Origin of the sequence: Aeromonas sp. MdU4 (genome assembly GCF_041929505.1) — a bacterium.
Lineage (GTDB): Bacteria > Pseudomonadota > Gammaproteobacteria > Enterobacterales > Aeromonadaceae > Aeromonas.
Genome location: NZ_JBHFMW010000044.1, coordinates 1 through 57334 on the forward strand (window position 1 = coordinate 1; position 57334 = coordinate 57334).

The following is a 57334-nucleotide window of genomic DNA, read 5'->3' on the forward strand; positions in this document are numbered from 1 at the left end:
TACCCGTTTGCCTAACGACTGGGTGCTTCCTGGCGAGTGGGGGAGGTGGGCCATTCAGGAAATAGGGCTCCCCAGGGAGCGGATCTTGATGGAGGCGGCCACGTTCGCCGATTACTGGCAGGCGCTGCCCGGCACCAAGGCCGTCAAGCTGGACTGGGAGAAGACTTGGCGAAACTGGATTCGCCGGGCTGCCAGCTCGTTTCGAACCGCGGCACAGCGGAAACCCTTGGCCAACATCCAGGCGGCCCAGCAGGCAGCACAAGCTTTGAGAGAGGCGGGGAGGGGGGTCTATGACGATGATACGCCTCTGTAACGTTGCCGCCTTGCCAGCGAAGCTGGAACCGCCATTGGTGAGTGACCGCATGGCTGCGTTCATGGCTGAAGAGCTGTTGCCCATGATGGCCGGTAGCTGGCCAGCAAGCGCAAACCAGCTTGATGCGAATGCCCGCGGTGTGGCGTTGGCCTGGGGTGGAGTGCTACGCGGGTTTACTCCAGCCCAGATCCGGGAGGTGGTGCTGGATATGGCGGCTGACGTAGATCGCCAGTTTGCACCTCGTCCGGCAGAAGTGCGGGCAGAGATACTGCGCCGGTTTCCTACCACATCCGCAACGCGCTCCAAGTCACCCAGATTGGTTATATCTATCGCGGCGTGCGAGATGGAGGCAACGGTTACCGTCCTGCAGCGTGACAGGGTGGCGAATGGCAATGCTGTACAAGCCGAGCTGGATCGGATCGTCACCGACCGGTGTGAGCGTGGTTACATCATCACAGGGAGGCTCTAGGGATGTTCAACAAAGATGTGACTGCCGCGGTTAAGGCGGCGAAGTTCTGCAGAGTTGTGGTCTACCCAGCCGTTCGGGGCTGGTGTGGGGAGAGGGTGCTGTTGGAGGTCGCAGATGAGATTGCGGTTTTGGGGCACACAGATTGCCTACGCGGTGCAGGGCACTGGCTGGTGATCGACACGACTCCTGAGCAAGTGGTGGTGGCGGTGGAACGGCTGAGAGGTGCGTCAGTGCAGGTGTCAGTGCAGGTGTTGGGATGTGGGGAAAAGTTGGAGAGCTAGAGCATTCAAGATGCTGTTCATGGGGGGAATGGTGACACCGGTCTGAAGCCGGTGTCAGGTGATAACTAGATCTGTACAAATTGTACAATCTAGCAAAGATGATGTTTAATTATATCTACATATGAGAGTTAAAAAACTATATTCATATTATTGAACCTGCAAGTTCAATAATTTTTTTATAATCAGTCCAAAGCCAAAACTTACAGCCTTCATCATTATACAGATTTAAGTTTTCGGACAGGCTAGTGGTAAGCGTTAGCATTTCGATGCTGGGTGATGCGCCTCGGATTTGTCTGTAGTATTCCCATGCATTAAGACTTAAAACCGGGTGCCCTTGATAGTTATATGATGTTTGCATAGTGATAGCATCGAGGCTTAAGTTAATGCATTGGCTAATAGTAACATCACTTGAAATATCACGGTCGTTTATTATGGGGCTTTGAGTTGAACTATTATTTGTCCTGGCACTATAAGCAGGAAGGTTCATGTCTTGTTCAATAAGCCCAATGACAAGAACAAAAATATTTATCACCTGTTTCTTTTTTGTTATTTGGTAAACGTTAACGGCAACACGCAAGCATGAATGAACTTTAGCTATCAATTGGTCGATGTCTCTAATTTTAAGATCATATGCGAAAGCGACGTATGAAATACAGTTTAGAATCATCACCTTTTTTTCTGTGATATTATTGTGTATCGTAGGGCAAATAAATAATACATCATATGAAGCATAGTCATGCTCAGCTTCGTAAACATCAATGTATTCATTTATATTTGGTGTGCTTAGAGTCGATTTTCTGTGGAAAAATCGTTTCAAATATTGACTGGAATCAAATTTATCACCATAAACTGAAGTGATTGAATGGCATAATTGATCTGTGTCTGTAGCAATCACGAAAACAAAGTTTTTAATTAGAAAGAAATGTTTAATAACCTCAAGCATTTCAATTGCGTATGTAGGACGACAGCGATCTAGCTCATCAATGAGAACTATAACCGGTAACGCTGAACCATTTACAGTCTGTAATGACTCAGCAAGGGCACCTAGTGCCTCTCTTGTGGTGTTTATGGCCTCAATTTGGCTTTGGTAATCTTCGGCTAGCTGTTTAGTTATATTTTGAGGCGCTTCATCTAAAAGCTTGTTTATCGCCTCCATTCCTATAGCTGAGTCATTTAATAATTTTGCAGATGCAATGCCAGCTAATCCGACCAATGTTCCCTTGAGCGCTTTTCCTAGAGCACTTTTAACTTTGGTAATTTCGCCATCTGATATAGCACCATCCATTAGTCGCTCAAGTTGGCTAAGTAGTTCACTTGCAACCACTGTTAGCGGTTCTTGAGAGAAGTCACTTTCCCAGGCATCTATATAAATGGTCGGATGACCACGGTCCATTAACTCAATATAGAAGCGTTTCAAGAACTCAGTCTTTCCAGTCCCCCAAGAGCCATTCAAATTTAATACAAAGCCATCCTTTTCTCCTATGAGATAGTTCGCAAGGAACTGACCGTATTCTTTTCTGTTGAGCTTGCAATTATCGAAGTTATGCGTTTCTTTCCATGATGAGTACTTTGCATTTTCAATTAATGATGTTGACATTTTTGATGCTCTTGGTCAAAGACACGCTCGTTGTTATTAACAGCCTGTGCACTATTGTATGTGACATTATGTTGTATATTTTTTTTTTGAATGGGTTATATAAATCATTCACTTCAGCTGAACCATCATCATGGAACAAATCTGTTGTATTTATGAGCGAGAATGGGTCGACGCCATTTATAAACTTTTCAGCGTTTATTGATAGGGAGGATTTGGGGGAGAAATATACATCTGAGTCATTGTTACCATCAGAGATAAAGCCTAAATCAGAACGAGTTATAACTTGATCAACTAAGTTCCCTGCAACTTCATTTTCACAGGTAATTTCAAGCCATACACGATCTTTTGGTTGGACAATTCTGACAGATACAATATCATCTCTTATCCACTTAGCATACTTTGACTTTAACTCATCTGTGATATCTATTGCAGCATAAGCATCGTCATCCTCGAGTGAGATATTGGCTAGTCGCTGTAATAAAATGATAGCTTTATCAAGTGGATATCTAAAAAATTCTCTATTTCTGTGTACTCTAAAATCAGAAAGTTCTTGATGCATTGTTTCTTCAGCTGCATCATAGTTTTCGCAAAACATTTCGAACGCCACCTGATAGGGGGTTGGTACTCCAGTAGTGTAAAGCTCCCTGGCTCTCGCTCGACTGTCCCGTCGAGTTTTCCCTACTTTAATCATATTGGGCATAGATTCATTTATTAAAATGTAAACGTAACCAGGATTCATTAATATCTCCAGTAGTTGTTATTTTTCCTGAAGTTTGAACCTTTTAGCGATTTATAGCTGTAAAGTAAAAATATAGATAGAGCTGCATCACTTAATTATGCTGCTTTATCTTTACACCATATTGAGATTTCATTCGCTAGATTTACAGGTGATATATGTGACTCAATGTATACATTGTGTTTGTTCATAAACCACGAAAACTTATCTAATTCATTCTCGATACTGTTTTTGTGTTCTAATTTCAAACTGTCATCAGGAAGAAGTACAAATATAGCCTTGGATTTGCTTTTTAAGTTTTGATAGGCAATATCTATATCTCTGTATCCATCATATATATTACATTTTACCCTTTGGGGATCTGAGTAAACTGCTGAGACTAAAGTTGCGATACCGTCATGTTTACGAAAAGGCAAGTAAACTAGCTGTTTTCTATTCGAATCATTAATTTCTTGGTACGGATCTTCTGGTACATGGTAATGAAAGTCCATTTCTAGATTCGTTTTTAATGTATCACGAAGATTGTTATACAAGGTATCTCTGGATGTGCTTGAGAAGTTCTTATTTCTTGGTGTTTTAATTTTGTTTCCTAGAGGGACCATTGATTTATACAGCTGTGATAATATTTCAGTTGTATTTTTGCCTTGAGCAAATCCACCCAATGTGCATTGGATTTGCGGAGTTAGATATCCCTCTGAAACTTTCCGATTAAGAATAATCTCTCTACTGATATCACAAGCTAAAGATAGTTGGAAAATCATGTCTTTTGAGTATAAACATGCGATTCGCTCAAAATAATCCAAAAGGCTTACGCTTATAGTACCATTTTGTTCTACAAATCCGACCCCTATATTAAGTCGTTCTGCTGTTGATATTTCTGGCGTCCACTGAATAGCGAACCACTGGCCGGATAGGTTAGGCTTGTTTTGTTGAACGGATAGAAGTTGATTTAATTTATCCATGACTAAACCGCCAGCAAGTTAAAATTTGATGAAATCCTATGGCAACCACTATATGCTCGAACTTCCATGAAGTTTTTTAATGCATTAAGTCTAACCATGTCGTTATCTAAGAGTAGATCCCACCAATAATATAGCTCATTTTTGCTTTTTGCAAAAACATCTTTGTGCTTTTGGGATGCTAATGAAATTTTTGCCTTTACAGGAAGTGGGGTTGCTTGAAGTCCCCATAAGTTTTGAGCAAGAATGTTTTTTGATTGATATGCTGGATTTAAATATTCTGCTTGCCAATTTAGAGTGATTGGAAGATTGCTATGGTCAATTAAATAAATTTTATCTTTACCTGCAACGAGTATATTCCCTAAGTGCCTATCTTCGTTTGCTGTCCAATCATCAAACGCTATTGTATCACTTACCTTACTCCATGCTGCTACAAGGTTCATCATTGTTTGGCATTCAGATATCATCTTTGCATCATAAAGTGTTACAGGTAAGTCTCCTGGAACAGAGCTAACGATAAAGCACCATTCCTCCACCTCTGATACATTATCATTGAATATTCTTGGGGATACTTTAATTAACCCTGCATGTTGAGCTATAGGTAATTCACAACCTTTTGCTATGATATATCCTGTTACTTCATTCAAAATACCTAACTTGCTTTCTTGTGGAAAACGCTTGATGTATGACCTCAGTACTTCGCCATTACTCCATTCAATATTACAACTGAATGTTTGGGCCATAGCGCCATATGTTGACCTATTATAAATATTTTTAAGGCTATGTTGAGATAATATCTCTATGCATGTACTTTCCAATGCGACATTCCTTATCTTATTAATAATGCATTTTACTGCTTTGCACTATAATCATGGGAATAAAATGCTGTCTCATTAATATAGAGACATATAATATGTTGTTTATCAGGCTCGCATGCTAAGCATGGATCTTGAGTCAAAACTATTGAGTGGAGATATTAGGCATCACTAATCGAACAGCATATCATTTGGTCATCTTAGGGCGTTTCATTATTCACGAAGCTCAGAGGATGAGAATTAGGAAAAAAGCATTCGCTACCGCCCCTGGGTTACAGCCCCCAGATTGCTGCTTTTGACCAGTTGTCTGACGGCATTGACGTTCACCATCGGAAGGCCCTGTGTGAAACATAGGAACCAGTCGAATAGCATACCAATCGAATTTTGGGAAGTTTAGGGATTTATCAGCTAACTCTGTGATATCTGGCATGTTTTTGATATAAATCAGCAGTTAATCAATGGTGGGTCATTTATTAATTAGCTTTGTGGTAGAACCAGTGGTTTCCATAGGCGATTTAGGTGGGGGCGTGGTGAAACGATTTCTGTTACTGGCTCTGCTGAGTCTCGGCTCTGCGGCCAGCGCCAAGGAGCAAGGGGATGAGGCCCAGCTTGCAGATGAGCAGGTGAAGCAGCAGATCATCCAGGAGTCTATCGATAGCTATCCTGGTAACTGCCCGTGTCCGTACAACTATGCCAGGAACGGCAGCCGCTGTGGCAAACGTAGCGCTTGGAGTAGGGCAGGTGGCTATGCGCCGATCTGCTACAAGGAAGAGATAACGGACGAGATGGTTAGTGATTGGCGGGGTAGGGCAGACAATTAGGAAAGAGCGAAAAACTGCTATATAACATACAGGTATTCTATTGGAGCTTTAGTAGAGAGCCTTCGGGGGACAAGGATGTCAACAGACGAACTCTTTGAAGCTGCAGCTGCATGGGCGCTGCAACAAGTCCGGTTCATCACCAGCCTACAGCTGTGTGACCAGTTCAATGTCTCATTAGCTGTCGCAAATCGGCTCATCCGCAAGTTAATCACCCACCCGCGGATCACTGCCGAGTTTAAGCGGGAGAAGTGTATCGTCAATGATGCACAAGCTATGACGATGGTTATGGTGCGGGTGACCAAAGTCGTGCCCGAACCCTATGGCCCACCAAAGCCTGCGAAGAAGCCAAAGTCACCTAAACCAAGAGTTGCGGTGCTCCCTCAGCCTAAAGATGAAGCTGTGCTGAAAAAGCTGAGGAAACTTGTGGCTAATATGCCGCGGTGAGTGGCTATTTCTCATTACTAAGTGGCTGGTTCGGACCGGTATATTTCGCTTCTGTGATAAGCGAGATACTCGTTCTGCTTGGGTTTGAAGGGACCGACATTCATTGGCAGCTTAATGCCCCATTGTTGCAGGGCCTTCTCGATACTGGGTTCTGCACACAGCATGTCACCAGTATCAGTGAAGGTGATCCAGCCACGATCGAACAGCTTATCGATGTGAGGGGAGAGCAGCAGGCCGTTGTTCCCATCCAGACGTTCTGGGTTGTTGTCGCATTTTGACCAGGGTTTGATGTGGCTGGCAATCAGCAGGGCTTTATTGGTGACTCCGGTAACTCGACAAGCTGGCTCGACCTTCTCCAGGTTTGCACGGAAAAGACCTTGGCCACGGCGCGATTTTACGAGCTGCAGCTTCTCTGTCGCGTCCAGGGTCGAGGCCTGGATGTCCGCCTCGATTGCATCACCTTCCAGTTCGGCCTGGTGCTGCTCGATGTCATCAGCAAAGGATGGGTTCACACCATTGGCCAAAGAGAGCACCAGGTTGCCGAGTGCATCGCTTATGCTCGCGAGATAGCAACCTTGGTTACCGTTGCCACTGGCCTGCAAGGGTGAATTCTTCGAAGGGAGGAGGGGAGCGAGCAACTCCAAGTGGTCTTTCGGGCGAATGGGCGTCTCTAGCAGCTCCCAGTCGATGAGGACTTCCCAGCCGGCATCAGACCAGGAATCGCCGGCACTGCCGAATTCAGAGGGCTTGGATTTCTCACTGCAAGGTAATGCTACCAGGCCGATGGCCTTGATAAGCCCACCGGCGTAGGAGATCACTATGTCCCCCGGCTTGGTCAGCGTGAGGTTGATATAGGTCTGGTTCTTAGAGCCGTTGCGGTTCATCTTGGGCGACCAGATGTAGCCGCCCCCGACCTCTGCACTGTACGTTTGCTTATGGTTTACCCACCAGAATGCCACTGTAAATCCTCTTTAGACGGTAATGTTGTGGTAAGTGTTTAATGCTTCTTTGCTCGCACCTTATTGTATTCAGCAACAAGTAGCTTTGCATTGTCATTTTGACTCATCCACATAAGTTGAAAACTTATCATAGGTATTAAACAGATTATGAAAAGAATTGTGCTCTCTTTTTTAATTTGGATTAGCGGGCCAGCCACATACCATGTAAAATAAAGTGCACAGATAAGCATGTAAACCACAAAGTATGACTGTGATTTTATTGATTGATAATTAACGGCAGCTAAATTATGCCTGTTAGTTTTTATGAACTTCGCTTGTTTAAGTCGCAATCCTCTAAAGAACATTTTAGTTCGACCTTTTAATAGGGTTGTCAATAAAGGTAGGAGCTTAAATAGCACAACGAAAAATATTCCAGTGAACCACCATGCTGGATTTTTTAAATTAATTAATATTTCATTCATTTTAAATTTCTCTTATTTAAGTAGTTAGGGGGAATGGTTTTTAAAGCAGTGAGTTATGTGTCACTGCCTTTATATTGATAGTGATGGGTAATAAACGCCAATCTACAAACTAACCATTCTTTGCAAATGGCTGCTTATCATCAGGTGCTCTCCTATTGAGTAGGTGCTCCAATTGTTGTCTTAATTTTTTTCATCATGCGCATACTGGTTAAGTAGGACTCGAACGTCGGTAAGCAGCTCGAAATAGTATTTTTCATTTGGGCTCAAAACTTGCTCCTTTCTCTGTAAAATCTGTGTTTCTATCTACGGTTGTTTATGTGGTGAGAACAATCAAATGTACTCATGGCGTGGCCACAAGGAAATAATATATCGAACGGACCCGTTTGTTTAGGGGTGATTTTGTTTTCCCTAAAAAGAGTATTAAAAAAGGTCACCCTAAGAGTTTGTGGCGCAGTATGGCATAGGTAACATAGCTATCATCGATCGTTTCTGGTGCGTGACATAAATTATCGATAGTGGGTACCATAGTCAGTGCCGGACCTAGACCACCCGGCTGTGTATGACCAAAAGGACCCTGACCATGACCAAACCACATACCCGAGATCTATCTGCGGTACGCCCACGCGGCTGTGCCAGCATCCATAACATCAAGTCTATTCCCCCTCGGTTCAGCCCCGAGCAAGTCGCTCTGTTCCAGAAACTGGTGAGTGCCCAGGAAGGGGAGGTGTTCACTACCTCCCGCAAGGTGGCCGAGCTGTTTGGGAAGCAGCATAGCCATGTGCTGCGAGCAATCTCTAATCTTGAATGCAGTGCCAGCTTTCACGCATCCAATTTTGGATTGGTTGAATATCTCGATGGAAAAGGCGAGCAACGCCCTGAATATCTCATCACCAAGAATGGAATGGTCTTCCTGGTGATGGGCTTCACCGGTAAGCAAGCCGCCTATTTCAAAGAGTTGTACATCCAGGCCTTTGACTGGGTTGTAGGGCAGTTTTACGAGAAGCAGGAACTGCAGCAGCTCATGCACGACTTCGCCAGACGCGAATCAATCTCTGTATCCAAAGGCACTCTTCATGGACAAGGTCTGGTCCGCCGGCGCATCGAGAAGCGGGCGCTGAGCCAAGAATACGTCCAGCTCCAGACTAGATCACAGCTGACTCTTGAACTGGCAGGGGAGGATGCTGCATGAGCACCTACCCCAAGTATTTCCTCCGAAGCCCTGAAATCCGGTCCCGTGCTTGCCAGTTAGTCGCTGGCCTGCCGGTTGACCATGACAAGCCGCTGGTTATCGAAATCAAGGAGATGACCCGGAGCCTGGCTCAAAACGCCCTATTCTGGGCCGTCATGACTGACATAGCCGAGCAGGTGAACTGGCACGGCCGCAAGCTCACCAAGGAGGAATGGAAACACGTTCTCAGCGCGGCTCTGTACCAGCAGGACGTGGTGCCGAACATCGACGGCAACGGGTTCGTAGTGCTGGGCAAGTCCACCTCCAAGATGACCGTGCGCGAGATGCGCGATCTCATCGAGTTGGCCCAGGCCTTCGGCGCTCAGCAGGGCGTGAAGTTCGGGGATGAATCCCGCCGCGGCTTCGATTGGGTGGCTGCCTACGGGAGGGCGGCATGAGCAAGACCAAGACGGATAAGCAGTGGTTGGACGATGTGAGCTCTCTTGGTTGTATTGCCTGCCGGAATGCAGGCTTAGGGCCGAGCCTCGCAGAAATTCACCATGTGCGTGCTGGGGTTGGGATGGCGCAGCGTGCCGATCACTCTCAGGTGCTGCCCCTTTGCCCTCGCCATCATCGCGCCTGTTACCCCACCGGCTTCCATGCTGCCCCCAAGAGTTGGCAGGCCGAGCATGGCAGCGAGGAGACTCTACATGTTCAGGTGACCAGAGAGGTCGCGGAGCTACGCAAGAACACCATAGGGAGGGCGGCGTGATCTACCTCTCTGCCCTCGATGCCGCCCGGCTGCTTGGTAACAGCCCAAAGGTCAGGAAGACAGCCAGCCAAGTACGCAAGTCCCAGCAAGTGGCCACTCTGCACGATAGGGTGCTGGCCCAGCTGGTTGGTTTCCCTGACCCAGTGACCGAGCTGCTGTTTCACCCCAAGCGCAAATGGCGGTTTGACTACGCTTGGCCGGCCAACATGATCGCCCTCGAGATCCACGGCGGGATCCACTCCGGTGGCCGGCACACAAGGGGGCGGGGGTTCGTAGAGGACCGCGCCAAGATGAACGAGGCCGCCCTGCTTGGGTGGACTGTATTGGAGGTTACCCCAGAGCACATTAAGACCAGCCAACTTCGCGCCTGGCTGCTTAAAGCATTTAAACAGACCAATAACCAACCAAGGACCCGACCATGACCAATCTTATTTGCAAGGCCTTTGAAGGGCACAACATCCGTATTGTCACCGATGAACAGGGTGAGCCCTGGTTCGTGGCTGCAGATGTCGCTTCGGCTCTTGGCTACACCGATACCGACCAAGCCATCCGTCGCCACTGTAAGGCTGCAAAAAGCTCCCCCGTCGAAACGACGGGCCAGGTTAGACACCTATTTGTAATCCCCGAGCGTGATATCTATCGGCTGATCATTCGCTCTAAGCTCGAGAGTGCTGAACTCTTTGAGGAGTGGGTAGTGAGTGACGTCTTACCCAGCATTCGCAAGAACGGCGGCTATATCGCCGGTCAGGAGCAAGATACGGCAGAGCTGATCATCGCCAAAGCGCTGATGGTGGCGCAGTCAGTTATAGACAGAAAAACCATGGAGCTGCAGAGAGCTCAAGAACAAATTGCTATCCAGGCGCCTAAGGCTGACTTTGCCGATCGGGTGGCCGGTGCCGATAAGGGCGTTCTTCTCGGTAACTTCGCTAAAACCGTGGGGATTGGACCCAAGAAGATTTTCGCCATGCTGCGCGAGTTGCGGATCCTGATGACGGGAGGTAACCGACACAACCTACCTTTCCAGCAATATCTCGATCTGGGCTACTTCGAAGTCATCGAGAAGCCATACGAGATCAATGGCGAGACCCGTCTTGCTTTTTCTCCAACAATCACCGGCAAAGGGCAGCAATGGTTGACCCAGAAGCTTCTTGCTGCCGGTTACCTGCAAGCTCACGCTGCCTAGCCATCCTGAGGAGGACTGATTATGAGTAAGTCATTGGAAATGGCACTGCGCTTATTTTCTCCCCGGGGTGCCTTGGCAGAAGTTGCCAGGGGGACTGCCGGCCTGCTCAATCGTGAGGATTTCCTCGGAGCCTTGCAGGTCGCCGCTAAAAAAAATCCATTGGGCTATCAATATCTGATGGCCGATCATCTGTCAGATCAACGGGCTATCGCCGAGCTGCTGGAGCACTTTGGTCGCGAACTTGGTAATGAAGAGGGTGGGGGAATGGCTTTGGCTATCCTATTGCGTCGCCCGTTGCCAGATCAGTTGGATCGACTGGTTTTGTCTCACCCGCACTATGACAAGGAGCGCCGTCGGGCCGCTGTTGTAATGGAGAAGGCGAAGCGTGCTCACCGTGCCGATAATGACCATGAATACCAGCGCCTGTTGGCTGAGCGTAACTGGATCTTGTCTCTCGCCCACGACCACTGTGTCGCTGAGATGCTGCAGTCAGGGCGCTGCCCGCACTGCAGGGGAACAGGATTGCGCCCCCGTCGCGGAGATGAGTGCCCCAAGTGCCACGGTACCGGGCGTGTGGTGCCACATGCTGAGATGGTGTTGCGCCGGTTCGGGATGGAGGTGCGTCAGCAAGTTGAGCAACTGGTTGATGAGGTGATCCACCAGGCGTCAGATTTGTCCCGGATTATGGACAAGCAGGTGCGCGAGATGCTGGCTGCGTGAGTTTGAAAGTATTGGTTGAATAACCTAAATAAGCTGCAGGCGGAGGTAATGATTTATATCCGGCCAACGCCTGTAGCACTCGACTATTTGTTTTGATAGTAGCATTAAACGTATAACGTAGACTCCTGTATTCAAAAGCGTACTTTGTATTTGTGCAATGCTTAACTTGGCTGTATATAAATGAAGTTGTGGTAATAATAAATTGTTGCGTAAAAAATTGGTGTCTGCATATTAACAGTTTAATGGAAGTTCACTCTGTACATAATTGACAATGTGAGTTATCACCTGATTAACTACAAATGGTTGACTTTCTCTACGACGATATATTAGATATATTTTTTGATAATAATTGAATCTGTAGTCAAATAATGGAATTAGCCTTTCTGTTTGAATATATTCTTGTACAGTATAATATGGTGCATATACGACGCCTAATCCATTTATAGCCATTTCAATCGCGCTGGACATGTTATTACAACTTAGCTTGCTTTTTACATTTATTTTCACATGTTCACAATTGATGGTAAAACTCCACTGGTTACTTTTTTTTGTATAGGGTGTATTATCATTCCATATAATGCATGGCAATTTATCCAAATTGCTAGGCTCATCGAGGGTTGAGTCAAAGACACTAGGTGAGCCAAAACAATTGTAACCAATTTCAGCAATTTCCCTGACAATGACTGAGTCATCTTTTGGAAGTGTAGAAGACATGATTAAGTCCCACTCATCATCATTATCTGGCAGGTATTCACCTAATGTTGCAATGAGTTTTATACTGATATCTTTGTTCAGTGTACCGAAGCAAGGTGATATTTTACTCGCAATGAAATTCAAAGCGATATTATCACCATAGATATATACATCTCCGCAAGATGACGATTTATAACTGTCGATGAACTCATACAAATCATCATATGCATCTAGTATGGCATCTATTTTCTTGATAAATGTACGGCCTACGGTAGTTGTAGTTACACCGGTGTTGTCTCTATTGAAAACTTTAAACCCTAGAGTTCTTTCAAGATCGTTAATGAGTTTGCTTACATATGGTTGATGTGAATTCAATTTCACCGCAGCGGCACTCATGCTCTGCAAGTCATCAACAGTCTTGGCTATAATTAGTGATTTTATTTTTAAAGATGTGGTTTTTTTCATTTCGCTTTACGCTAATTAGCTGTAGTTAAAGATATATTATTCCATTTTTGCAATGCAACTGACATACAAGAATCATTATATCGATATATATATTATTTATAGTGACAGTCAACGCTTACTTGTGTAAAAAGACATGGTATATAATTGTTGCAAGTAATCTGATTCTTATTTTAGATGTGTTCTTGGTCACAAAATCTTTAGATTTTTGGCTGGCCATTTGATCCAGATGATGTGGGAGGGATACGGTATGTCTGGCCTGATTGCCGCACTGAGAGGGAAGGGGGTAGATCTGCAGCCATATCGAATGATTGGCATTGAGCGGATCGAGTCATTTAATGAAAAACGTAAGGTATTGTTCAATCCGGCAATCATCAACTCCTTCAAACCCTTTGTACAAGAGCTATTTACAACTGTTTCACTGAGAGCTCAGTTGGATGGGTTTACATCATTCTCAAAGCAGGAAGACGGTAGTTTAGAAAGTGAACGACTATTAGAACTATTCTACAGACCACAGTATGACATATCTCCAGTCGATTTTTATAACTCATGTGATGCAATATCACTCATTGAACTTACTTTATTACAGCTGAGTGATGCACTCATCAACGCACGTAAAGAACAATCAACAGATTTCTTTTTTAAAGTAGAGTCTCGAATATTATATGCGTTAGATGAAGCATTGATATATTTTTCAACTAAATTTAGCACATATGGCATCAATTTATATATAGAAATTAGTCACCGACCATTTATTTCTAACGATACGCCCATAAGTACACTTATCCGGTTACATGAACATGGTGTAAATCTAGTTATAGATAACTATGCATGGCGTGGTGGAGATTGGCGAGAGCGTTATATTTCAAGTGGGATTTTTTGTTGTGTGAAGTTTGATACTCCACCATTATTGCAAAATGAGATTAATAGTTTCAAAGACTCAATGTCGCTTTTGCTGGAAAAGTATAATTTTAAAACCATAGTTGGGAAGGTTGAGACAAAAAGACAAAGTGAAATTGTTTTTTCCACTGGATGTTGGGCAGTACAGGGGTTTTATTACTCTAGACCTAGGACTGTCAAACTAATGGACTTGCATTCACTGTGAAATATCAAAATATTGATAGGCTTTTCCTTGAAAAGCCAAAGTTATACAATTTCGCTATTTTTATAGTGTCAATTTCGTTCGGGCTTATAGCCATCTTTTTGTTATTCAATTATGAAAAGGGAAGTATCGTTATAGAAAGTGAAAGGTATGTTCGTAGAACAGTAGTAGAAATAAATAAATTGTTTAGTGAGGTCGAGCAGGGTGTCAATGAAGTATTTGAATCTCATGAACAACTTATCTGTCCGTCATCCATAAATCATTTGGTTGATACTGCAACTCGAAATCCTTACACCATGATGTACTACATGGTAGATAGATTAGGAGGGGAGTGCTCATCTTATAAAAATAGCAATGGGAATGTAAATAGTATACATCAGCAGATACAGTTTATAGATTTAAAGACAGATGGTGTTTATCTACAGATTTTTATGAATCGCCCTGTTTTTTTGCTGGTTCGTAATTATAAGGGCACCAGTGTAGTTGGGGTTGTCGATACCAGATATATTACAGACCTGATTTTAGACCATAATGATATGGGTGACGCAATCAGCTATGGTCTGACTATAGATAGCAATCCCGATGCTCAGATACTAACCTCTATAGGTTTGGCCCCACCACTAAGTAGCAAGTCAAACATGCAGAGTCACTCCGAAAAATATGGCTTTGGCATTACTTCGTATGTTAAGAGTGACGCCTATATAGTTATGACCTTGCTTAAAGTGTATGGATGGTTTGTTTTTATCATAATTGGTTTTTCAATTATGATTTTCATCATGCTATCCAGTTGGGTTAAGAGAATTGACTTCATTTCTCAAGACATACGAAAGGGCATAACCCGTAATGAATTCATTCCTTATATTCAACCCATAGTAAATAGCTCAACCCTAGAGATAGTCGGGGGCGAGGTGTTGGTTAGGTGGCAGCACCCTGTCTATGGTTTGATCAGCCCAGAGCTGTTTGTTGAGGCTACAGAGCGTTCGGGGGCAATCATTCCCATCACTGAGCAGTTAATGGCGGTTGTAGCCACTCGGCTTAGCTCCAGTGATGTGTTAGTTCCCCCTCGATTTACTATCAATTTTAATGTAACTCTGTCACAGCTCATATCACCCGATTTGGTTCAAGCATGCTCTCATTTTCTAGAAATTTTCGGGGACAAGTCCAGGCTGAAACTATGCCTTGAGATTGTCGAGCGAGGCATGCTGGATGATCACACTGAGTTGCAAATGATGACAGCATTTAAACTTCTTCATGCACAAGGGATAAGTTTTGCAGTAGATGATTTTGGCACTGGTTACTCTTCGCTAAGGCATGTTTATTCATCTTACATTGGTGCTATTAAGATAGACCGACTATTTGTTAAAGACATTGACAGCAATAAGATGGCCTATGAAATTATTATGAATATCATAGACTTAGCTGCTCGCATTGGGGCTAAAATTGTTGCTGAAGGTATTGAGAAGCCCATACAGGCAAAGATTTTAAGCAAGATGGGAGTTGATTGCTTTCAAGGCTATCTCTATGGAAAACCGATGCCTGTGGACTTGTTTGTTGGTCATTTTATGAGAGCTAGCGATCAACCCAATATGGAACGGAAGTTATGTTAGGCTGACAACATGTGACGTAACTGTAGTTCAATTACCCCATTTTAGATGAATGACTCAGGATATGATTTCTTTAAATCAATATTTACCTTTGCTATTATTGCCGTGTATCAGCCATATTTTATGGATGTGATCTAAATTTGGTTATCATAGCAACTGTATTATGGTGGATTTATCATGGGTGAATTTCTAAAAGTGCTGATGAATGCTCGCAGTTTGCGTGCTGCACTACGTGACCTGAGCTTCGAACAATTGGTCGAAACCAAAGAAAAGTTTGATGCAATCTTCCAGGAACGTGAAGCGTCCGCTCTGAAAGAAATGGCTGAGCAAGAAGAGCGTCAAGCTAAGCTGGCTGAGTTCCAAGCTATGCTGCAGCAAGCTGGAATCGACCCGAGCGAACTGCTGGGCTCAGGGGAAAGCAAAGGGGCTAAAGAATCAGGAACCAAACGTGCCCCTCGTCCTGCCAAGTACAAATACACCGAAGATGGTGTAGAGAAAACCTGGACTGGCCAAGGCCGTATGCCCAAGGCGATTGCCCATGCAGTAGAGAGCGGCACCGCTCTTGAAAGCTTCCTGATCTAAAATGTCATCTCTAAACAGCTGGGGCTAGCCCTGGCTGTTTTTACATTTATGACCAGTAGAAAATTTGACCCAAGGGCGTGTCGAAAGGGGTTACGGATGCGTTCAAATACACTGTTCTTATTGCCGCGAGATTTTTTCTTGCGGCAGGTATTTGTCATGCTGTGTTGGGAGGTTCTGTTTGGTTTTCTCATCATTAACTACAGCAAGTTTAGCTTCAATGCTGTAGACGGACATTCTGTCACTCTCGTGGTAATGGCTGGTGTATTCCTGATTCTTTACCCCCATAGCCGATATGCGACTCAGAAGATCATTGATTTTATGATTGGTACCGATCGGTTGCAGTATTCATCAGTGCCTGCGTTATTCGAACGAAAAATGTGGAAGGCCTTTGTCAGTATGGTTTTGATACTGGTTTTGGGACCAGCCAACATATTGGTGCTGTGTATACAGAGACTGCGGTCCCGTTAGACTGACGGTTGAAAGATCCGGTTTAGAGCGTTAGCATCTCCCAATGATGGCCAGAGTCTTTCCGACCCTGGCCTTTTTCATATCTGGCCCGCCTCGTGCGGGCTTTGTCGTTTCTGGAGGGGGCATGGGGAAAGAGGAAGAGTTGGCCACGGCAGCGGTCGCGGCAGGGGTGGCAAAGACTGCTCCACCTGTCGTTGTGTCCGGCATGACACTAGCCGGGTACTCACTCAATGACTGGGTGCTGGTTGCCACACTGTTATGGATTGCTGTCCAGATGGGATGGTTCATCTGGTCAAACATCATCAAGCGTCGCCAGCAGGGAGATGCATAGTGAGCAAGGTCCGCATTGCAATCGCAGCTCTCACGCTGAGTGCCGCTGGCTTTGTGGGGATCTTGAACCGGGAGGGGTATGAGCCGGTGGCGTACCCTGACCCGGTTCATGGCACCAAGCTCCCCACCATCGGGTTTGGTAGTACCGCAGGGGTCAAAATGGGTGACACCATTACGCCTGTCGCTGCAGTAAACCGGAGTCTGCGGGAGGTGCGGGTATTCGAGGATGCCCTCAAAGCCTGTATCAAGGTCCCTCTCTACCAATATGAGTTCGACGCCTATGTCGAACTCTCTCACAACATCGGGCCCGGGGCTTTCTGCCGCTCAACCATCGTGAAATACCTGAACGCGGGCGATTACCTTGGGGCCTGCGAGGCGATCCTGCTGTTCAAGCGAGCCGGTAACCAGGACTGCTCTGTGCCGGGTAATCGGGTATGCCCTGGGCTCTGGAAAGACCGGCTGCGCCTCAATGCCAAGTGCAAGGGGGAGTAATGGAGTTGTTCCCGCAAGGCAGAGCTTTGCCATTTCTCGCTGGCGCTTTGGTGATAACTGCATTGGCTGCTGGCGGAGTGGCGCTCTACCGGTCCGGTCACGCTGATGGGGAGGAGGGGGAGCGCAAGACCTGGCAGGCGAAGTGGAATGAAGAGGCTACCCGCCTCGCTACAGCCAGGACCAAGGCCGAGCAAGAGGCCCGGGAGGAGGAGCTGCGCCGGCAAGCTGAAATCGATGAGGTGAGAGACCATGCACAACAAGAGATCGCCCAAGCACAAGCTGATGCCGCTGCTGCTGGCGTTGAGTCTGGCCGGTTGCGCGAGCAAGCCCGTCGCCTGGCAGCCAGAGCAAGTCAGTGCGCCAGCAATACCGGTACTGCCCAAGGAGGCTCGGCAGCCAGAGAACCTGCCATGGTGCTCGCCGACCTGCTCAGCCGGGCTGATGAAAGAGCGGGTGAGCTGGCAGCAGCGTATGACCGAGCTCGAGCGTCAGGAGTAGCCTGTGAACGAGCCTATGACGCCCTACGCACCGCGACCATGAAACCCCGCCCATAACGGCGGGGTTTGTCTTTCTGGGCAAGGAGAGAAGGTGATGCAGATAAAATTGAGCGGTGAAGTGGTAAGCGGTATCGACATGACTGGGGTTATCACTCGTGTAGAGCAGTATGACGGTGATGAGGCCCTGGTTGTTTTGTCCTCCGGTGTTTCAGTTGTGGTGAGCGCTACTCACGAGCCTGTACCTGGTGACACCATCGTTGAAGGCGAGCTATCCATCTAAATGGCAAAGACTGACTGGGCACAGCTCAATGCAGAGTACCTGCAGGAGCATGAGGCGACCGGCATCAGTGCAAAAGACTGGTGCGATAGCCGCGGCCTTAACTACAACTCGGCGCGTCGCTATTTGAAAACACGGGGGCAATCTCCTGCGCAACCCGAAAAATCTCGCGCAGCAGCGCAATCTGCGCATTCCGAAGTGCGCAAAACTGCGCACACTGCGCAAAGTGCGCAAGCCAAGACGAATGAGGTGAAGGGTAAAGGGGGAAGTGGAAGAGGGGAAAAGTCATCTTCATCCGTTCACACCCCAGTAGACTCAGACCAGAACCCGAAAACCAACGGCCGTGACAATAGCGGCCGCTTCATCGAGGGGAACCCTGGCAATCCCAACCCACCGAATCAGTGGCGGCCCGGCGACCGGCCAGCGTTGACCCATGGCGGCTATGCCAAGTTCCTCGATGCTGACGAGCTGTTCGACCAAGCCGAGGCGTTGAAGCTGCGGGACGAGCTGATATTCACCCGTGCTCGCGTTATCTCTGTCACCAAAACCTTGAAAGCCCTGCAGCATGACCTGGCCGAAGCGCAGGAGCTGACCGACCGGCTTGCGCTCTATGACAAAATCTTGCGTGCTGAGCAGGCCCTCGACCGCAACATCCAGCGTATAGAGTCTATCGAGCGCACCTTGAGTGCTCTGATGGTTGATGCCGTTAACGTGCCGAAGATTGAGGAAGATACGCGCCGTATCCGGGCCGCGACTCGCAAGCTGACTGCCGAGGCCGACCGGCTTGAGAAGGATGGTGGAAGCGAATCCACGCCCGTGAGTGAGATGGTCACTGAGCTGCAGGGCATGGGGACTGGCGGATTGATGTCGTGATAAAATGGACTGGCGCAATCCACTGGGGGATCGATGAGAATTTACTGCAAGAATGAGGCAGGAGAAGCTGTATACATCGCCGACTGCCAATTGCCTATAGTGGTAGGCAACGCCATTGACTCTGGCCGTGACGCTCAATACGAGTTGCCGACAGTTCTTGGGCCGACGCGACTGATTGGCAACGACAGCGAGCCTGATTACACCGCGACTGTCACCGTTGAGCGCATTCTTCTTGAGCCATACCGCCTTTACCGTAACGGCGTGCTGGTTGAGATGGGCGCCATGATTGCTGACCCAAGTCATGTGAGGATGCTGGCCGAGAACATTCAGCCGCGCACCACTGCTAGGGAAGAGGTCAACGCCATCACCGCCGCATGGCTCGAGCGCGAATAGCCACAGCATCACCCACACTAACCCGCTTCGGCGGGTTTTTTATTACCTGAGATCCCCCATGACTGAACCTGACATCTCCGCCATGACTGAGCAGGAGCAGATTGCCTATATCCGCTCGAAGCTCAGCGATAAGTGGTGGCGGATGAACAACCTCTACAAGGTGGAGAACGAGCAGGGTGAGCTGGTGCAATTCAGACTTCGCCCAGCGCAGGAGCTGCTGTTCAAAACCATGTGGTGGCTGAACATCATCCTCAAGGCGCGGCAGCTCGGGTTCTCAACTGCCATCGATATCTACCTGCTGGATGAGGCGCTGTTCAACAAGAACATCAAGTGCGGGATCATCGCGCAGGACCTGGCGGCCGCCGGCGAGATCTACCGCACCAAGATTGAAGTCCCGTTCGATAACTTGCCCGGCTGGCTCAAGGCCCAGTTCAAGGTTGTTACCCGGCGCGGCGGGGCCAATGGTGGTCACATCCTGTTCCGGCACGGCTCCAGTATTCAGGTGGCCACGTCCTTCCGCTCCGGTACTGTCCAGCGACTGCATGTGTCAGAGCACGGGAAGATCTGCGCCAAGTACCCCGAGAAGGCCAAGGAGGTGCGAACCGGTACCCTCAACGCAATCCACCCAGGCGCTATCGCCTTCATCGAGAGCACTGCAGAGGGTGTGGGCGGCGACTTCCACGCCATGAGCATGAAGTCTCTCGAGCTGGCGCGCGCCTCAGGCGAGCTCAGTCAGCTGGATTGGAAGTTCCACTTCTTCGCCTGGTGGCAAGATCCAAAGTATCGCGCTGACGTTCCAGCTTCAGGGGTGGTGATGAGCAAGGCCCAGGCGGAATACTTCGCAGCGGTAGAGAAGGCAATGAACTGCACCATCAGCGCCGAGCAGCGGCAGTGGTATGTGCTCAAGGAGGCGACACAGGGGGCGGAGATGAAGCAGGAGTTCCCCAGCACTCCGCTGGAGGCGTTCCTAACTTCTGGCCGCCGAGTGTTCGACCCCATCACCACGATGGAGGCTGAGGGCGATTGCATGGCCCCGCTGATCGTTTATGACATCGACCCGGTGACCGGCAAGCGCGAGAAGGCCCGCAAGCCAGAGAAGCTGGACGAGCAGGGGCTGCGATCCCTCGAGAACATGTTGTTGGTGTGGGAGCTGCCAGATCCGGAGGAGGATTACGCCATTGGCGCTGACGTGGCTGAGGGTCTGGAGCATGGCGACCGGTCCAGCCTCGATGTTGTGGCCAGGAGTGATGGCCGCCAAGTGGCCCACTGGTTCGGGCATCTGGATCCCGGGCTGTTTGCCCAACTGCTTGCCCACGTTGGTAAGTTCTACGGCACCGCAGAGCATGGCCCAGCCTACATCGGCCCAGAGCGAAACAACCACGGCCACGCTGTACTGCTCAAGCTACGTGAAATCTACCCGACTCGTCGCATCTACACCCAGGAGCACATAGACCGGGATCGTGACGACGAGACTCCGCGGCTGGGCTGGCTCACCACACGGCAATCCAAGCCGATCCTGGTTGATGGTCTCAAAGCCCTGTTGCGAGCTGGCCAGTCGGGGATCTGCTGGATAGGCACCATTTCCGAAGCCACAACCTACGTCTATGAGAAATCCGGCAGCATGAATGCCCAGACCGGTTGCTACGACGACCAGCTGATGAGCTACATGATTGCCCAAGAGATGCGAGCCAGAATGCCGGTTCGCATCATCAAGCCTGAATCCTCCCGTAAACCCAAGCACTGGATGGCCAACTGATGATCAACGCCCAACCCAAGGCCCCCAAGACAGGTGGCCTCGATACCCAGCAATTGCTCAAGCTGATGAGCGATATCAACGGCCAGCCTGACTGGCGATCCTTTGCCAACCGCGCGTGCGCCTATTACGACGGTGATCAGCTGCCGCCTGAGGTGGTCAAGGTGCTCAAGGAGCGTGGTCAGCCCATCACTATCCACAACCTGGTTGCCCCGACAATTGACGGAGTGCTGGGGATGGAGGCCAAGAGCCGCACCGATCTGATGGTGGTTGCCGATGACCACGATGATGAGATTGAGCAGCTGGCCGAAGCGGTCAATGCCGAGTACGCCGATATGTGCCGCCTTGGCGGGCTGGATCGTGCCCGGGGAGAAGCATATGGCGGCCAAATCAAGACTGGCATGGGATGGGTTGAGGTGTGTCGCAGAGACGATCCATTCGGCCCGCGTTACAAGTTCAGTAACGTCCACCGTGATGAGGTGTACTGGGATTGGCACAGTCGGGAGCCCGATCTTAGCGATAGCCGCTGGTTGATGCGTCGCCGCTGGGTTGATCTGGATGAAGCTAAGACCATGTTCCCGAGTAAGGCAGAGGCATTGGAGTGGGGCGTAAACGACTGGGATGGTGTTGTCAGCCTGACATCCATCGAGGGGCTTGATCCCAATCTGGTCAGCGCCTATGACGAATGGAGCCAGTTCAGCGGCAAAGAGGTGGAGTGGTGTAGCCGGGAGCGGGATCGGGTGCTGTTGCAGGTGGTCTACTACCGTACTTATTCCATGCGCCAAGTGCTGATGCTCGACTCTGGCAGAACCCTGGAGTACGACAAGGCCAATCAGTTACATCTCGCTGCGCTCGCCATGGGCAGGGCCAGGCTGGAGCGCCGACCGGTGGCCGTGATCCGGGAGTCGTGGTTCGTCGGCCCCCATCATCTGGTTGATCGCCCATGTTCAGCACCGCACAACATGTACCCGCTGGTGCCGTTCTGGGGTTACCGCAAAGACCGCACTGGTGAGCCTTATGGCCTTATTGCCCGAGCCATGCCAGCGCAGGATGAGGTGAACCTGCGTCGCATCAAGCTGACTTTCTTGCTGCAGGCCAAGCGCGTCATTATGGACAAGGACGCCACCAACATGACCCGGGATCAGGTGCTGGAGCAGGTAGAGCGCCCGGATGGCTATATCGAGCTCAACCCTGACCGAGCTAACAAGACCAGCGTGAGTGATGCCTTCAAGGTAGAACAGGACTTCAACGTGGCGGCGCAGCAATTCCAGGTGATGCAGGATTCGGTGAAGCTGATCCAGGATACGATGGGGGTTTATGCCGCCTTCTTGGGGCAGGGTTCCACTGGCCAGTCTGGGGTTGCCATCAGCAACCTGGTGGAGCAGGGGGCGACCACTCTATCCGAGATCAACGACAACTACAGGATGGGCTGCCAGCAGGTGGGCCAGCTGGCGCTGTCGTATCTGCTGGAAGACATGGCCAGCAAGCGCAACTACAAGGTAACGGTGAACCGAGATGATCCGCGCCGCCGCAAGTCCGTGGTGCTCAACGTGGAGCAAGAGGATGGCAAACTAACCAACGATGTGACTCGGTTGCGGGCCCATATTGCGTTGGCGCCGATCCAGCAGACCGCAGCCTACAAGCAGCAATTGGCCGAACGGATGACTCAGGCCATGTCCCAACTGCCGCCAGAAGCTGCCGCCGCCTGTTTTGACCTGCTGGTCGAGTTGATGGATGTGCCGCGCAAAGCAGAATTTGTCGAGCGGATCCGCAACGCCCTGAACATCCAGAAAGACCCGGAAGAGATGAACGACGAGGAACTCGCAGCCGCCGAGCAACAAGCCCAGGTTGCCCAGATGCAGCAGGAGATGGCTATGCGCGAGATGCAGGCCAAGCTGGCAGAGTTGGAAGGCAAGGCCGCCAAGTGGCAAGCAGAGGCCCAGCGCATCTCAAAACTGACCGATTCCATCCGTTTCGAAGATGCCCTCAAGCAGGCCCAGACCGGCAAGACTCTGCAGGAAATGGAGCAACTGGCAGCGCAGCAGCAGGTGATGCAAACCGAGCAGGCCGCCCTGCAGGCGCAGCTGCTGGAGACCATTCAGCAGCAGATTGACGCGATCGCGCTCTGATAGTTGCTTTCCTGATCGCCCAGCGTTAGGATTTCTCCATCATGGCCCAGTCTTTCGAGATTGGGCCTTTTTGTTTGTCATATCTGACAATTGATTAATAAAATTTACAACCACAAAATATCGCAAGTGAGTCCAATCGTCGCCTGCAGTGTCTTGTGCATTTTAACCCGCCATCGTGCGGGTTTTTTTGTGTCCGGCTCAAGCCGGGGAGTGCTTTTACTGAGAGCCTTCCCCCGCTTGGGCAGCGATACCACCCACTGAAAACCCACGAGGACGAGCATGAATACAAGCATCGATAACCTGACCGGGACTGAAAGTCTGGACGAACTGGAAGCCATGCTAGCTGATATCGAGCGTGAGCCCGATGTGGCGCTGGACGATGGCACTGGCACCAAGCAAACGGACGTAGAACAACCCGCGCCGTCGGCGGGCGAGGTGGCAGCCGGTACCGAACAAGCCGTAGTCGAGCAGGTGGAGGTACAGGCCAACGAACCTGAGAAGGTGATCCTGGCCAAGAGCGGTCAACATACTATCCCGTATGAAGTGCTGGAGCAGAGCCGCAACGAAGCCAAGCAACTGCGTGAGCAGGTGGCCAAGATGCAGCAAGCCCAAGCCGAGCGGGACAAGCTGCAAGTACTGCTGGAGAAGAACGGGATCGACCCCTCTGTTGACCCGGACGACATCAGCCAGGAAGAGTTGGATCGGCTGGCGCAGGACTACCCGGATCTTGGCAAGTCCATTGGCGCCATTGCCCGCAAACTCCAAAAGCTGGAGCCGCAGGCCGCGCAGCAAATGGTTCAGCCCTCCATCAATCCGGTCGAGGCCGCACTGCAGGCGGTACCTGACTTGGCAGCATGGCGGGACAGCGACCAAGACCGTTTCGATATGGCCCTCACTATCGATGACAAGTTGCAGGCAGACCCTGCGTGGAGCAACAAGCCGATGGAGGCGCGATTTGCAGAGGTCGCTCGCCGTACCAAGCTGGCCTTTGGCGATGAGGTGGAAGCACCTCCTGCCAAGGCACCCAGCAAGGTGGCTGAGAAGCCTACTGATTTCATCCCGTCTAGCCCATCGGCTCTTGGCCAGACCCATCACGCACCGGCAACGGGCGTCGAACGTTATGGCGCCATGTCTCAGTCCGAGCTGATCGGCGAGATGGGCAGCATGACTGAGGCGCAAATTGAGGCGCTGCTGGAGCAGTCCGGCTACTAACCCACAACCCGTTTGTACAAGCCAACCCCGACCATTGTGTCGGGGTTTTTGTTTTCATGTAGGAGAGGATCATGACCCAAGTCACCTCGGCGCAAGCCAACAAGATTTTGCAGGCCGCCCTGTTTACGGCGGCCAATCGTTCCCATTCGTTGGTGAACATGCTGACCGAAGAGGCCCCTAAGGGCGCTAAGGTCAACGGCGGCAAACAGACCAGCGCTGGCGCCCCGGTAGTTCGTATCACCGATCTTGGCAAAAATGCTGGCGATGATGTGGATATGCAGCTGTTCCACCAATTGTCTGGCCGCCCGACCATGGGTGACAAGAAGCTGGCCGGTCGTCTGGAGAGCCTCTCTTTTGCAGACTTCTCGCTCAAGATCAACCAGTCCCGCCATGGTGTGGATGCCGGTGGCAAGATGAGCCAGAAGCGCACCAAGCACGATCTGATCAAGACAGCCCGGGTGCTGCTCGCAGATGGTTACTATGGTCGCTTGGTGGATCAGCGTGGCTTTGTCCAACTGGCTGGGGCACGTGGCGACTACGCGGCTACCGATATCATCCTGCCTCCGGCGGATGATGAAGAGTTCGCCGAAATCATGATCAATCCCATCACGGCACCGACCTACGAGCGTCATTTCTTCGGAGGCGACGCGACTACCTTTGAAACCATCGATGCCGCAGACCGCTTCAACCTGGGGTGTGTGGACAACATGGCGTTGTTCCTGTCCGAGATGGCCAATCCCATCCAGCCGATCCGCATGGTGTCTGACCCGTCAGGCGGTGAGCCGCTCTACGTGCTCTACGTCACCCCGCGCCAGTGGCACGACTTCTACACCTCCAGCTCCGGCAAGGATTGGCAGGCGATGTTGGTTGCGGCTAACGAGCGTGCAAAGGGTTGGAATCACCCCATCTTCCGCGGTGAAGGTGCAATGTGGCGCGGCATCTTGGTCAAGGAGTACAAGGGAATGCCGATCCGCTTCAACCAGGGCAGCTCCGTCAAGGTGTGTGCGGCCAACTCCGCGACCGGTGTGGAAGTGGACAAGGTTGCCGGCACAACCATCGATCGCGCCGTGTTGCTGGGCGGCCAGGCGCTAGCCAACGCGTTTGGCTCCGGTGAGCAGGGTGGTTCCTTCGGCATGCACGAAGAGAAAACCGATCACGGCAATGCGACCGAGATCTCCATCAACTGGGTATCAGGTCTGCAGAAGATCCGCTTCAAGCAGCGTAACGGCAACATTCAGGACCATGGCTGCATGGTGTTGGATACCGCGGTGAGCCCCATCGTCCGTTAAGCCACCAACCAGAGAGAGGGGGGAAGTCCCCCCTTATTGCCATCTGACCAGATAAGGAGCCATATCATGGCCAAGATTACCCTGATCGCCAAAGCGTACCGCTGGTTTGTCGGTGCCTTCGGCAACCTCTCTATTTCCCCGACCTTGGTGGCCAAGCTGGCGGCTGTGCCGTCCGGTGATGTCATCGCGTTTGGTGACAAGGTGGAGCCCAACCTGAAAGTGGTTGGTGTGACGTTGTTCAGCAGCGCGTTGGGCGCCAGTACCACCATCACCGCCAAGATCGGCGCAACCACCATCATCAACACCGAGGCGACGGATAAGGCGGTGGCCACCTATTTCCCTGTGGACGACCTGATTACCGATGTGGGTCAGGAAATCAGTCTCATCGTCGGCGGTGGAGCGGCGACTGGTACGGTCAAGCTCAAGCTTCATTATGAGGTGATCGGCAACCTCTAAGGCAGTCAATCACACCATGCCCGGCCACGTGCCGGGCCTTTTCATTTCAGGATTGGAGATATTGCCGTGAGCGACAAAATTGCTGTGGTTTATATCGGCGACAAGCCGAGCAAGAAAGACACCGTCACAGGTTCCCGCCTGGTGTTCCCGCGCCACACTGCGGTTGATGTGGAGAGTCATATTGCCATGCAGCTGCTGGAGTTCCCTACTGTCTGGATCCGTCATGACGCGTTGGCCGATGAGCTGGATCGACAGGAGGATATTGCCCGACAGGCAGCTGAAGAGGCAGAGCGCTTGGCTGCCGAACAAGCTCGTTTTGCCGAAGGGCAGAGTTTCGTGGTTGGCGAGATGGATTTGGGCAAGATGACCTCAGCCCAATTGGCAACGCTGGTTGAGGGCGAAGACCTTGCCATTGAGTCACAAGGCGCAAAAGAGAATGTTGGCGACTTCCGTGTGCGCGTGCGTGACGCTCTGAAAGCCAAGCAGGTTGCTGGGCAGGGAGGTGAGTAATGGTACCGGTGCTGGATAGCCGCCTGGTCAGTCCGGACACCCTGATCCCGCTGGTTCGCCAGCGGGTTTCTGGCCCACTCGATAGCATCATTCGGCAGGCCATCATTCGTGCTGCCATCGACTTCTGCAAGCGTAGCGCCCTGATCCATCTTGAGCGCCAGTTTGATGAGGTGCTCGAGGGCCAGACGGTGAGCTTTGCCAAGATGAGCTGTATCAACCGGCAGGCACGCCAGTATGTGCGAGAGCCACAGGTGACTGGCTCCGTGATCCACCGCATCACATCGCAAGGTGTACCTCTGCAGCCAGGGGTTGACTACCATGTCCAGTCTGCCGAGTCGATCAGGTTTCTGGTTACGCTACAGAACGTGTGTGTCATCGGTGCTATTGAGCCGTTGCTAACAGCAACGCTAATCCCCGCGGCCTTGGTTGAGGATTATGCCGAGGCGATGGCAGATGGCGCTGCAGCCATCTTGCAACTGCAACCAGGTAAGCCGTGGGCAAGCCCTGAACTGGCCCAGCTGAATAAGGCTCGCTTCAACGAGGCTGTTCGAGACGCTCATCGTTTCCGCATTGAGCAAACCTCCAACGCTCAGATCCAGAACCCGGTGCGCCGTCGTCAATTCTTCTAGGGGGTCACCACATGACAACCATCAAGGCTTTGCTCGAGCGGGTCTCTATCGAGCTGACCGATACAACCAGAGTGAGTTGGTCCGCGGCAGATCTAGTGAGCTACTACAACAGCGCCATCGCCGCGATTGCCAACTACCGACCAGATGTGTTTGCTCAAACGCAGGAGTTCACCTGTGTCGCTGGTACTCGCCAGGTCATGCCTGCTGGCGCGGTCAAACTTATCGAGGTGGAGCGAAACACGGGAGGACGCAAGATCCGGTTTTTTAAACGTGGTGAGCTTGATGACCTAGATCCGGAGTGGATGACCGCAACGGGCGCTACATCGGCAGAAGCCTATCTTCATGAGCCTACCAACCCTCGCACCTTCTGGCTTTATCCGGGGGTGGTAGCTGGCGTGAAGGTGGATGTTGTGCTCAGTGCCCTGCCAGCGTCGGTTGATGTGGCACAGGTGGAGTCTGGAGCCGCTCTGCAAGTTGATGACACCTTCCTGACCCCCTGCATGGACTGGATTATCTACCGCGCCTATCTGCGCGACTCTGACGATACCGCCAACTCGGCCCGAGGTCAGCTTCATCTGCAAGCGTTCGCCCAATACCTGGGGATAAAGCTACAGATGGAGCGTGCCGTTATTGCCGTGCGTGACGAGAAGTTTCAAACCAACCAGGGGTAACCATGATCCGTATCTTTGGTGTTATCACCGACCCTGCGGGCGAACCAGTACCCGGGGCAATCATTGAACTGCGAGCGCTAAGTAGCACCAGGGAAGTACTTGCGTCATCGGTGCTGATCCGCAAGTGCGACAGATTGGGGAGGTATGATTTCAACTTGGCAGTAGGTGTCTATGATGCTTATGCCCAAAACGATCGATGTGGTGACCTCGATTATTTAGGTACTGCCATTGTTAGAAGTAATACGTCCGATGGTGATTTAAATCACATCCTGGATGAGATCAGCGTCGATTTGACGCCCCCGGTGTTGGTGGCTGCGCTGGAGGCGATGTACCGGGCGGAAAGTGCCGCTAATAAAACAGATCAAGACAAGCAGCAAACTGCAAAAGACCGTCAGGTTTCAGGTGAGTTGGCCGGTGAGGCTCAGGGTGCCGCCGCTGATGCCAAGCGCTCTATGCATGAAGTTAAAGCTATTGCTGAGATGGTTGAGTCACTGCCGCTTGGTAATGGCTACGTATCGGAATCTATCACCCCAGCAGGAGATACCGCGATACTGGATTTGGCTAAGGCCACCGTGTTTCGAGTTACCTTGAATGCCCACATTACACACATTGTCTTTACTAACGCATCTGGTGAAGAGGGCTCGTCTCGTTATGCCACCCTCATCTTGCGCCAAGGAACTGGTGTAAACCTGGTCTCGTGGCCGAAAAATGTCCGCTGGTCCTATGGCCACCCCCCGGTATTGTCTTACGAGAAAGACGGTGAGGATTGCATCACCTTGGTTAATTTTGGGACAGATGCTCATTGGTATGGTTTTTTGACCGGAGGCTGGATCCATGTTTAGCGCATTGAGTGATGGCCGTATAAATAATGCGTTGAGTCTGATGGCCGGTCACCAGCGCTGGGTTGAGCGAAACACTGGGCTAACTAATGATCCCCACCAAGACCATTATATTCAAAACCCTGATGGGGTTTTGGCGAATAACCGGCACTTTATCGCTGATACCCAAATGGAGTATCAGCCCAATGGGGATGGTACGACAGAAGGCCAAGCGATCCATATTTTGGGCTATTTGCACGCTTACTTGGCGACAAATAGAACAATGTATCTGGACAAAGCAATTTGGCACTGGGATGCCTACGTAAAGTATTTCTATCGAGGGCAATCTATTCCAGAAACACCACAACGGTGGATCTGTAACTGGATTCTGAACTCGAAACAGCCGTGTCTGGCTAATTATCCAGTAGATCCAAAAGAGCCGACACACGGCGGATTTAAGTGTGTGCCGCTGGAGTTTCGTAATGGTAAAGCCCAGATACCACACGGAGCCCCGTTCTGGGGGGAGTGGTTGGATGTGGTCACTTATGCACATCGTGGACATATGACCTGGGGGGCCATCAACGCCAGCATTCAGACTATTAGGGAAGACTGTGAGGGGAAAATTGATTGGCAGAGAGTCTATGACGACTTTCGCCTGTTCGAGGCCAAGGAGCCATACAATCCCATGGCTTGGATCGACTGGGCTAGTTACCTAGGGTATCCGTCTTACACGGTAAACTGGGGAGGGGACGCGAGTCGTGGTCAGACACTGCCATTCTCTTGGATGGTGGCATGGACGAACAACAAGATTGGTATCGGGCGCGGACCTGATGATCAGCTATGGGACGGTAACATTATCGAGACGGGAATACCCGACTCGGAAATAGGCACGATCCAACTACAGGACACCACTATCAATGGGGTCTACCTAGTGAACTATGCCGTGCGGTTGCCGGTGGAGCTAGGTGGCTACATGTTTGAGCGTAATGAATGTTGGCACAACCGCCCGGTACACACTCCTTTCTTGGGGGGCGTTGGCCAATTGGGCAATGCGGCCGATGCTGAGGTTTGGTTTATCGATGCTTGTTATATGCTCTGGCGTATTACGGGTGAGGAGCATTACAAGAAAGCCTTAGAATCGGTTTTCTACACCGCCCACGAGTACACCTATATCGACGCCTTGGATCGGTTCTTCCGACAGTCTACGGTCTCGGAAACCCCGTTTACAGACGGTATCTCTTACTCCTTCAGTTACCCTGAGCTAACCAAGATCGAGTACAGCCGTGACATAGACGGCTATATCGTGGTGAAGGCCGGTGAGGCTAGTCAGCACTACTTGGAGCAGCAGTCGATTTGGTATCGGATCAACCGTAACTCCAAGCTGAAAGTGACCTACGGTGGGGTAGACGAGGGCGGTAAGCCTATTCGGTTCCGTCCCATGCTTAATCTCCAGGCTGAGAAAGAGGACACCGGTAAAGAAAACTGGTGGGTAGGGGCGTTGCCGGACAGTCACGCAGAACACCCGGTGGAGTATGTCATTCCACTGAGTAAGATGTGTCTGCTGAATAACGAGCGTACAGGTGAGGAATACATTGTCGCTGATAAGCGAGCTATCACCGACTACGGTGGCTGTATTCCTAACGCTCATTTCGAAGCCGATGTGCTAGGCGACCGCGACGTCATGGTAGTTGAGGCTGAGTTCCCGGATGACGATGCCGGCTTTATCGTGGGTTTCTGGTTACAGGAATCCCAAAAAGCTCCGCTGGAGCAGATAGTTTATCGCTCCGATGCCGAGTTTGACTTACGTATCGTGGACGATCAGAAGTGGCGCTGGTACTGGATGCTCCCCAACACCGACGGTCAGTGGGTTACGTTCACTTTGGACAAAACCAAGATGGTACTGTCTGGCTGGCAGCCGGATCACCCAAACGACCCAAGTCCGAGCAGTCCAGACTTCACCACGGTAAATCAGGTAACTATTCTGCTGGAGAACAGCAGTGACAAAAACAAGCACTTTGCTTACTACTGTATTAACGATATTCCGCCTCTGTTTGACAAGGATGATGGCTGGACCATTACTTTCCGGGGGGTGATCGCTGGCGACCAGGCTTGGTCTGCCAAAGTGGGCGACTGTTGCATGATCGACTACCGGTTGGACTCGCTCAATTATTGCCCGGGAGTTATTCCTTTTTCTAACATCTACTCTGATGAAAGCCCCCAGATCAACGGATGGCACGGTATGCCTTACCCTGGGTATCAGTGGCCCATGATGTATTGCATCCAGAGGGACAACACCTATGACCTGTGGCTGCAGAACCAGATAGAGTTCCTGTTCGATAGCCAGGAAGCGTATTTCAAGCAGGTGCAAGAAATGGGGCCTGGCTGTGCAGCTTATATCTGGGATCGCTGGGACACACACAAATATGGCCCCCCGGATACTTGGACGACTTTCCACTGGGGTGACGGTAAGCCATGGGCTGGTTATCAGCCACGCGCCTTTATGGCCGCAGCTCGGGCTTGGTATGAGCTCACGCTACGTAACAAAGCGGTACCAGAAAAGTTGAAGCGTTACGTGGAACGCTGGATCACTTGGTTAGTCGCCTTTATCAAGAAATCGGGTGGCCACACGCCCAACGAGTTTCCCACTGCGCCTAAGCCCCCAGTATGGGTTCCTGACGATTTCACTGGTCACATGTGTGGACTTTGGCTTGCTGGTGCTTGTTACTCAGCGCTTGCCGGGAGTGTTGTGGCTGAACTCGACCATTTGATTGAAGCCGCGGCGGGAGAGTTGATGGATGAGTATGACATCACCCATATTCCAGGGCATCCGATGAATGGCTGTTGGTCTCCGGCGTTACGCCTCGATTCAGACAATGGTATGGCCTTCGGATTTTACTCTGGGGAAATCTTCCGTGGGTTAAGTTTGTATGTGATCTATCGTAAACACGGCGCTGGTTACAATATGTTTAGCCGAGCTGCGCTGAGTGATGCCAATGATGCCTCGCTTGGTCCAATCTCTGTGGCGATACCGTAGCGAATACCTCGCTTCTCGCCAGATAAAATGGCGTTACTCGGACGAGCAACTCATGGCGCTGCTTGTTCAAAATCGTCTTTAGCGTTAGGATTTTCCCATTCTAGCCCTGCTCTACCGAGTGGGGCTTTTTCATGTCTGCTTGTCGAGAAACCTCATGCCACTCATTGATATCGTGACTATGCGAGGCATGGTGCCGCGTGTAGAGAACCATCTCCTTCCTGATGAGGCTGCAACGTTGGCACAGGACTGCCAATTTGAGCGCGGTGTGGTTGAGCCAATCTTTGCTGACAAACAGGAGGGATCCGCATTCCCTGTCACGCCAGCGACGCTGTTTCATTACTATGGCGATCATTGGTTTACCTGGGACAAGCTGGTAGAGGTGATGCGGTCTCCCATCGCGCAGGATCAGTACAACCGGGTGTACTTTACCGATGGCGATTTCCCCAAGATCACTTATGACGCCATAGCCACTGGCGGTAGCAGCAAGCCTACCAGCTGGTACCGTCTTGGCGTTCCTGCTCCCGCTACTCCGCCTAACATGCAGTCCGTTACGCCACCAAGTGGAGGCAAGGATGATGACCCTACCGACGACGAGACAAGGTTCTATGTAGAGACCTATGTGAGTGGCCTTGGTGAGGAGGGTTCCCCTGGCCCTGCCAGCGGCAAGATCATCATTACTATTCCTGGCTCTACCGTTGTCGTTGGACTATCTCCGGGACCTACCAACAACAGCAATATCACCCGTCGTCGTCTATATCGGACTGTCTCTGGGGGCGGGATGGCTGACTATCTGCTGGTGGCAGACTTGCCGATCGCTACGGTGACCTATAGCGATAGCAAGAAGGAGGGAGAGCTAGGGCCGGTGCTCGAAACCTATGGCTACGCGATGCCACCAGAGAAGATGCGTGGCATCTGCCAGATGGCAAACGGCATTTGTGCCGGGTTTGTAGCTAATGCGGTGCTGTTCTCTGAGCCATACCTGCCTTATGCCTGGCCGGAGAAGTACAAGATGACCACGGAGCACGACATTGTGGCGATAGCGGCCATCGACACAGCGCTGGTGGTTGGTACGAAGGGTTACCCTTACCTGTTCCAGGGCGCGTCACCATCATCTATCACCGGCCAAAAGCTCTCATCTGTGCAACAGGCGTGCGTCAGTGCTCGTTCAATGGTGGCCCTCGATGGTTTGGTGCTCTATGCCTCTCCGGATGGGCTGGTTGGCATCGGTGCTGATGGTGGGAATCTAGTCACGGAGGGCATCATCACTCGCAAGCAATGGCAGGCTATGCGGCCAGATACTTTGCGAGCTTGGTACAGCGAGGGCAAGTATGTGGCACTTACCGATAGTCATGGGTTTGTGTTCGACCCTAAATCTGGCGATCTGCGCTGGTTGAGCGGGCGATGGGATGCAGCCGTTCCAGATATGCAGCTCGATGCGCTGATGTTGGCCAAGGGGGCTCTGTTGTACCAATGGCGTGGCGGCAGCGTGCCGCTCTCAATGCGTTGGCGATCCAAGGAGTTTGTCTTACCGCCGGGCGTTCGTCTTGGGGTTGCCCGTCTGATGGGAGAGTCTCTTGGGTTGGTAGGGTTTGCGCTCTGGTTGGACGGTGTGAAGGTGTTTGAGCTGGCCATTGGGGCTGTTCCCGAAACCGCGTTCAGGCTGCCCCCGCTACGAGGCCGTCGTTGGCAGGTTGAGGTAACGGGTACTGCAGCAGTAGAGCGGATCATGCTGGCGGGGAGTGTCGCGGAGGTGTCTGCAATATGAGCGGCGCATCATTTCGAGCAAGCAACACCCAGCAGGGACTGACAGAGAATATGCAGATCCTGACTGGGCAGAAAGGGGACCGGCTGGATAAGGCTTTAACTCTGCGGGAAGCTGCATCCCTTGGGATGGTTAACTTGCGACGCAATGGCTCTGGCCAGATTGTACCTGAGCTGCCACCGGCAAAGCCGACAGACCCTGAGTGGTCTGGAGTGAAACCACCTGTTGCACCAACTAACGTGACAGCTGACGGCGCATTCCATACCATTACGCTGACTTGGGATATTCCGGGTTACAAGGGGCACTCCTATGCCGAGATCCTGCGCGCTGAGGTTGATAACCCATCTAGTGCAATAGCTATAGGAACAACTCTCGCCAATGTTTACTCAGATGCTGTCGGCAAGGGCTTCTCTGCCTTCTACTGGGTGCGTTTCATCAACAAGAATGGGCTGACAGGGCCATTTCATAGCACTGCAGGCTTGCGTGCAGCTACTAGCCCTGATGTCGATGAAATAATCGCATCAGCAACAAACTTCGCTATCTACAACCCGGCCAAACCTAACGAAAAAGAGATCGTCTTTGGCGTTACCGATGATGGCAAGGTGGCCATCCGCGAGGCTGTCATCAAGGCGGCGACAATCCAGATTATCCATTCCGAGAAGATCACTGCCGACTATATCAAGGCGGGGGTAAGCATCAGTGCCCCGCTGATCACTGGTGGCCAGATCGATATGGGCAATGCTTTTATGGCTGGAGGATCGGCAGGTTTTGGCAAGGGTGGTCCCTATGCGGCGTGGGGATGGGGGTGGCACTCCATCATCTATAGCGATGGTAGTATCTACACCAATCGGCTGAATGCAGAGGGTGGCTATGTCAAAAACATGGTCATAGGTAACTGTACTATTGAGCAGGACTGCGTTATTAAGGGAACGGTGTACGCGAATAGGATAGTGGGTGATGTATCTATTACTAGGCCATTAAGCCTGTACGGAAATAATAGTGGATTAAATATAAATGTTGCTGCCGCATCAATGAAAAGGACGTTGTTTTTATCTAATTTTGGCATACTTGGAATAAACAATACGGTTAGTTCAATCAATAATACTTACCTTGGGGCGGAGGTAAGAGTTAACTCTGCTCTAGTCTTTTCTGAAGGGTTCAATGTGTCAGTTGGGGCTCAGTCGAGCTTTGTTATGACAAAAAGTGTATCAATTGAAATACCTGAGAATACTAGTGCTTCAATTTCTGTTGTTGGCGTTAGTGGTAGCGGTAGCGGGCTCATAGCGAAGGCTGTTCCATTCTCTGTTACTCCAGATCAGAAAACTGCACCGGTCGGTCAAGTTCATTTATTTAAGTCTGGCGCATCGCTATAATGACCGGTAATTAGTTGTGATACTGGCCATTTAATTCTGTTGTTTTCCAAGAAATATAAAGCGATAACATGATTAAAGAAATTGTCCGTATTTCTAACGACACTGATAATCGTAATTTATCCGCCGAACTGCAAGACGCCATCCGTAACCGGGTGGCGTTTTTGTTTGTGCGTGGCAATGACGGTTTCGTCTTGAAGCCGGTCAGCGAGCATGGCTCTACCGGCGTGCTGGTGTGGGTTGGCTGGGGAGAAGGTGGTGCGCCAGAGCGCCACCTGCCGGAGGTCAGGCGGTTGGCCAGGATGATTGGCGCACGCTGGCTGCGCTTTCATTCGGTACGCAAGGGGTGGCTCAAGGTTGCACCAAGAATGGGGTGGGTGCGTCAGGCAGATGATGCAGACGGGTTTTATGTATTTCAGATCAACTTGTGAGGTGAGCAATGGGGAAGGGCGGCGGGTCTAACGAAATCCAAGAGACGGAAGCCCAGAAAGCGGCTGCTGGTGTGGCTATGGAGCAATGGGACCTCTACAACTCCGATTTAAAGAAGTATGAGGACATCTTCATGGACAAGGTGGATGGCCTCAACAGTGACAAGGAGTACGACAAGCTGGCTGGCACAGCGGTATTGGGCACAGCCAAGACCTTTGGCGATGCTCGCTCCGGCTTGGCTGACTCCATGGCTGCTGGTGGGATTGACCCTACCAGCGGTCGTTACCAGGAATCAATGGAGGGGTTGGAGACAGATCAAGCCCTGAGCCAGACCGATACAACTAACCGGGCTCAATCAAGTCAGCAGGACAGATATGTGGCTGGTCTTAAGGACGTGGTGAGTCTCGGCGCTGGCCAGAAGGCGGAGTCTCTGGCTGGCATGGGGGATGTGGCCAATACCAGCTTGCGCAAGGCCTCCAGTGACGCACAGGACTCATTCTTGAGTCAGCAGGCTACCGCTGGCTTGGTGGGTACGCTCGCTGGTGCTGGTACTGCATACGGACTCAAGGCGCTGAAAGCACCAACGGCACCCGCGAGCAAGAAGATCAGCCCGACCGCATCAGTGCTGCAGGGCAAGGGCTATTAGGGGGTAAACGATGGGATACGCCGCAGATACATTCGCTCGCATCACCCGCGAGAGTTATCAGGACTGGAAAGCACGCTTCTATCCCAAGCAAAAGGCGCTGATGGATCTGGCCACCAACGGTAAGTTGCTGCAAGACCAGCTTGGCCGGGTGGATGAAAACAACGCCAATGCCCTGCGCTCTGCTCAGCAGGCCACGGCAAATCGAAATGCCCGTATGGGGGTGGCAGCCCCACAGGGTTCTAACGACAACAGTCAGGGGCTGCGGATGGCCTTGATGACGGCAGGTACCGAGAATGGCCTGCGCGAGCAGGAACAGGCGCGCCAGATGGGGATCTTGACCGGTGCGGATGCTGGTCTGCGTGAGGCAATCAAAACCGGTGGGGGGGTGTGATGGGGTACGGGATCTTGGACATTGGCGCCCAGACACGCCAGCAGGGGATGATGGGGCTGCGTGATGCGGCCAATCGTGAGCAGGATGTGGAGTTGGCGAATCAGAACCTCAAGACAGCTCGCAAAGGGCAGACCATGAACTCCATCGGTGCTGGAGCTGGGATCGGCGCCATTGTTGGTGGTCCCGTGGGCGCACTGGTGGGTGGCGGTATTGGTTTTCTGGCAGACAGCCTGTTTTAAAGGGGAACGTGATGAGCGTATCAGGATTGGCAGACGGCTTTCTGGCTGGTTTCAATACCATGGACCGCTACCAGCGTGGTCAGAAAGATGATGAACGAGCAGATCAGGCCATGGGTTTGCGTGATGCCATGTGGCAGAACGCGCAGGATCGGCAGAAGGTGGAGGATGAGCGTTATCAGGGGGCCCTGGAATACAGCAAGGAGCGCGATAAGCTGGCTGATACTCGCTACGATCGACAGCTCGCTTTGACTGAGCGTCAGGTGAAATCGTCCGAGGCGCGTGCCAATGCTGCAGAGCGCCGTGCGACTGCGCAGGAAGCCCGTCAGCAACAAGAGTATGAGTGGCAGAAAGAGCTGCGTAACAAGCAGCTGTACCAGCAGGAGAACCTGCCCATTATCCAGTCTGGTTGGCAGGCTGTTGCGGATGGCAAAGACCCAGGCCAGCAGTTCTGGAACGTGGTGCGCGATCCTCGCGCTGGATCATTCAACCCTGAGCGCTACCTGCAGCAAGATTATGCCGAGGCAGGCAAGACTTTCGTCACCTACGCAGGCAACCTGATGCGCCAGGCTCAGGAAGGAAAGCTCGACCCGGCCACCCCAGAAGGGCATGCAGCCGTCAATAACCCGCAGTTTATCAAGGCTGCCGGTACGCTCTATCAGGATGAGGTCAATAAAGGGGTGGGTGATATCGACCCGGACAGCGGTAAGACCATCACCGGCAAGCGGTTGAGCAACATTATGGTCACTCCAGACGGGCGCGGCGTGGTGCTGGGTGTTGAGGTTACCTATGACGATGGCAGCAAAGATGTGCGCCCAATCACCAATAACCGCACCTCTGCACCCGATGATCACCCCAAGGTGATCCCCATCAATGACTTCCTGAAACCGGCTTACCAGCGGGCAGCTCTAGCCAAGCACATGATCGGCAATGCCGACCAGCTCCGAGCCTCTCTGGGTCTGACGGCTGGTCCTGATCAGGCCGGTTACAAGAAGGCGGTCACTGATCTTGAGAAACAGCACGGGCAGAACCGGGCTCGCATTTCTTCCAGCAATGCAGAGGATAAAGATCTGCAGTTGGAAGCTCTGGATAGCCAGTTGGAGCAGAGCAAGGCTGCGTTGGCTGAAACCTATGGCATGACTGTGAAGGCAGATATGCCTAACCAGTCGGCGCCACTCAAAGAGTGGGCTGGCGGAGATCCAGATCGCCTTCAATTCATTAAAGAGGCAAACCAGCACGGCAAGCTGAGCAGCCTGATGGAGAGCCCGACGCGGATGAACACCGCATTTGAGATGTGGCGACAGCAGGCTGCGCAACAGAAGAAGGCCGAGCAGGCTACAGTGACCGCCACCCGGCTGCGCGATATCGAGATAAATGCCTATCGGGCAATGAGTTTGGCTCAGGCCCGCCAGTAGTTGCCTTTCCACACCCCCAGCGTTAGCATCTTCCCATAGTCGGCCAGTCTGCTTATTGGCCAGCATTCCCCATATCAAGCCCTGATCGGTTCGCCGGTCGGGGCTTTTCTTTTGCAAAAAATCCGAGGATACCCATGGACAAGCCTGGACTGCGTGACGCTTTGCCACAGCCTAACTCATCAGATACAAGAACAGATCCGTTCTGGGGGAACCTCGATAGCAGCTTGTCCGCAGTAATCGCCTCACCATCTGCAACCTCAGCGCCCAAGCGAGATCTCAATGTTGGCCTAGGTGATGTTGCTCGTGGAATTGGCGCGGGGGCGCTAGATCTGGTTGGAGGCATTGGCGAATTGGCTCGGCAGGCCAGCGGCTTTGGCAAGGAGCGCGGTGGTCGCAATGCCGAGGAGGTGGCCAGCAGTGGCGGCGACTACCTGGAACAGGTGCGTGCCAACATGGCCAGCAAGCTCAGCCCGGTGCTGGATTTTGTGGCTGGCGCGGGCGATCTGGCAAAGTCCGGCGCAGAGTCGCTGACCGAAGGCATGAGTGTTGATGCCAAAGAGGCGCTGAGCCGCCGCTTGGTCGATGAGACACCAGAGGGGCGGCTGACCATTGGGGATGGCGCGGGTGACATCGATGTGTGGGCCATGAAGATGGCTCAGGGGGTTGGGTCGTTGGTGCCAACTTTGCTGGCTGGTGGGGTGACGGGCGTTGCCGCTAAAGCCAGTATTGGTCGGGCCGTTACGGCCTCAATGATCAAGCGTGGAGCTACGCGAGAGGTTGCGGAAGCGGTAGCTGCTAAGACGGTATCAAAGCTGGCTACAGGCGCCGCTGCCACCACCGGCGTGACTGGATCGGTAGGCAGTGCTGGGGTAAATACGCGCGAGACTGTACTGGGCATGTCCTATGACGAACTGGCAGCCAGTGACACTTTCCGGCAGGCATTCACCCGAATTGACCAAGATCAGCAGACCCAGCATCTCTCTGATGAGGAAAAGCTCGCGCTGGCCCGAGAAGAGACAGCCAATTTTGCCAGCCGTGTCACGATGAGTGACGCCAAGACGTGGGGCGCGGCTGCCATGGGATCCATGATGGGCGACGTCATGCTGTTCAAGATGTTGGCAGGCAAGGCGGCCGGTGGCGGCATCCTGAAAGGTACTGCCAAGGGGGCTATCGGCGAGGGTGTTGGTGAAACGCTCGAGGAGGGTGTGCAGCAGTACGCCGTGAACGAATCACTCAACGAGGTGGCTGCAGCAGATATAGATCCGATGAAAGGGGTTGTATCTAGTGCGCTGGAGGGTGGCCTGATCGGCATGGGTACCGGTGGTACCGTCGGAGCTGTTGGCGGAATGCGCGGCGGCAAGTCGCATGTTGAAAGCGAGAGCGGCGCTCATGCAGATCCAGCTACCACGATAGATGATAAGCCCATTGAACCGAGTGACCAGGTGCGGGCGGATCCGGAGACTGTACGTGTTGATCCTGGTTTGGCTGCGGCAGTGGATTCCATGGCGGAACCTGTGACAAAAGCAGCTGAGCAATCCCCGCTAGGCCCCAGTGCCAGCCAGTTTGACGAATTGCGCGATGTGCCAGCTTACCTACGACGCGACGATACCGCTGAGCGTTTCAAGGGCATGGCCAGTGATAGCGATGTGCAGCAAGCCCTAGCCGGGGAGTTTGGTCAGTCTGTAGAGGAGCTGGTTGCCGCTCAAATGCAGGCTGGTGAGCAGGGCAAGAGTCTTTATGAGCGTGTTCAGGCTGGCGAGCTCGGGGTTGACCCATTCGCTGGAAATAAGAGCGTCCAGCAGGTGGCTATGGAGAGCCAGCGTCCCGCTTTGCCGCTCAAGGACATCATCTTTGCTGGCGATGCCAACGCCTCTCGGGACCTGACCACTGAAGGTCATTTTGATGACAAGCAGATTGGCACTGGCCCCCAGTTCCGTGGCGCCGAGCGCACGCACTGGCAGAATGGGCAGGAGGGGGATGTGTTGCCACCTGATTCGGCAACTGCCAAGCCTGCCGGGGAGTTGCCGGGGGCTGTGATTGAGGGGGAAGCGCGCGAAGTTGGCACCGAGTTGCCGCACCGTGATGTGGTCTATGGTGACGATCTGCGCCAGCCGGACGCCAAGCCTCTGCGCGGTAGTACTACTGAATCAGAACTGGGTCCGCTTCAGTCCCTGCGAATTACCCGCAAGGGCAAGCCGTTTGCCACCGAAAAAGAAGCTGCCCTGGCTAGCCGCAAGGGCAAGGAGACACCGGTCCCTCTAAATGGAGGCGGCTTTGGCGTGGCTGAGATCGCCGAAGTGGAGCAAGTGCAGGCTGCCAGTCAGCACCAGGCAATCAATCAACCGCAAGTTGAGGTGAACAATGATCCGGTTACCCCAGTACCTGCAATCAGCAGTGAACGACAAGGCGATCAGCCTGGCACAGGCGAACCGGTTGCAGCTGGCGCTAGACCAGCCACTGCCGAACTCTCCAACCGATCTGGACCAGGAGATCCGACAAACCACGCTCCTGCTCTACCTGTATCTAATGGACAGCAGCAAAATGACCAAACACTGACAGCCCCGGCCACTGATGCCGGGGTTGCTGCATCTAGGGTGAAGAAACCGGCATCCTCCGCGCCTACCGACAGTGAGCCTGTGCAACAGATCGAGGCGGCGCGTGCCGAGGTGGCGCCGGAGCCTACCGACGCGCAGAAAGAGGCGGGTAATTACAAGAAGGGTCACCTCACGCTGCAGGGGCTGGATATCGCGCTCGAGAACCCCAAGGGCTCCACCCGTTCCGGTATTGATCAGGACGGCAAGGCGTGGCAATCGACCATGGCCCACGACTACGGCTATATCAAGCGTACCCTGGGGGCTGATGGTGATCATGTCGATGTGTTCATCGGTGATCAGCCTGATGGCGGGATGGTCTATGTGGTGGATCAGGTAGACCCCAAGACAGGCAAGTTTGACGAGCACAAAGTGATGTTAGGGTTTGCCGATGAGCAGGCCGCTCGAGCCGGGTACTTGGCGAGCTATGAGAAGGGATGGCAGGGCTTGGGTTCTATCAAGTCCATGCCGGTCGAGGCCTTTAAGCGCTGGCTCAGAGATGGTGATACCACCAAGCCAGTGAACGCTGGCAAAGCGGAACAGCAGAGCAAAATCACAGATTTTGGCGAGAAGATTGGTGGGGCACGCAAGGATACCTGGACGGCGTACCGCGACACAGTCGAAGGGGAGACCGCGGACCAGATCAAGGCATTGCCTCTCTCCAAGGCGTGGCCGACACCAGACTACGACAAGTTGATTGAGTCTGGAATGGATCGCCATGCGGTAGCCATTGCCAGGGCCGCTCGTGACGCAATTCCTGCCAAGCCTCGGGTCAGTTATAAGGTCGCTCATTGGGCTCAGGCGGTGAAGACTCTACGTGACCTGTCCCTTGGCCTGATGGATGGGACGATTGATGCGAATACAGCGAAACGAGTGATGTCGAGCGCTGGGTTGCGCAGTGCCCATGCCATCCATAACAGAGCGGAGCTTTATGTGGCGGTTGGTCACCAACGAAGCTTGGCAGATCTCGAGCTCAGCCTGGGCAGTTACAGCCTCTACGATGGGGTGAAGTACGACCCGCCGAAGGGCATTTGGACCATTAGCCGAGAGAGTAAGTCGAGTGTTTTTGGTCGCTGGCCTCGAACCATCGCATCAGGTGCAAGCAAGGAAGAGGTGATCGCTGCGTTCAAGCATCGCTATGACCAATTGACGCAAGAGGGCACTAAACCCAAAGCCATTTCATTCGCCATTTACAGCCGCCGTGATGGTCAAGGTTGGCTCATCGGCAAGAAAATAGGCCGTAACCACCTGGACCTGACAGAGGCATTCAATAATGTCAGTGACGCCAGAAAGTACCGGGATGACCACTATGACGAGTTGGTCAGGCAGTTGGAAAAAGCCAAAGAGATCCCGCGTGAACGCCGGGATATCAATCAACCTCGCGTAGGAGAGGACATGCGTGGCGGTGCTGATGTCACGCCAGACCTTTTTGGTGAGGCATTTGGTTTTCGCGGTGTTGAGTTTGGTAATTGGGTAGAGCAGGGGCGTCGTCAGCGGGATCTGAATAATGCCTACGATGCATTGATGGATATGGCCGCTGTGCTGGGGATCTCTCCCAAGGCGCTTTCACTCAATGGTGAGCTGGGACTTGCCTTTGGCGCCAGGGGATCTGGTGGGGTTAATCCTGCAGCTGCACATTACGAGCACGGCAAGGTGGTGATCAACCTCACCAAAATGAATGGTGCTGGTTCGTTGGGCCATGAGTGGTGGCATGCGCTCGATGCCTACTTTGCCAGAGGCCGTGGCCAGTCAGGCGATATGATGACGGAGGCTTTGGATGTGTCCCTGGCGGCGAGGGAACGTCCATTTCTCCATCGTGGAACCGTGCGTAAAGAGATGATCGAAGCGTTCGGTGCCGTCAATCGGGCAATCAAGCAGACATCCCTCAAGGAGCGGTCACGCAAGCTGGATGACAAGCGCAGCAAGGCATACTGGACCACTGACAGAGAACTGAGTGCCCGGGCGTTTGAGTCGTACCTGATAGCCAAGTTGCAAGACCAGAACGCCAGCAACGATTACCTGGCAAACATTGTCAGCGAGGCATCTTGGGATGCAGAAGCTGCCCTTGGAATACGTCTTGATGGTAGCTATCCATACCCTACGGCTGGTGAGGTCCCTGCGATTCGAGCTGGATTTGATGCATTTTTTGACACGATTGAGGAGCGCAAGGAGGGGGATCGCAGGGTTCTGTTTTCCAAGCAGGCCATGTCACAGGGGGAGAGGCCGGCCAAGCACCTGACCCGCAAAGAGGCAGAGCTGGTTACCAAGGCGTGGTTCAAGCAGTACAGCGGTGCCGGAGGCATTGATGTGCAGATCCATGCCACCCAAGGGGAACTTGAGAAGGCGCTGGGGCTGGCCGCCAAAGATGGCTTGATCCGGCGCGCAGCCTTTGATGACGACACCGGCACCCTGCATGTGGCCGCCGATACCATTGCCAACCCCAAGCGGATGCGCGAGATCCTGCGCCATGAGGTACTGGCCCACTACGGGTTGGCCAATGTGCTCGGTGATGGTGAGTACACCAAGCTGATCAGCCGCCTCATCAAGTCGAAGAAAGATCCCAGTATGAAAGCGGTGTGGGAATGGGTAGATACCCACTACGCCGATGAGGATATTGGCGTTCAGGCGGAGGAGGTCGTTGCCCACCTCGCGGAATTGGAGCAGAGCGCCTGGCGCCGCGGTTGGGATCGGTTGGTGGCGTGGGTCACTAAGGCACTGCGCACAGTAGGCTTTGTGCCAGACGGTATCTCTGCTGCAGAGACCCGTACCCTGATCGAGGGGCTGGGCAAGAAGATGAAGCGCGGCGGACCGGACGATGGCGGCCCGGATGGTGGAAAGAAGTTCAGCCAAGAGGCGGAAAATACTGACGAAGATCTTGGCAAGCCAACTTCCGGTGATCCATTCAAGCCGAATCGTGCTGATGCCGACGGTTATCGCAAGCAACTTGCCAAGGCGATGTCATCTCCTAAGAGCGGTGAGATGGCGATAGAAATAGGGAGAACCCCGGCAGCTCTGCAAGCCGTAGGAGCCCCTGATCTGCCAATCAGGATAAGTCGCGATGTCGTGAGGAAAGCCGTCAATGGTGTGAAGCATGATGTTGGAATGGATACCATTAAGGCGTTGCCTGAGTTGCTCAGTGACCCAGTGGCTATCTTTGATTCAAAGACACATCCCGGGGATGCCCTGGTCGTATTGTTGGATGCCGCGGATCACTCTGGGCGTCCAGTTGTGACTGCCCTGCAATTGAAAGTGAGCAGAGGTAATTACTTGGATATAAATAGAATTGCTAGCGTCCATGGACGTCCAAGCGATCAACTCCAAGGATGGCTTGAGGCGAGGCTTGCTAAATACATAAAGAAAAACCACCGTGGCTCTTTACGCACTGGGCTGCAATTGCCCTTAGGTTCAAGCATTGGTGGTTCAGAGAAAAATATACTGAGCGAGGCTGATATTGTCAAAGGTGGTCTGAAATTCAGCCAGTCTAACACCGCAGCAGATGCGGCCATGGAAAAGCTCAATCTCGGCGCCAAGCCGGACATCATCGACAAGACCAAGGTCAATCTGGACAAGCTGCGCAAGGTGGATCGTAGCTTGGTGAAGTCATGGATGGATCGCTTTATCAAGAAGGCTAATACCGAAGTGCTTGATGCTCTGGCTCCCATAAAATATGCAGAGCAGGCTGCAGGCATCACCGATGCGGCCGACTCCGGCTATATTGCGGCACGGATGGCGACCGGGGCGGCATCTACCATGCAGGCAACCATGCTCTATGGCCTGCCTGAGTGGAAGGATGGAGTTATCCAGCGCAAGGCAGGAACCGGCGAGAAGGATGCGCTGCTGGGTATTTTCTCCGATCTGGGCTCAGATCTGCATAACTGGCTGGGCTGGATGGCTGGACACCGGGCGGAGTTGTTGATGGACCAGGGGCGAGAGAACCTGCTGAGCGAGCAGGATATCGCGGCCCTTAAAGGGCTTGGTAAGGGCAAAGATGCCAAGTTTATGGAGGCCAAAGCCCGTTGGAACAGGCTTAATGCAGCGACTCTGGATCTGGCTCAGGAGGCTGGTCTGTTTACCAAGGAGGCTCGGGCCGAGTTTGAAAACGAGTGGTACATTCCGTTCTTCCGCGAATCAGATGACGGAGACGTTATCGCCCCCTTCAAGCAGAAGGGGATTGCCAACCAGAATGCCGGGATCAAGAAGCTAAAGGGCGGTGAGGCCAACACCAACGACCTGCTCGAGAACATCTTCACCTCTACCTCCAAGCTGATCGATGCCTCCATGAAGAATATGGCTGCACAGAAGACGATCTGGAACCTGGCGGATACCGGCATCATTGAGGTGGTGGCCAAGCCCAACTTGATGGACTGGCGGGCGCTTAAGAACAGCAAGAATCTGATCACCGTCAAGCTGGATGGTGAGGACTACATGATCCGGGTGGATGATCCAGACCTTTACCGAGCCATGACATTCTTCGATCGCCAGCCGTTCGGCGCGATGGTCAACATAGCCGCCAAGGCGAAGCGCCTGCTGACAGCTGGGGTGACCGCCTCGCCGGAGTTTATGCTGCGCAACTTCCTACGCGACTCGCTCTCCAGCTGGGCGATCAGTAAGGACGGCTTCAAGCCGGTGATCGATTCTATCAAGGGGGTGAAAAAAACGTTGGCCATGGATGGTAGCACCATCGATGTGATGTTCAGTGGTGCGAGCTTTCTTGGCGGCTACGTTAACGGCAACGACCCAAGCGCCATGGCTGACGCGGTGCGCAAGTCACTTCGACGCAAGGGGATGACGCCTGAGCAGATTGCCCGCTACGAAAAGAGCATCATCCGCACTGCTGCTCAAGCCAAGGGCGTGGTGGCTGATATTTGGGAGAAATACAACCGCTATGGCGAGGCGTTGGAGAACGCCAACCGTGAAGCGGTCTATGATGCGGCAATCAAGGCGGGTAAGAGCCATGCCCAAGCGGCTTTTGAGTCGAAAGACTTGATGGACTTCTCCATGCTGGGGGCGGCTCGCTCCATTCAAGGGGCAGCCATGATCCTGCCGTTCTTCAACGCTCGTCTGCAGGGCCTTAGCAAACTGGCTAGGGAGTTGCGTGACAACCCGCGTGACATAGCCAAGCGGGCGGGCATGATCACCGCTATGTCACTCGGTTTGTTGGCTGCCAACTGGGACGATGAGCGTTATGAGGAGCTCCCAGACTGGGACAAGGACGCTAACTGGCACTTCTTTGTCGGTGATCAGCACTTCCGGATCCCGAAGCCGTTCGAGATTGGCGTGATGTTTGGCACTATCCCTGAGCGCATGGTGCGCGCTATGGGCGACAAGGATTCCGGTGCCCAGTTCGGTAAGGCAGTTGCACGGGCGATCGGAGATACCTTTGCGCTCAACCCGACCCCCCAGCTCGTCAAGCCAATGGTTGAAGCAGCTTTCAACTATGACACTTTCCGTGGTGGCCCCATCGATAGTCCTCAGGATCTGGCCGTCAAGGCCGAGGCCCGCTACAACGAGCAGACCAGCTTGCTGATGCGCGAGCTTGGCGAGCTGTCTGGTTTTTCACCCAAGCAACTTGAGCATTTGGTGATTGGTTATACCGGCACCATGGGCAGCTACGTGATGGCGGCGGCAGACGGCCTGATCCGCGCGTCCCGTCCTGGTGAGTCGGCCAGCTGGCGCGCAGACGAGATCCCACTGGTGAAAGCCGTGTACCGTGGTACCGGCCCGGCTAAGTCCACCCAGCATATGGAAGAGTTCTACCGGATGCTGAATGAGGTGAACCAGCTCAAGCGCACAGTGGACCAGTACCGCAGCGAAGGACTGACCGACAAGGCCAATGAATTGTTGGAAGAGCAGGGCGGGATTTTGAAGTCACGTCGCAGTCTGAGCCGCACCCAGCAACGGGTGAGGGTAGTGCGCAATAAGATTGAGCTGATTCAGCGTGACAGAACCATGAGCGCAGAGGAGAAGCGCTTGCGGCTAGATGAGCTGCTGGCTCGCCGTAATGACCTGGTATATCAAGCGGTAAACCACAACCTGCAGAACTGGAAGTAAGGGCGGATGGTGGCAGTTAACACTGCCGCCTGATCAGGAGGTTTTTTGCTCTTCCAGCCAGAGCGCGTAGAGGATATCGGCAAACCAATCTTCGGGCAGAACACCGAGCACAAGGTCAACCATTGCATCTGCCAGCTTCTCGTTATCTCTTTCAATCTCGAAGTCGTTGAGGGAGAGATACTCAAGGCATACCGCGAGCCCAGTGCGCTTGTTGGCATCGGAAAAGGCGTGAGCAGTACCGATTGCCATCGCGTACTTTGCGGCGATGAGAAACACATCGTTTAGCCCGCTGTAGGCGATGGCGTTGTCGATGCGCCCAAGAGCCCCTTCCAATAAAGCGATACTGGCAGGACCGTGGTGCCCAGGAGATGCACCAAGAATGTAGTGATTTATCTCCAGCACCCGAGCAGGTGGAAACTGGATGATATCCATTACATATCAGCCAAACGGGTGAAGGTTTTTTCGTGGGTTTTCAGTGTCAGCTTAGTCTCAGACTTGATGATTTGGCGACCTTCTTCACCGTTCAGGCACAGGTTCTTTTCAGCTTTGATCTGCGGCCGATTCTGCACTTGTGGCAATCCATATTTGTTGCTGACTGTGTTGTCTTTCATGCTGTGGCTACCTCTTGATGTCGCATGGTGAGACTTTACCATAAATGGTAAATCGACATCCTGTGGTATGTCCAACTTAGTTGTGCGGCCCTGGCTGAGCCTCTGCGAAGGGGTTAAGTTGGGGCACTTAACCAGTGAGGACCATGACCATGTGGATACTGTTCGCGTTGATAATGATGGTGGTGGCGCTGAAAACGTTCAGTTTCAGCTTCACCCTAGCGCTGATACCGTTTGCTGCAGGGTGTTGGTGTTTCAGCAAATCCAGCAGAAGCGATCTGGATGACTTTATGGCATTCAGCTTTTTCTTTGTTCTAGTCGGGTTTGCCATATCAGCTCTTGTTTAGCGGCTTTAACTATTCCAATCCTCATTTCAATTAGCTGAAAATGAATCGCCGTTGCTATGAGTCCCATTGAGCTCATGTCGCTATTCGCCACGTTGTTATCCCACTTTCACCCTCTAAGATCTTCGTATAGCAGTTCAGGTAGGTTGGAATTTTTCTTTTGGAAAGAGAGGGATGGGTGTTGGGATTAAATATGTGCTCCCATCGCCATGTAAAAAGTGGTAGATTCGCTTGAATGCTGTATGTTCATACAGTATTCCACAGTCGAGAGACTGAGAACAGAGAAGCGGGGACCTGACTGGATGGATTCACTAACTGAGCTAGAAAATATTCTTGAGACTTTGGACCTGCCGAGGGTGGAGGAAGAAATGATCGCGCGCATTATTGATAAACTTCGCGATGAGTTTGATGAGTTGAAAACTGCGTCGTAAATGCGCTGTTTGTTCGAATTGGCCCGCCAGTGAGCGCAATGCTGTTCACTTAAGATAATTTGAGTTTCAGCCCACGTAGTATCAGGGCTAAAAAGCGAGGGAGGCATGATGCCTCCCTCTTTCTATTGCAAGTTGCACTGGATAAGGGCTGGAGTCAGATTGACTGGACACAGCCTTGCTTACTCATCTTAAGTCACATTTTTAAATGATTAGTCAAAAAGTACTTATCTGAATGACATTGCGGCCAGGCTGGGGTTTCTGTTATTGCTGTTTGCAGTCCTTATAGGCGGTCTGCCACTCGCCGGCCAGATTCCACATCTCGACAAATCCTTCACTCCCTTTGCTCCACCAGACGGCCTCGTGCTCGTCCGTATAGCGGGCGCCGGAGGCGGAGAACGCCTGCGGCAGGGTGTAGTCTTTGCCATCTGGCAGGGACAGCTTGATAAAGTTGAGGCTCTCGTCGGAGAGGGCGAAGTAGCGCACCTGCACCTTCTTGCCCTGCTCGCACTGGTAACTGATCGGTTCACCACCTATGGCAGTGAGGCTCTTACCCTGATTACAGCCAGCGAGTGCCCCCATGGCCAGCATGCCGATGGCCATCATATGAAATTTTTTCATGATAACTGTCCCATTTATGTCATCCAAGCATGAAATTCACAGCTTGAAGCTGATCTGGCGTCTGCGTCGTTAGTTGTCCGGATCTTCATACCAGCGCTGGCTCGGCTCGGGCTGCATCGGTCACCGGTTGTGCCAGCACCGCTTCCAGAATGTCGAGGATCTGGCTGTCGATGGTTTCATCGAACTTGCGGGCAAACAGATGCTCGCTTTGCAGCAGCGCTGTGGCATCTTCCGCCAGATAGTCCCGTGGCCTCAGCTTGATGTCTCCCATGGGGATCCAGTCGATGGCCCGCTTGTCGTCGTTGACGATCTGCCCCTGATAGCTGGTGTTCATGATCACCGTCTGGAAGAACCCTTCATCGGCGATCAAGGTGTTTTGGTAGAAGCTTTTGAAGCGATCCACCTCGGGACTGTGGCTGACAAATTCACAAAATGCGCGGCTCAGGATCATCCACTGGTTGCCAATGTAGGGAGTGACTCCTTCCAGATAGGGGCGGGTGGCAACCTGTTCACAGACCAGCTCCTGCTCCGTTTCGGTCACATGGTGATCGATGCGGTGTAATGTATCGGGTCGCAGTTTGCGCTGATCGAGGACTTTGAGGAAATCCTTACCGCGATGGCCGCACAAGAAGCTATGGATCTGTCCCTGGGTGCGCAGCGGAAAATCCTGGGCACTCAGATTGATGAAGAACTCCCATTTCACACTCTGTTTCAGCAGTGTCGCTATGCCGCGCAATTCGGCATCCACCAGACTATATCCTCCCCACAGTGCATTCTTGCTCGCGAGCATCGAGGCATTGGGATAGTCGCTAAGGAATAGGCCGATCTCCTGCTGCAACTCAGGGCCCGAGCTTTTGTCGACGTGGATCAGGTAGTGATTACTGTCGTGGTAGATCGCCTTGAACAGGCGCTTGAACTGGTCGGGATAGCGATGAACCAGAATGAGGTAGGCAATCATGGCGGTGTGTCCTGTGTTGGCGGCAGGGCAGCGCCAAACAGCAGGCCACTTCAGGCCGATGGCTTGAAGCAGGTTCCCGTCGGGCTGACCGCTGTCGCAATAAAAGAGTGTGAAGCGCATATGGCAACAGTGAGAACAGGCTGCGACAGAGGGGGGAGATGCGCCTTATGGCATCGGGTCAATACAGCCTATCTGGTAACGTCAGGTTGAGGATGAGAGGGGGGGCAAGGGTGCCCTGGCGGGAGGCTCTTTTGCATGACAAGCTAGTCATCAGGTGCAGAGCGCAAGCAGCCGGTAAGTGAGGGGCCACAGTAGCACGGTTCGGATGGGTGGCGTCATATATCGCCGCGGCTGAATGAAAAGTGCTCAATGGAGTACTGGTTTGGCCTCGAAATCTTGCACCAGCCACTCATCGGTACCGTTGTTCTTGATCTTCTGCAATCCTTGCTCGAACTGTTTGGCTATCCATCTCCTTGCGGATGATTGCGGTAGAAGGATAGCCAGAAGCCATCAGTGGAGATATTGCCAACCTTGATCACCTTGCCGGTTAGTTGCTTTTGCTGGATCTTGAAATAGCCCTATATGCCGTTCATCAGGATGTAGTCGCCCCGGCCGCGCACCAGCATCTCGAGGGTCTGAGCATCGGACTTGGCCTGAAAGCGGGTGGTCCTCGGTTTTTCCATAAAATATCTCAAACATGGGGGGATCGTACCAGCGGTACTGGTAACAGTTCAGATAAGTACTTTTTGACTAATCATTTAAAAATGTGACTTAAGATGAGTAAGCAAGGCTGTGTCCAGTCAATCTGACTCCAGCCTTTATCCAGTGCAACTTGCAATAGAAAGAGGGAGGCATCATGCCTCCCTCGCTTTTTAGCCCTGATACTACGTGGGTTGAAACTCAAATTATCTTAAGTGAACTGCATTGGTTGGGTTTTTGTTCGATGTTACTGGGTCAACTTTGGGGCAATTTTGGGGCAAATCGGGAGTGGTTTTGCGGGTTAATGAGGTGGTTTGGCGAGTTGGTGAGATGGAAAAATTCAGAAAAAACACAGGAGTGGCGCGGCTTTCGCGGGATGCAGCTTAATTGGTAGTGTTGTTGCTGCTTAACAAGATAAGTGTCCCGGTTGGTCTGTCAAATGGCGCGCATTATGGCACAGATCCCCCAAAAGTTTTAGCAAGAACTGTGATCTGGATCGGTCAGATGCGTATTTGGCTGTAGAGGGATCCACCATGAAAAAAGCCGGCACGAGGCCGGCTTGGTAGCGTGACTGACTCTTTAGTGGGAGGTGGCGCCAGAGGCACCCAGCCCGGTTTGGGAGCGAACGAACTGTGGCAGGAACTTGGCATGTTCGTCGGCGGCGTTCTGGGAGCTGTCGGTGATGGAGAAGAACCAGATCCCGACAAACGCCAGTGCCATAGAGAAGAGCGCCGGGTATTCGTAGGGGAAGATGGCCTGGGCATGGCCCAGCACCTTCACCCACACGGTCGGGCCCAGGATCATCAGGGTCACCGCGCTCACCAGTCCCAACCAGCCACCGTAGACGGCGCCACGGGTGGTCAGGCGTGACCAGAACATGGAGAGGAACAGCACCGGGAAGTTGCAGCTGGCGGCGATGGAGAAGGCCAGCCCTACCATGAAGGCGATGTTCTGCTTTTCGAACAGGATCCCCAGACCAATGGCTACCACACCCAATACCACAGTGGTGTATTTGGAGACGCGCAGTTCATCGGTCTCGTTGGCCTTGCCCTTCTTCAGCACGCTGGCATAGAGGTCATGGGAAACCGCAGAGGCTCCCGCCAGAGTCAGCCCGGCAACCACCGCCAGAATGGTGGCGAAGGCGACGGCAGAGATGAAGCCGAGGAACAGGCTGCCACCCACCGCATTGGCCAGGTGGATCGCGGCCATGTTGGTGCCGCCCAGCAGCGCGCCAGTAGCATCCTTGAAGGCCGGATTGGTACTGACCAGCAGGATAGCGCCAAAGCCGATGATGAAGGTGAGGATGTAGAAGTAACCGATAAAGCCGGTGGCGAAGAAGACGCTCTTGCGCGCTTCCTTGGCGTCACTCACGGTGAAGAAACGCATCAGGATATGGGGTAGACCGGCGGTACCGAACATCAATGCCAGACCCAGCGAGATGGCGGAGATGGGGTCAGCGACCAGACCACCCGGGCTCATGATGGCGATCCCTTTCTCGTGCACCTTGACCGCTTCGCTAAACAGGGCGCCGATATCGAAGTTGACCGATTTCATTACCATGATGGCCATGAAGCTGGCACCGGAAAGCAGCATCACCGCCTTGATGATCTGCACCCAGGTGGTGGCCAGCATGCCGCCAAACAGCACGTAGAGCACCATCAGGATACCGACCAGCACGACGGCCACATGGTATTGCAGACCAAACAGCAGCTCGATCAGCTTGCCGGCACCGACCATCTGGGCGATCAGATAGAGGGCGACCACCACCAGGGAACCGCAGGCAGATAAGGTGCGTACTTCAGTCTGCTTGAGGCGGTAAGAGGCGACATCGGCGAAGGTATATTTACCGAGGTTGCGCAGCCGCTCCGCGATCAGGAACAGAATGATGGGCCAGCCCACCAGAAAACCGATGGAGTAAATCAGGCCATCGTAACCGGAGGTGTAGACCAGCGCGGAGATCCCGAGGAAGGAGGCGGCAGACATATAGTCACCGGCGATGGCCAGACCATTCTGGAAGCCGGTGATGCGGCCACCGGCCGCATAGTAGTCGGAGGCCGAGCGGTTGCGCTTGGAGGCCCAGTAGGTGATGAACAGGGTGGCGGCCACGAAGACCACGAACATCACAATGGCCGAGATGTTGAGGGGCTGGCGATGCACCTCGCCACTTATCGCGTCGGCGGCCAGCAGGGGTGAAGAGGCCAGTGAGGCCAGCAGCAAGAGTTTGCCTTTCATTTTTTCACTCCCTTGAGGATCTTCTGGTTCAGCTCGTCAAACTCGCCGTTGGCACGGAACACATAGACACCGGTCAGTACGAAAGAGGAGAGGATCAGGCCCACTCCGACCGGGATGCCGCGGGTAATGGTCGATCCATCGCTGAGCGGGGTGCCGAGCCAACCGGGATCAAAGGCGATGAGCAGAATAAACGCCAGGTAGAGTCCCAGCATCAGAGCCGAGAGGGCCCAGGCAAAACGCTGGCGCTTGGCGACCAGCTCCTGGAAGTTGGGATCTTGCTGGATCCTCAGATAGCTTTGCTGTTCCATTGCAGTTCTCCATGACATGAGTGTCAGCGGTGGATGGGGTAACCCCGACGAGCAGGTAATCTGCCCATGTAATCAAAATGTGAATTAAATGTTATTTGTCGACAATTAGACTTTGGGATAAGCCAGTGGCGAGCCGCAGGTCAGGCGCAGGTAGATGAGCGCGGCCGTGGTGGCATCGGCAAGGGCATCGTGGGCGGGCAGGGATGGCAGTTCAAGGTGGCTGCAGATGGCATTCAAGTGGAGGTCAATAGCCGCATCGGGATAGCGGCGATAGAGGTGGTCATGATAAAGCTGGCTCACCTCGATCCCTCGCTGGGGCAGGGTCAATCCCCACAATTTCTGGCAGGCGAGATTGAGAATGCGCAGGTCGTAGGCGATGTGATAGCCCACCAGTTCACGGGGGCCGATAAAGTGAAGCAGCAGGCGCAGCGCGGCTTCCAGCGTCATTCCCTGTTGCAGATCCTGATGGCGCAGACCGTGGATCACCACCGACTGTTCGCTAAGGGAGGCGGGCGCTTGCACCTTGATGGCGAGCGCCTCGCCGGTCAGCAGCCGGTTACCCTGAATGTGCACCGCCCCGATGGAGACGATCTCGGCCCGCTCGGGATCAAGGCTGGTGGTCTCGAAATCGATGGCGACCCGTTCATTTTCCGGTGGGGTGGCAAAGAGCGGTGCGAACTCGCCAGTTCTAAACGCACGGCCATACCAGTAGCGTCGAGCGCGGCTCAACATGGCTATTGTCTCAGACGAAAGTGCAAGGTGAGCCACTGCTGGAACTTCTTCACCTGATGCAGTGCCTGGCGCAGCAGATCCCGTTCGCTGTGGCTGAGCTCGCTTGTCTGCACCCGGCTGTTGCCCCCTTTGAGCTGGCTGCGCAGTCGCAACCGGATAAAGAGCCGAAACGCCTCCGCCAGATTACTGCCATAGTCGGCACTGAGCCGCTCGGCGGCCACCAGCGCATCTATTCGTCCCAGGGTCGAGGTCTCCAGTATTCCCGCCTCAATGGCCAGCATGCGGATGCCGTGTACCAGCGGGAACAGGCCGCCCCGCTTCAGATCCAGCCCTTCCGGTGGCTGCTCCAGCCGGCCAAACAGGGTGAGCGGGGCATGAAAGGCCACCGCCGGTCGCACCATCTCCGCCAGCAGATCCCGCCTGTCGGCCAGCTGCTCGCGCAGCGCTCTGGCAACCGGCAGATGCAGCTGGCGATCCCCCGCGATGGGGTGGGCGTCAGCCAGGGTGGCGAGCCAGAGCAGCTCATCCTCTTTTGCCATGGTGCAGGCGCTGGCAATGGCGCTTTGCCACTCGCTGCCCGTTTTTACCCAGGCAGGATTGTTCACCATCACTTGCCCCGGGCAGAGCGGGTAGCCGAGGCGCTCCAGCAGGGCGCTGAATTCGGCCAGATCGGCTGCCTGGGTGGGCCAAGCCAGCCCTTCTGGCAGGATCAGGGCATTGTCCTGATCGGTTTTTAGGATCTGCTCGCCACGTCCCTCCGAGCCCAGCATCAGCAGACAGACCTTCTCTTGCACCTCGGGCGGGATCACCAGCGCAAAGGCCTTGGCGATGAGCTGTTCATTGATGGTAGCGATCAGCTTCATCAAAAAGGCGGTGTGGATCCCCTGGGCAAACAGCGAACGGGTCAGCTGCTGTTGTTCGCGGGCTACCGCCTCCAGCGCCGGCAGGCTGTCGGCGCGGGCGATACGCAGGGTCAGCACGTGGGAGTGGGTAGAGAAGAGTCCCAGCACTTGGGTCAGCTGCAGGATCCCCGCCACCTCGTTACCCTGCCAGATCACCAGCCGTTTGATGCGATGACGAGTCATTAGCAGCAAAGCGTCAAACAGATAACTTTCCAGCGGCAGACCGATGAGCTCGGTCGGTGTTAGTACCGAGAGGGGCGCTGTCAGCGGTAACCCCTTGAGGGTCAGGGCATGGAGCAAGGTCTTGCGGGTTGCCAGCGTGAGGGAGCCGTCATGAGCGGGGTAGAGCAGGCAATCGGTCCCCTTGCTCACCATGGCTTCGGTGGCGGCGAGGAGCGAGAGCCTGCTGTCGACGATAAGCGGCGCTTGCAAATGGCTAGGTTCGATGCGGGTTAGGATAAATTCCGCCAGATTCTTCTGTCCCAGCTGTTCGCGTTGTTCCTGTTGGCGCTGCCGCTCGGCCAGATTGGCGGTGAAGTAGCTGGCAAACTGCGAGTCTTGTTCGCAGAGAGAGAGAAAGACCGAGCGGGGAATGAGCTGGCAGAGGGTGTCTTCCAGCGCCGTAAAGACATGGCGGCAGTGGCCGTCAAACTGGGCGCGCACGTCGAACAGATCATCGACCCCGTAATCACCAAACTGGTGGTGAGGTGCCGATTCTTCCACCGCCCCCTTGATGATGAGATAGAGTCCGGGAGGCTCGTCCCCCTCCTTGAGCAGCATCTCCCCGGCCCGAAAATAGCAGAGCGAGAGGTGGCGGGAGAGCTGCTCACGCGCCTCTGCATCCAGCCGGTCAAACGGTGGTCTGGCAAAATTGAACAGAATTGACATGACGGCGTCCTCGGGCGGGATAAGGCACCCCTTGTGCCCAGTGTGACAAAGGGGAACCACGCCGACCAGCCGACTTTAGTCTCAGCTGTACCGTTTGTTCACACTCTGATAACTTGGTGGTATGACCAGTGTATTTATTATCGGGATCAAGGAGAGGACAGGGGAGATGGAAAAACCAAGGGTCAAGTGCGAGATCTACGACGGCATCGCCGAAGTGATGCTGGTGCGGGGAGAAAAACTCAATGCACTGGACAGGGCCATGTTCAGCGCTATCGATGAGACGCTGACGCAACTTGCACAACTGAAGGGATTGCGAGCGGTGATCCTGCACGGGGAGGGGCGGGCTTTTTGTGCCGGGCTGGATGTGAAATCGATGCTGCGCCAGCCGGTTGCCGCCCTCGATATTCTCAAACGCGAGGCAGACGCGGCGACCAATCTGGCCCAGCGGGTCGCCTATGGCTGGCATCAGCTGCCAGTGCCGGTAATTGCGGTCACCCAAGGGGTCTGTTTTGGTGGTGGCTTGCAGATTGCCCTTGGCGCCGATTTTCGGTTCAGCACCCCTGATTGCCGTTTCTCGGTGATGGAGATCAAGTGGGGCATCATCCCTGACATGAGTGGCAGCGTCACCATGCGCAACCTGATGGGGCTGGATACCGCCATGGAGCTGGCCATGAGCGGGCGCGAGCTGGATGCGGTCGAGGCCAAATCCCTCGGGATGGTGAGCCGGGTTTGCACCGATCCGCTGGTGGAAGCGCGGGAGTTTGCCCGCACCCTCATCACCAAATCGCCTGATGCACTGGCTGGGATCAAGCAACTCTACAGTCAGGCCTGGGCCCGCAGTGACGATGCGATGCTCAAAGAAGAGACCCGGCTGCAAAAGCAGATTTTGGGACGCCCCAATCAGTGGCGAGCCACCTTCAATACTCTGTTTCACTGGAGGCTGCCATTCGGGCCACGCCGCAATCCGCTCTGAGATGAGGTGACAGGAAAAAGAAATGGCAGCCGAGGCTGCCATTTCTATTGATGTCTTATGTCGTTCTGGTTCAGGAGGTCTTGCGATCCTGATCCGGCTCGAACTGATGGCCCGATCTCTCCAGCTCCAGGTTCTCTTCGGAGCGTTTGCCCACCCAGTAATCGGCGTTCTTGATGCCGAGCTTCTCCGGGTGGAATACGGGGTCAATCCCTTGTGCCTGCTGTGCTTCATAATCCTTCAGACAGGTGAAGGCGGTCTTTTGCAGCAGCAGAATGGCGATGATGTTGAGCCAGGCCATCAGGCCAACCCCGATATCACCCATGCCCCACGCCAGATCCGCCGTCTTGACGGTGCCGTAGACAGTGGCGGCCATCAGCGCAATCTTCAGCAAGAAGGTGAGCCAGGGGCGATTTATCTTGCGGTTGATGTAGGCGATGTTAGTTTCGGCGATGTAGTAGTAGGCAACGATGGTGGTGAACGCGAAGAAGAACAGCGCGATAGCCACGAAAATGCTGCCAAAGCCCGGCATCATGCTCTCCATGGCGGTCTGCACATAGCCCGGGCCCGCAGCGATACCGGCAATACCGGTGTAGAGGGCGGCGCCGTCCGGCCCTTGTACGTTATAGAGGCCGGTGATCAGCAGCATAAAGCCGGTGGCGGAGCAGACGAACAGGGTGTCGATATAGACGGAGAACGCCTGTACCAGACCCTGTTTGGCCGGGTGGCTTACTGCCGCAGCAGAGGAGGCGTGAGGTCCGGTACCCTGACCCGCTTCGTT

54 protein-coding genes and 2 pseudogenes (1 of these 56 cut by a window edge) are annotated in these 57334 nt (G+C 53.0%); 39 read left to right on the forward strand and 17 right to left on the reverse strand.

What is annotated here, in order from left to right; genetic code table 11:
- Together ACE1BR_RS21900 and ACE1BR_RS21905 are read left to right on the forward strand one after the other, a co-directional pair.
- Positions 1-313: pseudogene (locus ACE1BR_RS21900) on the forward strand (helix-turn-helix domain-containing protein); the annotation flags it as partial.
- Positions 291-782, forward strand: coding sequence for a hypothetical protein (locus ACE1BR_RS21905; RefSeq protein WP_374874029.1), 492 nt, complete (start codon positions 291-293; stop codon positions 780-782). The pseudogene ACE1BR_RS21900 and the gene ACE1BR_RS21905, both read left to right, overlap by 23 nt.
- A gap of 423 nt (positions 783-1205) precedes the next feature.
- Here ACE1BR_RS21905 and ACE1BR_RS21910 read toward each other — a convergent pair whose 3' ends face one another.
- The 4 genes from ACE1BR_RS21910 to ACE1BR_RS21925 all read right to left on the reverse strand — a co-directional run bounded on the left by ACE1BR_RS21910 (position 1206) and on the right by ACE1BR_RS21925 (position 5173).
- Positions 1206-2660: a P-loop NTPase fold protein gene (locus ACE1BR_RS21910; RefSeq protein WP_374874031.1), complete on the reverse strand. Its 1455-nt coding sequence runs from the start codon at positions 2658-2660 to the stop codon at positions 1206-1208.
- Positions 2641-3399 (reverse strand): GIY-YIG nuclease family protein, encoded by a 759-nt coding sequence (locus ACE1BR_RS21915; protein ID WP_374874033.1) that lies wholly within the window; start codon positions 3397-3399, stop codon positions 2641-2643. The genes ACE1BR_RS21910 and ACE1BR_RS21915 overlap by 20 nt, the downstream gene beginning before the upstream one ends.
- Positions 3400-3494: 95 nt before the next feature.
- Complete coding sequence (locus ACE1BR_RS21920; protein ID WP_374874035.1) at positions 3495-4358, reverse strand: hypothetical protein; 864 nt, start codon at positions 4356-4358, stop codon at positions 3495-3497.
- A gap of 2 nt (positions 4359-4360) precedes the next feature.
- Positions 4361-5173, reverse strand: a complete 813-nt coding sequence (locus ACE1BR_RS21925; RefSeq protein WP_374874037.1) for a hypothetical protein — start codon at positions 5171-5173, stop codon at positions 4361-4363.
- A 527-nt stretch (positions 5174-5700) separates the two neighbouring features.
- Between ACE1BR_RS21925 and ACE1BR_RS21930 the strand changes: the two genes are divergently transcribed.
- Positions 5701-5991, forward strand: coding sequence for a hypothetical protein (locus ACE1BR_RS21930; RefSeq protein WP_374874039.1), 291 nt, complete (start codon positions 5701-5703; stop codon positions 5989-5991).
- A gap of 75 nt (positions 5992-6066) precedes the next feature.
- Positions 6067-6435, forward strand: a complete 369-nt coding sequence (locus ACE1BR_RS21935; RefSeq protein WP_374874041.1) for a hypothetical protein — start codon at positions 6067-6069, stop codon at positions 6433-6435.
- Positions 6436-6452: 17 nt separating this feature from the next.
- Here ACE1BR_RS21935 and ACE1BR_RS21940 read toward each other — a convergent pair whose 3' ends face one another.
- A complete protein-coding gene (locus ACE1BR_RS21940; RefSeq protein ID WP_374874043.1) occupies positions 6453-7394 on the reverse strand; it encodes an HNH endonuclease in 942 nt (313 codons plus the stop codon).
- A gap of 1041 nt (positions 7395-8435) precedes the next feature.
- Here ACE1BR_RS21940 and ACE1BR_RS21945 point away from each other — a divergent pair.
- Genes ACE1BR_RS21945 through ACE1BR_RS21970 form a run of 6 tightly spaced genes read left to right on the forward strand, consistent with a single transcriptional unit; the run spans position 8436 to position 11698 of the window.
- Positions 8436-9044, forward strand: coding sequence for a Rha family transcriptional regulator (locus tag ACE1BR_RS21945; RefSeq protein WP_374874045.1), 609 nt, complete (start codon positions 8436-8438; stop codon positions 9042-9044).
- Positions 9041-9481, forward strand: coding sequence for a recombination protein NinB (locus ACE1BR_RS21950; protein WP_374874047.1), 441 nt, complete (start codon positions 9041-9043; stop codon positions 9479-9481). Before ACE1BR_RS21945 ends, ACE1BR_RS21950 begins: the two co-directional genes overlap by 4 nt.
- Positions 9478-9795, forward strand: a complete 318-nt coding sequence (locus tag ACE1BR_RS21955; protein WP_374874049.1) for a Ref family recombination enhancement nuclease — start codon at positions 9478-9480, stop codon at positions 9793-9795. Before ACE1BR_RS21950 ends, ACE1BR_RS21955 begins: the two co-directional genes overlap by 4 nt.
- The gene (locus ACE1BR_RS21960; protein WP_374874051.1) at positions 9792-10217 is read left to right on the forward strand and encodes a hypothetical protein; all 426 of its coding nucleotides are present in this window, start codon (positions 9792-9794) and stop codon (positions 10215-10217) included. Before ACE1BR_RS21955 ends, ACE1BR_RS21960 begins: the two co-directional genes overlap by 4 nt.
- Positions 10214-10978, forward strand: coding sequence for a phage antirepressor KilAC domain-containing protein (locus ACE1BR_RS21965; RefSeq protein WP_374874053.1), 765 nt, complete (start codon positions 10214-10216; stop codon positions 10976-10978). The genes ACE1BR_RS21960 and ACE1BR_RS21965 overlap by 4 nt, the downstream gene beginning before the upstream one ends.
- 21 nt (positions 10979-10999) lie before the next feature.
- Positions 11000-11698 carry a TIGR02642 family protein gene (locus tag ACE1BR_RS21970; RefSeq protein WP_374874055.1) on the forward strand — a complete coding sequence of 233 codons (699 nt, stop codon included), beginning with the start codon at positions 11000-11002 and terminating at the stop codon, positions 11696-11698.
- A 231-nt stretch (positions 11699-11929) separates the two neighbouring features.
- Here ACE1BR_RS21970 and ACE1BR_RS21975 read toward each other — a convergent pair whose 3' ends face one another.
- Positions 11930-12856 carry a LysR substrate-binding domain-containing protein gene (locus ACE1BR_RS21975; protein WP_374874057.1) on the reverse strand — a complete coding sequence of 309 codons (927 nt, stop codon included), beginning with the start codon at positions 12854-12856 and terminating at the stop codon, positions 11930-11932.
- A 247-nt stretch (positions 12857-13103) separates the two neighbouring features.
- Between ACE1BR_RS21975 and ACE1BR_RS21980 the strand changes: the two genes are divergently transcribed.
- The 27 genes from ACE1BR_RS21980 to ACE1BR_RS22110 all read left to right on the forward strand — a co-directional run bounded on the left by ACE1BR_RS21980 (position 13104) and on the right by ACE1BR_RS22110 (position 46863).
- Complete coding sequence (locus ACE1BR_RS21980) at positions 13104-13958, forward strand: EAL domain-containing protein (protein ID WP_374874059.1); 855 nt, start codon at positions 13104-13106, stop codon at positions 13956-13958.
- The gene (locus ACE1BR_RS21985; RefSeq protein ID WP_374874061.1) at positions 13955-15562 is read left to right on the forward strand and encodes an EAL domain-containing protein; all 1608 of its coding nucleotides are present in this window, start codon (positions 13955-13957) and stop codon (positions 15560-15562) included. Before ACE1BR_RS21980 ends, ACE1BR_RS21985 begins: the two co-directional genes overlap by 4 nt.
- Before the next feature lie 174 nt (positions 15563-15736).
- Positions 15737-16141, forward strand: a complete 405-nt coding sequence (locus ACE1BR_RS21990; protein ID WP_374874063.1) for an H-NS family nucleoid-associated regulatory protein — start codon at positions 15737-15739, stop codon at positions 16139-16141.
- A gap of 592 nt (positions 16142-16733) precedes the next feature.
- Positions 16734-16940 carry a hypothetical protein gene (locus tag ACE1BR_RS21995; RefSeq protein ID WP_374874065.1) on the forward strand — a complete coding sequence of 69 codons (207 nt, stop codon included), beginning with the start codon at positions 16734-16736 and terminating at the stop codon, positions 16938-16940.
- A complete protein-coding gene (locus ACE1BR_RS22000; protein ID WP_374874067.1) occupies positions 16940-17431 on the forward strand; it encodes a lysozyme in 492 nt (163 codons plus the stop codon). The genes ACE1BR_RS21995 and ACE1BR_RS22000 overlap by 1 nt, the downstream gene beginning before the upstream one ends.
- Positions 17431-17985, forward strand: coding sequence for a DUF2514 family protein (locus tag ACE1BR_RS22005; RefSeq protein WP_374874069.1), 555 nt, complete (start codon positions 17431-17433; stop codon positions 17983-17985). The genes ACE1BR_RS22000 and ACE1BR_RS22005 overlap by 1 nt, the downstream gene beginning before the upstream one ends.
- 37 nt (positions 17986-18022) lie before the next feature.
- Positions 18023-18208, forward strand: a complete 186-nt coding sequence (locus ACE1BR_RS22010) for a hypothetical protein (RefSeq protein ID WP_374874071.1) — start codon at positions 18023-18025, stop codon at positions 18206-18208.
- Positions 18209-19078, forward strand: a complete 870-nt coding sequence (locus tag ACE1BR_RS22015) for a terminase (protein ID WP_374874073.1) — start codon at positions 18209-18211, stop codon at positions 19076-19078.
- A gap of 33 nt (positions 19079-19111) precedes the next feature.
- Positions 19112-19471, forward strand: a complete 360-nt coding sequence (locus tag ACE1BR_RS22020; RefSeq protein ID WP_374874075.1) for a hypothetical protein — start codon at positions 19112-19114, stop codon at positions 19469-19471.
- A 58-nt stretch (positions 19472-19529) separates the two neighbouring features.
- Positions 19530-21227 carry a terminase gene (locus ACE1BR_RS22025; protein WP_374874077.1) on the forward strand — a complete coding sequence of 566 codons (1698 nt, stop codon included), beginning with the start codon at positions 19530-19532 and terminating at the stop codon, positions 21225-21227.
- Positions 21227-23353, forward strand: a complete 2127-nt coding sequence (locus ACE1BR_RS22030) for an OmpH family outer membrane protein (RefSeq protein WP_374874079.1) — start codon at positions 21227-21229, stop codon at positions 23351-23353. The genes ACE1BR_RS22025 and ACE1BR_RS22030 overlap by 1 nt, the downstream gene beginning before the upstream one ends.
- A 279-nt stretch (positions 23354-23632) precedes the next feature.
- Positions 23633-24565 (forward strand): hypothetical protein, encoded by a 933-nt coding sequence (locus ACE1BR_RS22035; RefSeq protein WP_374874081.1) that lies wholly within the window; start codon positions 23633-23635, stop codon positions 24563-24565.
- 71 nt (positions 24566-24636) lie between these two features.
- Entirely contained in the window at positions 24637-25854 is a 1218-nt protein-coding gene (locus ACE1BR_RS22040; protein WP_374874083.1) for a DUF4043 family protein, read from the forward strand.
- 66 nt (positions 25855-25920) lie between these two features.
- Positions 25921-26310: a hypothetical protein gene (locus tag ACE1BR_RS22045; protein WP_374874085.1), complete on the forward strand. Its 390-nt coding sequence runs from the start codon at positions 25921-25923 to the stop codon at positions 26308-26310.
- 66 nt (positions 26311-26376) lie between these two features.
- Positions 26377-26820, forward strand: coding sequence for a hypothetical protein (locus tag ACE1BR_RS22050; RefSeq protein WP_374874087.1), 444 nt, complete (start codon positions 26377-26379; stop codon positions 26818-26820).
- A complete protein-coding gene (locus tag ACE1BR_RS22055; RefSeq protein ID WP_374874089.1) occupies positions 26820-27449 on the forward strand; it encodes a hypothetical protein in 630 nt (209 codons plus the stop codon). The genes ACE1BR_RS22050 and ACE1BR_RS22055 overlap by 1 nt, the downstream gene beginning before the upstream one ends.
- Before the next feature lie 11 nt (positions 27450-27460).
- Positions 27461-28120 carry a DUF6682 family protein gene (locus tag ACE1BR_RS22060; RefSeq protein ID WP_374874091.1) on the forward strand — a complete coding sequence of 220 codons (660 nt, stop codon included), beginning with the start codon at positions 27461-27463 and terminating at the stop codon, positions 28118-28120.
- A 2-nt stretch (positions 28121-28122) separates the two neighbouring features.
- Positions 28123-28962 (forward strand): prophage tail fiber N-terminal domain-containing protein, encoded by an 840-nt coding sequence (locus ACE1BR_RS22065; RefSeq protein ID WP_374874093.1) that lies wholly within the window; start codon positions 28123-28125, stop codon positions 28960-28962.
- Positions 28955-31972, forward strand: a complete 3018-nt coding sequence (locus tag ACE1BR_RS22070) for a hypothetical protein (RefSeq protein WP_374874095.1) — start codon at positions 28955-28957, stop codon at positions 31970-31972. Before ACE1BR_RS22065 ends, ACE1BR_RS22070 begins: the two co-directional genes overlap by 8 nt.
- Positions 31973-32126: 154 nt before the next feature.
- Entirely contained in the window at positions 32127-33737 is a 1611-nt protein-coding gene (locus tag ACE1BR_RS22075; protein WP_374874096.1) for a hypothetical protein, read from the forward strand.
- Positions 33734-35107: a hypothetical protein gene (locus ACE1BR_RS22080; RefSeq protein WP_374874098.1), complete on the forward strand. Its 1374-nt coding sequence runs from the start codon at positions 33734-33736 to the stop codon at positions 35105-35107. The genes ACE1BR_RS22075 and ACE1BR_RS22080 overlap by 4 nt, the downstream gene beginning before the upstream one ends.
- A gap of 68 nt (positions 35108-35175) precedes the next feature.
- Positions 35176-35535 (forward strand): hypothetical protein, encoded by a 360-nt coding sequence (locus ACE1BR_RS22085; protein WP_374874100.1) that lies wholly within the window; start codon positions 35176-35178, stop codon positions 35533-35535.
- A 77-nt stretch (positions 35536-35612) separates the two neighbouring features.
- The gene (locus ACE1BR_RS22090; protein ID WP_374874102.1) at positions 35613-36179 is read left to right on the forward strand and encodes a hypothetical protein; all 567 of its coding nucleotides are present in this window, start codon (positions 35613-35615) and stop codon (positions 36177-36179) included.
- A gap of 10 nt (positions 36180-36189) precedes the next feature.
- Positions 36190-36570, forward strand: a complete 381-nt coding sequence (locus tag ACE1BR_RS22095) for a hypothetical protein (protein WP_374874104.1) — start codon at positions 36190-36192, stop codon at positions 36568-36570.
- A complete protein-coding gene (locus ACE1BR_RS22100) occupies positions 36570-36809 on the forward strand; it encodes a bacteriocin (RefSeq protein WP_374874106.1) in 240 nt (79 codons plus the stop codon). Before ACE1BR_RS22095 ends, ACE1BR_RS22100 begins: the two co-directional genes overlap by 1 nt.
- Positions 36810-36820: 11 nt before the next feature.
- Positions 36821-38221, forward strand: coding sequence for a hypothetical protein (locus ACE1BR_RS22105; RefSeq protein ID WP_374874108.1), 1401 nt, complete (start codon positions 36821-36823; stop codon positions 38219-38221).
- Between the two features lie 350 nt (positions 38222-38571).
- Positions 38572-46863 (forward strand): LPD38 domain-containing protein, encoded by an 8292-nt coding sequence (locus tag ACE1BR_RS22110; protein WP_374874110.1) that lies wholly within the window; start codon positions 38572-38574, stop codon positions 46861-46863.
- Positions 46864-46896: 33 nt separating this feature from the next.
- Here the strand turns inward: ACE1BR_RS22110 and ACE1BR_RS22115 are convergent, their stop codons facing one another.
- The 3 genes from ACE1BR_RS22115 to ACE1BR_RS22125 all read right to left on the reverse strand — a co-directional run bounded on the left by ACE1BR_RS22115 (position 46897) and on the right by ACE1BR_RS22125 (position 47802).
- The gene (locus ACE1BR_RS22115) at positions 46897-47295 is read right to left on the reverse strand and encodes a type II toxin-antitoxin system death-on-curing family toxin (RefSeq protein ID WP_374874112.1); all 399 of its coding nucleotides are present in this window, start codon (positions 47293-47295) and stop codon (positions 46897-46899) included.
- On the reverse strand, positions 47295-47474 hold the full coding sequence (locus tag ACE1BR_RS22120) for a hypothetical protein (protein WP_033137226.1): 180 nt from the start codon (positions 47472-47474) through the stop codon (positions 47295-47297). Before ACE1BR_RS22120 ends, ACE1BR_RS22115 begins: the two co-directional genes overlap by 1 nt.
- A gap of 127 nt (positions 47475-47601) precedes the next feature.
- Positions 47602-47802, reverse strand: coding sequence for a hypothetical protein (locus tag ACE1BR_RS22125; protein ID WP_374874114.1), 201 nt, complete (start codon positions 47800-47802; stop codon positions 47602-47604).
- Positions 47803-48117: 315 nt separating this feature from the next.
- On the opposite strand from ACE1BR_RS22125, the gene ACE1BR_RS22130 reads away from it, so the two are divergent.
- Complete coding sequence (locus tag ACE1BR_RS22130) at positions 48118-48246, forward strand: hypothetical protein (RefSeq protein ID WP_374874116.1); 129 nt, start codon at positions 48118-48120, stop codon at positions 48244-48246.
- Between the two features lie 261 nt (positions 48247-48507).
- On the opposite strand, the gene ACE1BR_RS22135 is transcribed toward ACE1BR_RS22130, so the two are convergent.
- From ACE1BR_RS22135 to ACE1BR_RS22165, 7 genes and pseudogenes are all read right to left on the reverse strand, one after another.
- Positions 48508-48834 carry an MliC family protein gene (locus ACE1BR_RS22135; protein ID WP_374874166.1) on the reverse strand — a complete coding sequence of 109 codons (327 nt, stop codon included), beginning with the start codon at positions 48832-48834 and terminating at the stop codon, positions 48508-48510.
- 115 nt (positions 48835-48949) lie between these two features.
- The gene (locus tag ACE1BR_RS22140) at positions 48950-49822 is read right to left on the reverse strand and encodes a beta-1,6-N-acetylglucosaminyltransferase (RefSeq protein ID WP_374874118.1); all 873 of its coding nucleotides are present in this window, start codon (positions 49820-49822) and stop codon (positions 48950-48952) included.
- Positions 49823-50188: 366 nt separating this feature from the next.
- Positions 50189-50508: pseudogene (locus ACE1BR_RS22145) on the reverse strand (transporter); the annotation flags it as partial.
- 592 nt (positions 50509-51100) lie between these two features.
- Positions 51101-52753 (reverse strand): cation acetate symporter, encoded by a 1653-nt coding sequence (locus ACE1BR_RS22150; protein WP_374874120.1) that lies wholly within the window; start codon positions 52751-52753, stop codon positions 51101-51103.
- Positions 52750-53061 (reverse strand): DUF485 domain-containing protein, encoded by a 312-nt coding sequence (locus ACE1BR_RS22155; RefSeq protein WP_374874122.1) that lies wholly within the window; start codon positions 53059-53061, stop codon positions 52750-52752. Before ACE1BR_RS22155 ends, ACE1BR_RS22150 begins: the two co-directional genes overlap by 4 nt.
- A 105-nt stretch (positions 53062-53166) precedes the next feature.
- Complete coding sequence (locus ACE1BR_RS22160) at positions 53167-53793, reverse strand: 3'-5' exonuclease (protein ID WP_374874124.1); 627 nt, start codon at positions 53791-53793, stop codon at positions 53167-53169.
- A 2-nt stretch (positions 53794-53795) separates the two neighbouring features.
- Positions 53796-55583 carry a putative nucleotidyltransferase substrate binding domain-containing protein gene (locus tag ACE1BR_RS22165; protein WP_374874126.1) on the reverse strand — a complete coding sequence of 596 codons (1788 nt, stop codon included), beginning with the start codon at positions 55581-55583 and terminating at the stop codon, positions 53796-53798.
- A 166-nt stretch (positions 55584-55749) separates the two neighbouring features.
- On the opposite strand from ACE1BR_RS22165, the gene ACE1BR_RS22170 reads away from it, so the two are divergent.
- A complete protein-coding gene (locus tag ACE1BR_RS22170; protein WP_374874128.1) occupies positions 55750-56556 on the forward strand; it encodes a crotonase/enoyl-CoA hydratase family protein in 807 nt (268 codons plus the stop codon).
- Between the two features lie 70 nt (positions 56557-56626).
- Here ACE1BR_RS22170 and ACE1BR_RS22175 read toward each other — a convergent pair whose 3' ends face one another.
- Positions 56627-57334 carry the final stretch of an alanine/glycine:cation symporter family protein gene (locus ACE1BR_RS22175; RefSeq protein ID WP_374874130.1) on the reverse strand. It continues 792 nt past the right edge of the window, so the window shows 708 of its 1500 coding nt (coding positions 793-1500); its start codon lies off the right edge, out of view — the gene reads right to left on this strand; the stop codon is at positions 56627-56629.

Coding starts and splice junctions, on each gene's coding strand:
- ACE1BR_RS22010 (WP_374874071.1), top strand. CDS start 18,023: ATGCAGATAAAATTGAGCGGTGAAGTGGTAAGCGGTATCGACATGACT.
- ACE1BR_RS22070 (WP_374874095.1), top strand. CDS start 28,955: ATGTTTAGCGCATTGAGTGATGGCCGTATAAATAATGCGTTGAGTCTG.
- ACE1BR_RS22115 (WP_374874112.1), bottom strand. CDS start 47,295: ATGGATATCATCCAGTTTCCACCTGCTCGGGTGCTGGAGATAAATCAC.
- ACE1BR_RS21975 (WP_374874057.1), bottom strand. CDS start 12,856: ATGAAAAAAACCACATCTTTAAAAATAAAATCACTAATTATAGCCAAG.
- ACE1BR_RS22030 (WP_374874079.1), top strand. CDS start 21,227: ATGATCAACGCCCAACCCAAGGCCCCCAAGACAGGTGGCCTCGATACC.
- ACE1BR_RS21995 (WP_374874065.1), top strand. CDS start 16,734: ATGGGGAAAGAGGAAGAGTTGGCCACGGCAGCGGTCGCGGCAGGGGTG.
- ACE1BR_RS21955 (WP_374874049.1), top strand. CDS start 9,478: ATGAGCAAGACCAAGACGGATAAGCAGTGGTTGGACGATGTGAGCTCT.
- ACE1BR_RS22020 (WP_374874075.1), top strand. CDS start 19,112: ATGAGAATTTACTGCAAGAATGAGGCAGGAGAAGCTGTATACATCGCC.
- ACE1BR_RS21950 (WP_374874047.1), top strand. CDS start 9,041: ATGAGCACCTACCCCAAGTATTTCCTCCGAAGCCCTGAAATCCGGTCC.
- ACE1BR_RS22150 (WP_374874120.1), bottom strand. CDS start 52,753: ATGAAAGGCAAACTCTTGCTGCTGGCCTCACTGGCCTCTTCACCCCTG.
- ACE1BR_RS22130 (WP_374874116.1), top strand. CDS start 48,118: ATGGATTCACTAACTGAGCTAGAAAATATTCTTGAGACTTTGGACCTG.
- ACE1BR_RS21945 (WP_374874045.1), top strand. CDS start 8,436: ATGACCAAACCACATACCCGAGATCTATCTGCGGTACGCCCACGCGGC.
- ACE1BR_RS22170 (WP_374874128.1), top strand. CDS start 55,750: ATGGAAAAACCAAGGGTCAAGTGCGAGATCTACGACGGCATCGCCGAA.
- ACE1BR_RS21935 (WP_374874041.1), top strand. CDS start 6,067: ATGTCAACAGACGAACTCTTTGAAGCTGCAGCTGCATGGGCGCTGCAA.
- ACE1BR_RS22105 (WP_374874108.1), top strand. CDS start 36,821: ATGAGCGTATCAGGATTGGCAGACGGCTTTCTGGCTGGTTTCAATACC.
- ACE1BR_RS22135 (WP_374874166.1), bottom strand. CDS start 48,834: ATGCTGGCCATGGGGGCACTCGCTGGCTGTAATCAGGGTAAGAGCCTC.
- ACE1BR_RS22100 (WP_374874106.1), top strand. CDS start 36,570: ATGGGGTACGGGATCTTGGACATTGGCGCCCAGACACGCCAGCAGGGG.
- ACE1BR_RS22025 (WP_374874077.1), top strand. CDS start 19,530: ATGACTGAACCTGACATCTCCGCCATGACTGAGCAGGAGCAGATTGCC.
- ACE1BR_RS22080 (WP_374874098.1), top strand. CDS start 33,734: ATGAGCGGCGCATCATTTCGAGCAAGCAACACCCAGCAGGGACTGACA.
- ACE1BR_RS22085 (WP_374874100.1), top strand. CDS start 35,176: ATGATTAAAGAAATTGTCCGTATTTCTAACGACACTGATAATCGTAAT.
- ACE1BR_RS21920 (WP_374874035.1), bottom strand. CDS start 4,358: ATGGATAAATTAAATCAACTTCTATCCGTTCAACAAAACAAGCCTAAC.
- ACE1BR_RS22055 (WP_374874089.1), top strand. CDS start 26,820: ATGGTACCGGTGCTGGATAGCCGCCTGGTCAGTCCGGACACCCTGATC.
- ACE1BR_RS21905 (WP_374874029.1), top strand. CDS start 291: ATGACGATGATACGCCTCTGTAACGTTGCCGCCTTGCCAGCGAAGCTG.
- ACE1BR_RS22125 (WP_374874114.1), bottom strand. CDS start 47,802: ATGGCAAACCCGACTAGAACAAAGAAAAAGCTGAATGCCATAAAGTCA.
- ACE1BR_RS21980 (WP_374874059.1), top strand. CDS start 13,104: ATGTCTGGCCTGATTGCCGCACTGAGAGGGAAGGGGGTAGATCTGCAG.
- ACE1BR_RS22040 (WP_374874083.1), top strand. CDS start 24,637: ATGACCCAAGTCACCTCGGCGCAAGCCAACAAGATTTTGCAGGCCGCC.
- ACE1BR_RS21910 (WP_374874031.1), bottom strand. CDS start 2,660: ATGTCAACATCATTAATTGAAAATGCAAAGTACTCATCATGGAAAGAA.
- ACE1BR_RS22090 (WP_374874102.1), top strand. CDS start 35,613: ATGGAGCAATGGGACCTCTACAACTCCGATTTAAAGAAGTATGAGGAC.
- ACE1BR_RS22015 (WP_374874073.1), top strand. CDS start 18,209: ATGGCAAAGACTGACTGGGCACAGCTCAATGCAGAGTACCTGCAGGAG.
- ACE1BR_RS22045 (WP_374874085.1), top strand. CDS start 25,921: ATGGCCAAGATTACCCTGATCGCCAAAGCGTACCGCTGGTTTGTCGGT.
- ACE1BR_RS21990 (WP_374874063.1), top strand. CDS start 15,737: ATGGGTGAATTTCTAAAAGTGCTGATGAATGCTCGCAGTTTGCGTGCT.
- ACE1BR_RS22065 (WP_374874093.1), top strand. CDS start 28,123: ATGATCCGTATCTTTGGTGTTATCACCGACCCTGCGGGCGAACCAGTA.
- ACE1BR_RS21965 (WP_374874053.1), top strand. CDS start 10,214: ATGACCAATCTTATTTGCAAGGCCTTTGAAGGGCACAACATCCGTATT.
- ACE1BR_RS22075 (WP_374874096.1), top strand. CDS start 32,127: ATGCCACTCATTGATATCGTGACTATGCGAGGCATGGTGCCGCGTGTA.
- ACE1BR_RS21970 (WP_374874055.1), top strand. CDS start 11,000: ATGAGTAAGTCATTGGAAATGGCACTGCGCTTATTTTCTCCCCGGGGT.
- ACE1BR_RS22060 (WP_374874091.1), top strand. CDS start 27,461: ATGACAACCATCAAGGCTTTGCTCGAGCGGGTCTCTATCGAGCTGACC.
- ACE1BR_RS22035 (WP_374874081.1), top strand. CDS start 23,633: ATGAATACAAGCATCGATAACCTGACCGGGACTGAAAGTCTGGACGAA.
- ACE1BR_RS22005 (WP_374874069.1), top strand. CDS start 17,431: ATGGAGTTGTTCCCGCAAGGCAGAGCTTTGCCATTTCTCGCTGGCGCT.
- ACE1BR_RS22120 (WP_033137226.1), bottom strand. CDS start 47,474: ATGAAAGACAACACAGTCAGCAACAAATATGGATTGCCACAAGTGCAG.
- ACE1BR_RS22095 (WP_374874104.1), top strand. CDS start 36,190: ATGGGATACGCCGCAGATACATTCGCTCGCATCACCCGCGAGAGTTAT.
- ACE1BR_RS22155 (WP_374874122.1), bottom strand. CDS start 53,061: ATGGAACAGCAAAGCTATCTGAGGATCCAGCAAGATCCCAACTTCCAG.
- ACE1BR_RS21915 (WP_374874033.1), bottom strand. CDS start 3,399: ATGAATCCTGGTTACGTTTACATTTTAATAAATGAATCTATGCCCAAT.
- ACE1BR_RS22140 (WP_374874118.1), bottom strand. CDS start 49,822: ATGATTGCCTACCTCATTCTGGTTCATCGCTATCCCGACCAGTTCAAG.
- ACE1BR_RS22160 (WP_374874124.1), bottom strand. CDS start 53,793: ATGTTGAGCCGCGCTCGACGCTACTGGTATGGCCGTGCGTTTAGAACT.
- ACE1BR_RS22165 (WP_374874126.1), bottom strand. CDS start 55,583: ATGTCAATTCTGTTCAATTTTGCCAGACCACCGTTTGACCGGCTGGAT.